Source organism: Micromonospora sp. NBC_00617, assembly GCF_045161355.1.
Classification (GTDB): Bacteria; Actinomycetota; Actinomycetes; order Mycobacteriales; family Micromonosporaceae; genus Micromonospora.
In genome coordinates this window covers 6,008,128-6,063,418 of the sequence record NZ_CP107751.1, presented here as the reverse complement: position 1 = coordinate 6,063,418, position 55,291 = coordinate 6,008,128, and the positions used below count along the sequence as shown (strand labels likewise).

58 protein-coding genes, 2 tRNA genes and 2 pseudogenes (2 of these 62 running past the window's edge) are annotated in these 55,291 nt (G+C 70.6%); 36 read left to right on the top strand and 26 right to left on the bottom strand.

The annotated features are described in order from the left end of the window. On the top strand, positions 1-1,232 hold the 3' portion of the coding sequence (locus OG505_RS28065; protein ID WP_405429057.1) for a non-reducing end alpha-L-arabinofuranosidase family hydrolase. The gene continues 211 nt to the left of window position 1, outside the view; the window shows 1,232 of its 1,443 coding nt (coding positions 212-1,443); its start codon lies beyond the left edge, outside the window; its stop codon occupies positions 1,230-1,232. A 121-nt stretch (positions 1,233-1,353) separates the two neighbouring features. Here OG505_RS28065 and OG505_RS28060 read toward each other — a convergent pair whose 3' ends face one another. Together OG505_RS28060 and OG505_RS28055 are read right to left on the bottom strand one after the other, a co-directional pair. Beyond that, the gene (locus OG505_RS28060) at positions 1,354-2,010 is read right to left on the bottom strand and encodes a response regulator transcription factor (RefSeq protein ID WP_007453506.1); all 657 of its coding nucleotides are present in this window, start codon (positions 2,008-2,010) and stop codon (positions 1,354-1,356) included. Continuing rightward, entirely contained in the window at positions 1,998-3,224 is a 1,227-nt protein-coding gene (locus tag OG505_RS28055) for a sensor histidine kinase (protein ID WP_405429056.1), read from the bottom strand. The genes OG505_RS28060 and OG505_RS28055 overlap by 13 nt, the downstream gene beginning before the upstream one ends. Positions 3,225-3,395: 171 nt before the next feature. On the opposite strand from OG505_RS28055, the gene OG505_RS28050 reads away from it, so the two are divergent. Continuing rightward, entirely contained in the window at positions 3,396-3,614 is a 219-nt protein-coding gene (locus OG505_RS28050; protein WP_405429055.1) for a hypothetical protein, read from the top strand. A gap of 49 nt (positions 3,615-3,663) precedes the next feature. Here the strand turns inward: OG505_RS28050 and OG505_RS28045 are convergent, their stop codons facing one another. Continuing rightward, on the bottom strand, positions 3,664-4,020 hold the full coding sequence (locus tag OG505_RS28045; protein WP_405429054.1) for a DUF3455 domain-containing protein: 357 nt from the start codon (positions 4,018-4,020) through the stop codon (positions 3,664-3,666). A 242-nt stretch (positions 4,021-4,262) separates the two neighbouring features. Between OG505_RS28045 and OG505_RS28040 the strand changes: the two genes are divergently transcribed. After that, on the top strand, positions 4,263-4,409 hold the full coding sequence (locus OG505_RS28040; protein WP_405429053.1) for a hypothetical protein: 147 nt from the start codon (positions 4,263-4,265) through the stop codon (positions 4,407-4,409). Between the two features lie 164 nt (positions 4,410-4,573). Here OG505_RS28040 and OG505_RS28035 read toward each other — a convergent pair whose 3' ends face one another. Next, a complete protein-coding gene (locus OG505_RS28035) occupies positions 4,574-5,434 on the bottom strand; it encodes a helix-turn-helix transcriptional regulator (RefSeq protein WP_405429052.1) in 861 nt (286 codons plus the stop codon). Between the two features lie 85 nt (positions 5,435-5,519). On the opposite strand from OG505_RS28035, the gene OG505_RS28030 reads away from it, so the two are divergent. Beyond that, positions 5,520-6,281, top strand: a complete 762-nt coding sequence (locus OG505_RS28030; protein ID WP_405429051.1) for an SDR family NAD(P)-dependent oxidoreductase — start codon at positions 5,520-5,522, stop codon at positions 6,279-6,281. On the opposite strand, the gene OG505_RS28025 is transcribed toward OG505_RS28030, so the two are convergent. The 4 genes and pseudogenes from OG505_RS28025 to OG505_RS28010 all read right to left on the bottom strand — a co-directional run bounded on the left by OG505_RS28025 (position 6,278) and on the right by OG505_RS28010 (position 8,208). After that, positions 6,278-6,502, bottom strand: a complete 225-nt coding sequence (locus tag OG505_RS28025) for a hypothetical protein (RefSeq protein ID WP_405434758.1) — start codon at positions 6,500-6,502, stop codon at positions 6,278-6,280. The genes OG505_RS28030 and OG505_RS28025 overlap by 4 nt on opposite strands. Before the next feature lie 175 nt (positions 6,503-6,677). Next, positions 6,678-6,824: pseudogene (locus tag OG505_RS28020) on the bottom strand (SRPBCC family protein); the annotation flags it as partial. A 38-nt stretch (positions 6,825-6,862) separates the two neighbouring features. After that, positions 6,863-7,336: a MarR family winged helix-turn-helix transcriptional regulator gene (locus OG505_RS28015; RefSeq protein WP_405429049.1), complete on the bottom strand. Its 474-nt coding sequence runs from the start codon at positions 7,334-7,336 to the stop codon at positions 6,863-6,865. After that, positions 7,333-8,208: an MBL fold metallo-hydrolase gene (locus OG505_RS28010; RefSeq protein WP_405429047.1), complete on the bottom strand. Its 876-nt coding sequence runs from the start codon at positions 8,206-8,208 to the stop codon at positions 7,333-7,335. The genes OG505_RS28015 and OG505_RS28010 overlap by 4 nt, the downstream gene beginning before the upstream one ends. Before the next feature lie 278 nt (positions 8,209-8,486). Between OG505_RS28010 and OG505_RS28005 the strand changes: the two genes are divergently transcribed. Both OG505_RS28005 and OG505_RS28000 read left to right on the top strand, forming a co-directional pair. Further along, positions 8,487-8,816: a hypothetical protein gene (locus OG505_RS28005; RefSeq protein ID WP_405429045.1), complete on the top strand. Its 330-nt coding sequence runs from the start codon at positions 8,487-8,489 to the stop codon at positions 8,814-8,816. 168 nt (positions 8,817-8,984) lie between these two features. Next, positions 8,985-10,058, top strand: coding sequence for a hypothetical protein (locus OG505_RS28000; RefSeq protein WP_405429044.1), 1,074 nt, complete (start codon positions 8,985-8,987; stop codon positions 10,056-10,058). A gap of 147 nt (positions 10,059-10,205) precedes the next feature. On the opposite strand, the gene OG505_RS27995 is transcribed toward OG505_RS28000, so the two are convergent. Continuing rightward, on the bottom strand, positions 10,206-11,303 hold the full coding sequence (locus OG505_RS27995; protein ID WP_405429042.1) for a M23 family metallopeptidase: 1,098 nt from the start codon (positions 11,301-11,303) through the stop codon (positions 10,206-10,208). After that, positions 11,300-11,827, bottom strand: a complete 528-nt coding sequence (locus OG505_RS27990; protein WP_405429040.1) for a hypothetical protein — start codon at positions 11,825-11,827, stop codon at positions 11,300-11,302. The genes OG505_RS27995 and OG505_RS27990 overlap by 4 nt, the downstream gene beginning before the upstream one ends. A 369-nt stretch (positions 11,828-12,196) precedes the next feature. On the opposite strand from OG505_RS27990, the gene OG505_RS27985 reads away from it, so the two are divergent. The 8 genes from OG505_RS27985 to OG505_RS27950 are packed head-to-tail and all read left to right on the top strand — an operon-like array spanning position 12,197 to position 20,196. Then, positions 12,197-12,574: a hypothetical protein gene (locus OG505_RS27985; protein ID WP_405429038.1), complete on the top strand. Its 378-nt coding sequence runs from the start codon at positions 12,197-12,199 to the stop codon at positions 12,572-12,574. 11 nt (positions 12,575-12,585) lie between these two features. Further along, a complete protein-coding gene (locus tag OG505_RS27980; RefSeq protein ID WP_405429036.1) occupies positions 12,586-12,888 on the top strand; it encodes a hypothetical protein in 303 nt (100 codons plus the stop codon). A gap of 31 nt (positions 12,889-12,919) precedes the next feature. Continuing rightward, positions 12,920-13,666 carry a hypothetical protein gene (locus OG505_RS27975; RefSeq protein ID WP_405429034.1) on the top strand — a complete coding sequence of 249 codons (747 nt, stop codon included), beginning with the start codon at positions 12,920-12,922 and terminating at the stop codon, positions 13,664-13,666. Further along, positions 13,666-14,955: a hypothetical protein gene (locus OG505_RS27970; protein WP_405429032.1), complete on the top strand. Its 1,290-nt coding sequence runs from the start codon at positions 13,666-13,668 to the stop codon at positions 14,953-14,955. Before OG505_RS27975 ends, OG505_RS27970 begins: the two co-directional genes overlap by 1 nt. After that, positions 14,952-16,424, top strand: coding sequence for an SCO6880 family protein (locus tag OG505_RS27965; protein WP_405429030.1), 1,473 nt, complete (start codon positions 14,952-14,954; stop codon positions 16,422-16,424). The genes OG505_RS27970 and OG505_RS27965 overlap by 4 nt, the downstream gene beginning before the upstream one ends. Positions 16,425-16,436: 12 nt before the next feature. Continuing rightward, positions 16,437-17,900 (top strand): ATP/GTP-binding protein, encoded by a 1,464-nt coding sequence (locus OG505_RS27960; RefSeq protein ID WP_405429028.1) that lies wholly within the window; start codon positions 16,437-16,439, stop codon positions 17,898-17,900. Continuing rightward, complete coding sequence (locus tag OG505_RS27955; protein ID WP_405429027.1) at positions 17,897-19,699, top strand: TraM recognition domain-containing protein; 1,803 nt, start codon at positions 17,897-17,899, stop codon at positions 19,697-19,699. Before OG505_RS27960 ends, OG505_RS27955 begins: the two co-directional genes overlap by 4 nt. Further along, positions 19,696-20,196: a DUF4913 domain-containing protein gene (locus tag OG505_RS27950; protein WP_405429025.1), complete on the top strand. Its 501-nt coding sequence runs from the start codon at positions 19,696-19,698 to the stop codon at positions 20,194-20,196. Before OG505_RS27955 ends, OG505_RS27950 begins: the two co-directional genes overlap by 4 nt. A 30-nt stretch (positions 20,197-20,226) precedes the next feature. On the opposite strand, the gene OG505_RS27945 is transcribed toward OG505_RS27950, so the two are convergent. After that, a complete protein-coding gene (locus OG505_RS27945) occupies positions 20,227-21,423 on the bottom strand; it encodes a hypothetical protein (RefSeq protein WP_405429023.1) in 1,197 nt (398 codons plus the stop codon). 452 nt (positions 21,424-21,875) lie between these two features. On the opposite strand from OG505_RS27945, the gene OG505_RS27940 reads away from it, so the two are divergent. From OG505_RS27940 to OG505_RS27915, 6 genes are all read left to right on the top strand, one after another. After that, positions 21,876-22,226: a hypothetical protein gene (locus OG505_RS27940; protein ID WP_405429021.1), complete on the top strand. Its 351-nt coding sequence runs from the start codon at positions 21,876-21,878 to the stop codon at positions 22,224-22,226. A 139-nt stretch (positions 22,227-22,365) separates the two neighbouring features. Continuing rightward, complete coding sequence (locus OG505_RS27935; RefSeq protein ID WP_405429019.1) at positions 22,366-23,682, top strand: glycosyltransferase family 4 protein; 1,317 nt, start codon at positions 22,366-22,368, stop codon at positions 23,680-23,682. After that, positions 23,679-25,007 (top strand): HAD domain-containing protein, encoded by a 1,329-nt coding sequence (locus OG505_RS27930; RefSeq protein ID WP_405429017.1) that lies wholly within the window; start codon positions 23,679-23,681, stop codon positions 25,005-25,007. Before OG505_RS27935 ends, OG505_RS27930 begins: the two co-directional genes overlap by 4 nt. Continuing rightward, positions 25,004-25,909, top strand: a complete 906-nt coding sequence (locus OG505_RS27925; RefSeq protein WP_405429016.1) for a hypothetical protein — start codon at positions 25,004-25,006, stop codon at positions 25,907-25,909. The genes OG505_RS27930 and OG505_RS27925 overlap by 4 nt, the downstream gene beginning before the upstream one ends. Positions 25,910-25,912: 3 nt before the next feature. Next, positions 25,913-27,334: a hypothetical protein gene (locus tag OG505_RS27920; RefSeq protein WP_405429014.1), complete on the top strand. Its 1,422-nt coding sequence runs from the start codon at positions 25,913-25,915 to the stop codon at positions 27,332-27,334. A gap of 28 nt (positions 27,335-27,362) precedes the next feature. Next, positions 27,363-27,917 carry an NUDIX hydrolase gene (locus OG505_RS27915; protein ID WP_405429013.1) on the top strand — a complete coding sequence of 185 codons (555 nt, stop codon included), beginning with the start codon at positions 27,363-27,365 and terminating at the stop codon, positions 27,915-27,917. Positions 27,918-28,005: 88 nt separating this feature from the next. On the opposite strand, the gene OG505_RS27910 is transcribed toward OG505_RS27915, so the two are convergent. The 6 genes from OG505_RS27910 to OG505_RS27885 all read right to left on the bottom strand — a co-directional run bounded on the left by OG505_RS27910 (position 28,006) and on the right by OG505_RS27885 (position 32,136). Beyond that, a complete protein-coding gene (locus OG505_RS27910) occupies positions 28,006-28,980 on the bottom strand; it encodes an FAD-dependent oxidoreductase (RefSeq protein ID WP_405429011.1) in 975 nt (324 codons plus the stop codon). 67 nt (positions 28,981-29,047) lie between these two features. Beyond that, positions 29,048-29,455, bottom strand: a complete 408-nt coding sequence (locus tag OG505_RS27905; protein WP_405429009.1) for an arsenate reductase ArsC — start codon at positions 29,453-29,455, stop codon at positions 29,048-29,050. Further along, entirely contained in the window at positions 29,455-30,246 is a 792-nt protein-coding gene (locus tag OG505_RS27900; RefSeq protein WP_405429007.1) for an aquaporin, read from the bottom strand. Before OG505_RS27900 ends, OG505_RS27905 begins: the two co-directional genes overlap by 1 nt. A 58-nt stretch (positions 30,247-30,304) precedes the next feature. Next, complete coding sequence (locus tag OG505_RS27895; RefSeq protein WP_405429005.1) at positions 30,305-30,967, bottom strand: arsenate reductase ArsC; 663 nt, start codon at positions 30,965-30,967, stop codon at positions 30,305-30,307. After that, positions 30,960-31,661, bottom strand: coding sequence for a helix-turn-helix domain-containing protein (locus OG505_RS27890; protein WP_405429003.1), 702 nt, complete (start codon positions 31,659-31,661; stop codon positions 30,960-30,962). Before OG505_RS27890 ends, OG505_RS27895 begins: the two co-directional genes overlap by 8 nt. Positions 31,662-31,806: 145 nt before the next feature. Further along, positions 31,807-32,136, bottom strand: a complete 330-nt coding sequence (locus OG505_RS27885; protein WP_405429001.1) for an ArsR/SmtB family transcription factor — start codon at positions 32,134-32,136, stop codon at positions 31,807-31,809. Positions 32,137-32,198: 62 nt separating this feature from the next. Here OG505_RS27885 and OG505_RS27880 point away from each other — a divergent pair, with 62 nt between their 5' ends. Further along, a complete protein-coding gene (locus OG505_RS27880; protein ID WP_405428999.1) occupies positions 32,199-33,296 on the top strand; it encodes a flavin-containing monooxygenase in 1,098 nt (365 codons plus the stop codon). On the opposite strand, the gene OG505_RS27875 is transcribed toward OG505_RS27880, so the two are convergent. After that, a complete protein-coding gene (locus tag OG505_RS27875; protein ID WP_405428997.1) occupies positions 33,268-33,645 on the bottom strand; it encodes an ArsR/SmtB family transcription factor in 378 nt (125 codons plus the stop codon). The two genes, OG505_RS27880 and OG505_RS27875, sit on opposite strands and share 29 nt — an antisense overlap. An 86-nt stretch (positions 33,646-33,731) precedes the next feature. Here OG505_RS27875 and OG505_RS27870 point away from each other — a divergent pair, with 86 nt between their 5' ends. The 10 genes and pseudogenes from OG505_RS27870 to OG505_RS27825 all read left to right on the top strand — a co-directional run bounded on the left by OG505_RS27870 (position 33,732) and on the right by OG505_RS27825 (position 40,702). Continuing rightward, positions 33,732-33,881, top strand: a complete 150-nt coding sequence (locus OG505_RS27870) for a hypothetical protein (protein ID WP_405428995.1) — start codon at positions 33,732-33,734, stop codon at positions 33,879-33,881. Positions 33,882-33,939: 58 nt separating this feature from the next. Further along, on the top strand, positions 33,940-34,266 hold the full coding sequence (locus OG505_RS27865; RefSeq protein WP_405428993.1) for an ArsR/SmtB family transcription factor: 327 nt from the start codon (positions 33,940-33,942) through the stop codon (positions 34,264-34,266). Continuing rightward, entirely contained in the window at positions 34,266-34,760 is a 495-nt protein-coding gene (locus OG505_RS27860) for a GNAT family N-acetyltransferase (protein WP_405428991.1), read from the top strand. The genes OG505_RS27865 and OG505_RS27860 overlap by 1 nt, the downstream gene beginning before the upstream one ends. A 76-nt stretch (positions 34,761-34,836) precedes the next feature. Next, positions 34,837-36,255, top strand: coding sequence for an NAD(P)-binding domain-containing protein (locus OG505_RS27855; protein WP_405428989.1), 1,419 nt, complete (start codon positions 34,837-34,839; stop codon positions 36,253-36,255). Continuing rightward, entirely contained in the window at positions 36,255-37,505 is a 1,251-nt protein-coding gene (locus tag OG505_RS27850) for an MFS transporter (RefSeq protein WP_405428988.1), read from the top strand. The genes OG505_RS27855 and OG505_RS27850 overlap by 1 nt, the downstream gene beginning before the upstream one ends. Positions 37,506-37,641: 136 nt before the next feature. Beyond that, the gene (locus OG505_RS27845; RefSeq protein WP_405428986.1) at positions 37,642-37,974 is read left to right on the top strand and encodes a hypothetical protein; all 333 of its coding nucleotides are present in this window, start codon (positions 37,642-37,644) and stop codon (positions 37,972-37,974) included. Then, positions 37,971-38,411 (top strand): MerR family transcriptional regulator, encoded by a 441-nt coding sequence (locus tag OG505_RS27840; protein ID WP_405428984.1) that lies wholly within the window; start codon positions 37,971-37,973, stop codon positions 38,409-38,411. Before OG505_RS27845 ends, OG505_RS27840 begins: the two co-directional genes overlap by 4 nt. After that, entirely contained in the window at positions 38,395-38,694 is a 300-nt protein-coding gene (locus OG505_RS27835) for a hypothetical protein (RefSeq protein WP_405428982.1), read from the top strand. Before OG505_RS27840 ends, OG505_RS27835 begins: the two co-directional genes overlap by 17 nt. A 34-nt stretch (positions 38,695-38,728) precedes the next feature. Beyond that, positions 38,729-39,073 carry a YnfA family protein gene (locus OG505_RS27830; RefSeq protein WP_405428980.1) on the top strand — a complete coding sequence of 115 codons (345 nt, stop codon included), beginning with the start codon at positions 38,729-38,731 and terminating at the stop codon, positions 39,071-39,073. 29 nt (positions 39,074-39,102) lie between these two features. Beyond that, positions 39,103-40,702, top strand: a pseudogene (locus OG505_RS27825) (tyrosine-type recombinase/integrase). Positions 40,703-41,381: 679 nt separating this feature from the next. Here the strand turns inward: OG505_RS27825 and OG505_RS27820 are convergent. Together OG505_RS27820 and OG505_RS27815 are read right to left on the bottom strand one after the other, a co-directional pair. Beyond that, positions 41,382-43,892, bottom strand: a complete 2,511-nt coding sequence (locus OG505_RS27820) for a S8 family peptidase (protein WP_405428978.1) — start codon at positions 43,890-43,892, stop codon at positions 41,382-41,384. Positions 43,893-43,905: 13 nt separating this feature from the next. After that, the gene (locus OG505_RS27815) at positions 43,906-44,874 is read right to left on the bottom strand and encodes an AAA family ATPase (RefSeq protein ID WP_405428976.1); all 969 of its coding nucleotides are present in this window, start codon (positions 44,872-44,874) and stop codon (positions 43,906-43,908) included. Between the two features lie 99 nt (positions 44,875-44,973). On the opposite strand from OG505_RS27815, the gene OG505_RS27810 reads away from it, so the two are divergent. Further along, a complete protein-coding gene (locus OG505_RS27810; RefSeq protein ID WP_405428974.1) occupies positions 44,974-45,255 on the top strand; it encodes a helix-turn-helix domain-containing protein in 282 nt (93 codons plus the stop codon). A gap of 330 nt (positions 45,256-45,585) precedes the next feature. Here the strand turns inward: OG505_RS27810 and OG505_RS27805 are convergent. Next, positions 45,586-45,658: transfer RNA gene (locus OG505_RS27805), tRNA-Arg, on the bottom strand. A 35-nt stretch (positions 45,659-45,693) separates the two neighbouring features. After that, positions 45,694-45,784: transfer RNA gene (locus OG505_RS27800), tRNA-Ser, on the bottom strand. Positions 45,785-45,918: 134 nt separating this feature from the next. Between OG505_RS27800 and OG505_RS27795 the strand changes: the two genes are divergently transcribed. Further along, entirely contained in the window at positions 45,919-47,157 is a 1,239-nt protein-coding gene (locus OG505_RS27795) for a hypothetical protein (RefSeq protein WP_405428972.1), read from the top strand. 4 nt (positions 47,158-47,161) lie between these two features. On the opposite strand, the gene OG505_RS27790 is transcribed toward OG505_RS27795, so the two are convergent. Then, complete coding sequence (locus OG505_RS27790) at positions 47,162-47,932, bottom strand: CPBP family intramembrane glutamic endopeptidase (RefSeq protein ID WP_405428971.1); 771 nt, start codon at positions 47,930-47,932, stop codon at positions 47,162-47,164. A gap of 144 nt (positions 47,933-48,076) precedes the next feature. Here OG505_RS27790 and OG505_RS27785 point away from each other — a divergent pair, with 144 nt between their 5' ends. Then, on the top strand, positions 48,077-49,192 hold the full coding sequence (locus OG505_RS27785; RefSeq protein ID WP_405428969.1) for a globin domain-containing protein: 1,116 nt from the start codon (positions 48,077-48,079) through the stop codon (positions 49,190-49,192). A gap of 69 nt (positions 49,193-49,261) precedes the next feature. Here the strand turns inward: OG505_RS27785 and OG505_RS27780 are convergent, their stop codons facing one another. Further along, complete coding sequence (locus tag OG505_RS27780; RefSeq protein WP_405428967.1) at positions 49,262-50,791, bottom strand: peptide deformylase; 1,530 nt, start codon at positions 50,789-50,791, stop codon at positions 49,262-49,264. 332 nt (positions 50,792-51,123) lie between these two features. Between OG505_RS27780 and OG505_RS27775 the strand changes: the two genes are divergently transcribed. Further along, positions 51,124-51,906, top strand: coding sequence for an IucA/IucC family C-terminal-domain containing protein (locus tag OG505_RS27775; RefSeq protein ID WP_405434756.1), 783 nt, complete (start codon positions 51,124-51,126; stop codon positions 51,904-51,906). A 20-nt stretch (positions 51,907-51,926) separates the two neighbouring features. Here the strand turns inward: OG505_RS27775 and OG505_RS27770 are convergent, their stop codons facing one another. Further along, the gene (locus OG505_RS27770; protein ID WP_405428965.1) at positions 51,927-53,756 is read right to left on the bottom strand and encodes a hypothetical protein; all 1,830 of its coding nucleotides are present in this window, start codon (positions 53,754-53,756) and stop codon (positions 51,927-51,929) included. 212 nt (positions 53,757-53,968) lie between these two features. On the opposite strand from OG505_RS27770, the gene OG505_RS27765 reads away from it, so the two are divergent. Beyond that, on the top strand, positions 53,969-54,679 hold the full coding sequence (locus OG505_RS27765; RefSeq protein WP_405428963.1) for a class I SAM-dependent methyltransferase: 711 nt from the start codon (positions 53,969-53,971) through the stop codon (positions 54,677-54,679). A gap of 126 nt (positions 54,680-54,805) precedes the next feature. On the opposite strand, the gene OG505_RS27760 is transcribed toward OG505_RS27765, so the two are convergent. Beyond that, positions 54,806-55,291, bottom strand: partial view of a YbhB/YbcL family Raf kinase inhibitor-like protein gene (locus tag OG505_RS27760; RefSeq protein WP_405428961.1) — the 3' portion only. The gene runs 57 nt beyond the window's last position; the window shows 486 of its 543 coding nt (coding positions 58-543); its start codon lies off the right edge, out of view; it ends in the stop codon at positions 54,806-54,808.

Genomic DNA, 55,291 nt, shown 5'->3' with positions numbered 1-55,291 from the left:
GGTCGTACAGCGCCGGGCAGACGGTGACGCAGTCGTGGAACACGGAGTTGACGCAGAGCGGCGCGGCGGTGACCGCACGCAACGTGAGCTACAACGGGTCGGTCGCGACCAACGGCACGGTGTCGTTCGGCTTCAACGGGTCGTGGACGAGCAGCAACCCGGACCCGACGAGCTTCGCCCTCAACGGCGTGACCTGCAACGGCGGCACGACGCCGACGACGCCACCGCCGACCACCCCACCGCCCACCACGCCCCCGCCCACGACCCCGCCACCGACCACCCCACCGCCGACGACCCCGCCACCCACGACCCCGCCGCCGACCACGTGTGATCTGCCGTCGTCGTACCGGTGGTCGTCGACCGGGGCGTTGGCGCAGCCGAAGTCGGGGTGGGTGTCACTCAAGGACTTCACCGTCGCCCCGTACAACGGGCGGCAACTGGTCTACGCGACCACCCATGACACCGGCACCCGGTGGGGCTCGATGAACTTCGGATTGTTCACCAACTGGTCGGACATGGCCTCGGCCAGCCAGAACACGATGAACAACGCCACCGTGGCACCCACCCTGTTCTACTTCGCCCCCAAGAACATCTGGGTCCTGGCCTACCAGTGGGGCGGCACCGCGTTCTCCTACCGCACCTCCACCGACCCCACCAACCCCAACGGCTGGTCCGCCGCGCAGACCCTGTTCACCGGCAGCATCTCCGGCTCCGGCACCGGCCCCATCGACCAGACCCTCATCGCCGACAGCACCACCATGTACCTGTTCTTCGCCGGCGACAACGGCAAGATCTACCGCGCCAGCATGCCCATCGGGAACTTCCCCGGCAGCTTCGGCAGCACCTACACCACCATCATGAGCGACTCCACCAACAACCTGTTCGAAGCCGTCCAGGTCTACAAACTCCAAGGCCAGAACCGCTACCTCATGCTCGTCGAAGCCATCGGCTCCCAGGGCCGCTACTTCCGCTCCTTCACCGCCACCAGCCTCGGCGGCACCTGGACCCCCCAGGCCGCCACCGAGAGCAACCCCTTCGCCGGCAAGGCCAACAGCGGCGCCACCTGGACCAACGACATCAGCCACGGCGAGCTGATCCGCACCAACGCCGACCAGACCTTCACCGTCGACCCCTGCAACCTGCAACTGCTCTACCAGGGCCGATCCCCCAACTCCGGCGGCGACTACGGCCTCCTGCCCTACCGCCCGGGCCTGCTCACCCTGCGACGCTGACGCCACCACCTGACCACCCCGGGGCGGGTTCGGCACCACGGCCGAACCCGCCCCGGGTCACGTGCCGGGCCGTTCGTCCCGGCCGCCTCGACGGGTTGGGGCAGGCCCCGGCGTGCCGGCGCTACCGCTGGTCGCCGTCCAGGTAGCGCAGCACCGCGGTGACCCGGCGGTCGGCACGGTCGTCCGGCGGGAGCTGGAGCTTCGCGAAGATGCTGCGGATGTGCTTGTGCACCGCTCCGTCGGTGACGAACAGCCGCTCGGCGATCGCCGTGTTGCCGAGCCCTTCGGCCATCAGCCCCAGCACCTCACGTTCGCGGGGCGACAACTCGGCCAGCGCCGTGTCCGGCCGGCGGTTGCGGGCGAGCAACTGCGCCACCACCTCCGGGTCGATCACGCTTCCGCCGTCCGCGACGCGACGCAGCGCGGCGAGGAACTCCTCGACCCGGCCCACCCGTTCCTTCAACAGATAGCCGAGCCCTGCGGCGCCGACCGAGAACAGTTCGGTGGCGAACGCCTGCTCCACGTACGCCGACAGGACCAGCACCGCGAGGCCGGGCCGGCGCCGCCGGGCCTCCACGGCGGCCACGATGCCCTCGTCGGTGTGGGTCGGCGGCATCCGTACGTCCACGATCGCCACGTCCGGCGCGTGCTCGTCGACCGCGACCAGGAACTCTCCCGGGGTGCCCGCCGTGGCGACCACGTCCAGCTCCTCGGCCCGCAACAGCAGCGCCAAACCCTCCCGCAACAGCGGGTCGTCCTCGGCGATCACGATCCGCATGGCAGCTCCACGTGCATCCTCGTCGGCCCTCCCGATGGGCTGGTCAGCGTCATTCGCCCGTCGTACGCCTCGACCCGCCGGCGGATGCCGGTGAGCCCGGAGCCGCGTGCCTCGTCGGCGTCGCCGCGTCCGTCGTCCTCGACGGTGACCAGCAGCCGACCGTGCTCGCGGCGCACGGCGACGTCCACCTGGCTCGCCCCGCTGTGCCGGACCACGTTCGTCAGCGCCTCGGCCACCACGAAGTACGCGGTGGCCTCGACCGACGCCGCGCAGCGGACGGCCACGTCCACCGCGAGCCGGCACGGAACCGCGCAACTGCCGGCCAGGCCCGCCAGCGCCCCGGCGAGGCCCCGATCGTCCAGCACGGGCGGCAGGATGCCGCGCACCACCGTACGCAGTTCGCCGAGCGCCTGCTCCGCCGCGTCCTGCGCCTGCCCGAGGATCTCGTCGGCCCGGTCCGGGTCACGCCGTACCGCCCGACGCGCGGCGCCCAGCAGCACGTTGACCGCGACCAGCCGATTCTGCGTGCCGTCGTGCAGCGACCTCTCGATGCGGCGCAGCTCCAGGGCGTGGGCGTCCAGCGCCGCGGCCCGGGTGGCGGTCAGCGCGGCGACCCGGAGCGACAGGTCGACCCCCGGCGGCGGGGGCAGCAGCCACCGGCCGGGCCAGGACTGGAAGCGGGCCAGCGCCGGACCGAACCCGACCGCGGCGACCAGCCAGCCCACCCCGAGCAACCCGACCACGAGCGCCTCGGACAGTCCGTCGATGCGCCACCAGCCGATCCCCGGTGCACCGACCTCGGGCGGGACCAGTCGGTACCACAGCGGAAACGTGATGTCCTGAAGGGCGTAGAGCGGCAGGGCGAGGCCGACCAGTCCAGACAACAGGCCGATGGTCGAGTGGAGCGTGACCCAGCCCAGCTCCCGGCGGACGAACGGGTCGCGCACCGCCTCCCGCAGTTCCTCGGGCACCGGTCCGGGGGCCGGGATCGTCGTCCCCCGACGGGACAGCCGAGCGCGCTCCCGGTCGGCCACCGAGCGCACCGTCCGCAACGCGCCGGGCACCAGCCGCAGACCCACCCCGACCAGGCAGGTCAGTGCCACGACCACCGCCCAGAACAGCGCGCCCATCGCCAGCAGCGCGGTGCCCAGCCCGCCGACGAGGTGTTCGAGGGCGTCGACCGAGGCGCGCACCCGGCCCCGCACGTACGCCATCGCCGCCCACCTCCCCGGGCCAACATAGGCCACCGCGAGCACGGCCGGCAGCGTCCGCGGCGGAAAGTACAGCCTGCTGTACCGCCGGTCGTCGAGCTGGCGGGATCGTCTCCGCCGGGGTCGCCCGCCTAGCGTCGATGGTGTCGTCGAACGTCACCGAGGGAGACAGTCATGACCGACCCGTACCGCGTCATCGAGACCCCCGAAGCCGTGCCGGAACGGCCCGGCGGCCTGCTACGTCCGCTGCTGTGGCTGGTGCTCTTCATCAGCGCGGCGATCAACGCCGTGCTCTCGACCGTCGTGGACAGCCCGTGGATCGGCTCGGTGTTCGGCCTGGTCGCGGTGCTCTGCGGGGCGGCGCTCATCGTCCACCACCGCCGCAACAGGTGATCCGGCAGCGCGCGTCCCGTGGCGGGAACCCCGCGACGGGACGGCGCGGTCACCGCTTCGCCGTCCAGAACACGTAGAGGGCGCCGTACGGCACGGACGCGGTCGCGCCGTCGGCGCAGGCGCCGGTGGGCGCGACGCCGCCCGAGGTCAGCAGACGGCTGACGTACGTGTAGGTCTGCGTTCCGCGCGTGACGAGGTACGCGCCGACCGGGCGGGATCCGGCCGGAGGCCTGATCGCCGAGGCGATGCGGGGGACGTCGATCCGGCGGGCGTCGGCGCCCAGAGTGGCGCCCTCGGCCACCTCGGCGGCCGACGCCGGGCTGGCCACCAGACCGAGCGCCGCGACCGCACAAACCGTTCCGACGACCGCAAGCGTCCGGACCCGGGAGCGGGACATGCTGATCATGCGATTCCTCCGTTCGGGCGGGCGCTTCCACGCCCCATGGATCCGCACGGAGAGAACGCGCGCGCCGATCAATTTCCTGGCGAATGTGAACGCTGATTCACCCAGGCGCGGAGCGCGGCGCTGTCGGACAACACGGGACTTCGGCGCGCGACAGGGGCCCCCGAGCAGGCACGGGTTTCGCGACCGGACCGGCGAGGGTAGTGACCGCACCGCCCGTCAGCCCAGCCCCTGAGGAGACTGCAGTGTCGGTCCAGGCGTTTCTCTATGTCGTAGCGGTCATCCTGCTCGTGCTCGCCGCCCTGCCCTTCCCCACCCGGGGCTTCTCGCTCGCTCTGCTCGGGGCGGCGTTCGCCCTGCTGGCGTACGCCTGGCCGGTGATCACTGACTGAGCGAGGCCGATTACCCGACCTGAAGATCGACGATTCACCAGGCCCGGTCGTCGGCGCCCCGGCTGTGCGGCGACTCAGCGCACAGCCGGGGCGCCGCACGACACACCCGAGCTGCCGGCCACCTCGGTCAAGAGCAGGGACCGTTCCTGCGGGCGTCGGGACTGTCAGCGCTCGATGGCGCTGACAGTCATCCGCTGGCTGCCGAGCACCGAGAGCAGCCGCAACGCTTCCGCTGAGGGTGAGCCCGGCACCGCGGTGTGAATGATGAGCCACTGGTCGCGGTCGGCGATGTCGAGGACGTCGCAGTTCACTGTCACCGGCCCGACCAGTGGGTGCTGGAAGGTCTTGATCAGGGTGCGTTCGTCGTCCACGTCGTGCGACTCCCACAGGTCGCGGAACCGCTGGCTGCCTGCGAGCAGGTCGCGGACCAACGCCGCCACCTCTGGGTCGTCGGGATAGCGGGCGGATGTGGCGCGTAGTCGCCGGGCCGAACTGCTGATGAACTCCTCGATGTCGGACACCCCGTACAGCACCCGGCCGTCCGGGTGCGGGCCGAGGAAGGCGCGGCGAACCAGGTTGCGGTCGCGCCGGGGCAGCGCCGAGAAGTCCTCCATCAACGCCGCCGCGAGATCGTTCCAGGCGATCACCTCGTAACTGGCCGACGTCACGTGGGCGGCCGCCTGGGGTAGCCGCTCGATCAGGTCGAGGATGCTCTGCCGCACCTCGCGCGGCGGTCCGGCGGGCGGCGCCGGCGGCCTGCCGGCCAGGTGGTGCAGGTGGTCGCGCTCGGCGTCGGAGAGGCGCAGCGCGCGGGCCAGGCCGGCCAGCACCTCGGGCGAGGGGTGCGGGGCGCGGGCCTGTTCGAGACGGGTGTAGTACTCGATGGAGATGAACGCCAGCCGGGACACCTCCTCGCGTCGCAGCCCGGGCGTGCGGCGCCTGGTGCCGGCCGGCAGGCCCACCTCGGCGGGGGTGATCCGCTCGCGCCGGCTGCGCAGGAAGAGCGCCAACTCCTGTCGATTCACCCCTCAAGTGTGCGCCGGCGGGCGGGCTCAGCCAGGTATCGACGATGCCTGGCTACGATCCGGACGCCGGACGCAGGCTGGCCGCATGACACCACTGCTCAACGACAAGGTCGCCTTCGTCAGCGGGGCGGGACGGGGCATCGGTGCCGCGGCGGCCCGGCTCTTCGCCCGCGAGGGGGCGCGAGTGCTGCTGGCGGCCCGGACGGAATCCCAGCTCAGGGCCGTCACCGACGAGATCCGGGCGGCGGGCGGCACTGCTGACCACGTGCTGTGCGACCTGGCCGACCCGGGCAGCGTTCGCGCGGCTGTTGAGCGGGCCGTCGCCCTCTACGGGCGGCTCGACGTGGCCTTCAACAACGGCGCGACAATCACCCCTCCGGGGCCCGTCGACCGGGTGAGCCTTGCTGACTTCGACAGGCTCTACCAGGTGAACATGCGGGGCGTGTGGCTGGCCATGGTGGCCCAGGTGGCGGCGATCCGGGCCACCGCCGGCCAGGGTGCGATCGTCAACAACTCCAGCGTGGGCAGCCTCACGGGCAACCCGGCGCTGCCCGCGTACGGGGCGATGAAGCGTGCGGTGAACAGCCTTACCGAGTCGGCGGCGATCACCTTCGCGCCAGAGGAAATCCGGGTCAACGCGATCGCTCCGGGCAACACCCGTACCGAGATGATCGACAGTTGGCAGGAGAACTCGCCCGGCCTGGTGGAGCGCCTGATCGCGGCCACGCCGCTGGGCCGCCAGGCCGAGCCCGAGGAGATCGCCGAGTCGGCCGCGTGGCTCCTCAGCGACCGTTCGTCGTTCGTGACGGGCGTCGTGCTGCGCGTCGACGGCGGCGCGCGAGCCTAGGAACCTCGGTCACGGGGGACAGCCGGGCCATTGATCGGAGCCCGCGCGGCCGGCCCGGTAGCGGCCCGGTGTCGTTCCGATGATCGCGCTGAACGCCGCGATGAAGCTGCTGGGGTTGGCCCATCCGCAGGCGTAGGCGGTCTGGGTGGTGCCCGGCCGTCGGCCAGCAGCACGAGCGCGTGGTAGACGCGTAGCTGCGTCCGCCACTCGTAGAAGGTCATGCCGAGTTCGCCGTGGAACAGTCGGCTGAGGGTACGCGGGCTCGCTCCGATCGTCCTTCCGAGTTCGGCGAGCCGCGTTCGGTGTGCACGGCCAGGATGCCGCTGGCCGCGTACACCAGATGCCCCCGGGCGTGGGTCTGCGCGGTGATCGTTCCGCCGGAGGGCCACACACCTCGTACCGGGTTTCCAGGCCGCCGGCGCCTTCGACGCGCTCCACGTGTCGCACTGCCGAATACCACTGCGGCATGGTGGTGAAGTCGGCGACGAAATCGAACACCCGCCCTACTGGGGCCGTGATGTCCAGGTCGAGGTGAAAGGTCATTGTGTCCCCTGGGTGCGTGCCGCACCCCGACGAGGCGGTCAGTCCGTCCGCTTCCTCTCGGCGGCGAGGCGGTTCGCGAGGGCGAGTCCGGCGGGTGATTGTCGGGTGAAGCTGTGCAGGAAACCGATGAACGCGTCGATGTCCGTTCCCGCACTTGCCTGGTCGAGCAGGTCGTACAGCTGATTTTCGATCTCCGCGACGCGGTGGGCCTTGTCCCGGCCCGGCCCGGTCAGCGTGAGCCGGACCTGCCGTCGGTCGTGTTCGCTTGTGGTTCTCTGCACGAGACCCGCGGCGACGAGGCGGTCGACGATGCGACTCGGGCTGGTGCCTGTGTCGCAGACGAGCAGGTCGCCGAGTTCCCGCAGGGCGAGCGGTCCGTGGTCGCCGATGATGCGCAGTGCCTCCGACTGTGCGGGCGTGACACCGATCTCGGACAGCAGCACCGTGAGCTGGCGGTTGCCCTCTCGTTGTGCGGCGAGGATGAGGTAGCGAAGCTGTTCGGCTGTTCTCACACCCGCATCGTGCCGTGTTCTCGCAGCGCCGTGGCCAGGAGCCCGGCGGCCGCGGGGTCGTGCGCGGCGAGGATCTGCATGCTCGGGTGGCGGGCAGCCAACGCGTTGACCCGTCGGGTGGTTTCGTGCAGACCTGCGGCGTCGCCGACTCCGGGTATGCGGTCGGCCGCGAGCCGCCGCACGTCGTAGGTGACGTCGCCGACGAGCAGCATCGGCGGCAGCCCCGCACCGCGCAGCAGCAGCGACATCGAGCCGGGCGTGTGCCCGGGGGTGGGCAGCAGCAACAGCGAGCCGTCACCCATGACGTCGTACGCCTGCGTGAACGGCGCGATGGCGGGGTCGTCGACGCGCTGCGGGGTGACAGCCGTGAAGGTGACGCCGGGGACGTGGATGTGTTCGCGCAACAGACCCGCGAACGCCGCGAACCTCTTGTCGACCTCCGCCAGCTCGGACGCGGCGACCAGGACCCGCGCCGTCCTCGGCAACTCCCGCAGGCCGCCGATGTGGTCCTGGTGCAGGTGGGAGAGGACGGCCACCCGTACGTCGGCGATGTCGTAGCCCGCACTGCGGAGCCGGTAGGTAAGGGTCGCACCGGCAGGAACGTCGAACGTGGCGAGGCGGCGGTAGATGTGTCCGGCCGCGCCGCCGGGGAAGTAACAGGGGTCGGTGACCGAGCGCCGGTCCTGGCCGGTGTCGAACAGCACCAACCCGCTGGCGTGCTCGATGACGTACACGTTGATCGGGAGGGGCTCGGTCCAGCGGCGAGATGTGTTGAGCCACCACATCAGCGGGGTGCCGTTCGTCTCGCGGTGCTCGGGGCGGATCTGGACGGTGCCGGTGCTGACAACAGTGACCTGCTTGATCGGTGCCACCGCAAACTCCTTAGATGTCACGACATGCATGTCGTGACATGAATTAGATGTCCAGGTCGCTTCTGCTGTCAAGCCCTGAGCGTCGAGCAGTCGTACGGCACGACCCTGGATCCCGGCACCGTCGACGTCGCGGCGTTCGCCACCGCGGTACGCGCCGATGGCGCCTCTGCGACTGTCCGACCTCGACTGTGCTCCGGCGATGACAGATGTCCATGGGTGTGCAGGCCGAGAGGTGCGTCGCCGGTAGGGTGGGACGCGGCACACCTGGGGGAGGAAACGTGATCAAGCGCTGGGGATCTGCCGGGCTGGCACTCGCGCTCGCCCTGCTGGCGGCCGGGTGTGGCGACGATCCGTCGCTGACCGGCACGTGGATCATGTCGGAGAACCAGTCCCGCACGATGACGGTGCGCGACGACGGCTCCGTGTCGGCGAACATCGACGTCCCCTGCACCGGCACCACGAAAGGCCAGGGCGACCGGGAGTACCGGCTCGAGCTGGACTGCGGCATCACCAAGATATCGGCCGACGGCGTCCTGAGCAGCGACGGCAGCACCCTCACCGTCAAGGACCCGAGCACCGGTCAGGACGCGGTCTGGAACCGCAAGTAATCCACCGGGATAGTCGCGCCTCGGACGGCCCGTGACAGGCACCGGTCGCCTGCGCACGGGGCTGCGCCGCCTCGATACCGCGCGATACGGTGCCAGGCGTGCCGCCCGGCGGTCCTGACGTCGCCGGCACGCGATGTCACATCACACGGTTGCGGCGGAGGCGGACACGTGGCGGTTGCGGAGGTCGCTGGCGGCGTTGTGCAGCTCCTGACGGCGATCATGGAGTACCGGCGGTTCCTGGCCGAGCAGCAGCATCAGCAACTAATGCAGCAGCGTGCGGTGACCGAGCGGCAGCTCGAGTTCGCCCAGGCCGTCGGCGACCGGCAATTCGACGTACGCAGTGAGCTGGCCGAGCAGGCTGCCCACCTCGACCCGCACCGCACCCGGGAAGTGCACGACCAACTGCACGAGCAGTACCGCCAGGACGCGGCGACCTGGAGCCGCGCGGCGGACCCGCAGTGGTGGCAGAAGGCCACGAACGCCGACATCGCCGAGGTGTGGCGTGCCTCCACCGCCTGGCAGGCTGTCGACCCGGCTGCCGACATGGCGCGTCGGGCCGCCGGTGAACGACTCGCCGAGTCCGGCGTACGGGTGCCTGCCCCGGGCGGGCGTACCCACACGGGCGACGCGTTGTCCCGGGCCGTGCGTGGCGCCACGGAACGGCAGGGGCATGCCGCTGGGCCCCGCGCGGCGACGTCGGCGAAAGAGCGCAGCGCGACCGACGGCCGTGGGCCCGCGGACCGTTCGTCGCAGCAGCGGGAGGCCGAAGGCCGCCGCGCCGGTGCCGACGCCGACGCGACCTGGCATCGGGCCGCGGCCGCCGACGACCGCCAGCTCGCCGGTGCGTGGCACGACGTCCGGCTGGACGCCGAACAGGGGCTCGCGCCCGGTACCGACGTGCCCGCCTACGCCGAGGCGCGCGCCGATCACGCCGACGCGCGGGAGCAGGACTTCACCGCCGAGGCGACCCACCACGAACAGATGGCCGACGCGGCCGGGCAGACGGCGGCTGTCGCCGGCCAGGCAGCTGCGCCGAGCCAGGCCCCATCGACCGGAGCACCCGCGCCGGGCACTGCGGAGGGTAGGGGCGCGCAGGCCGCGGCCAAGGCCTACCCCCGACCGACACGCAGTGCGGTGGGCCGCGGCGCGGACCGTTCGGCCGCCGCACGGAGCGTGGCGGGCCGGGGGCGGGTGCAGCCGCAACGCGTGCCCACCCGGGCGCCGCAATCAGCCATCCGCTGAGCCGCTCCGGCGCGGCCGTCGGCACGAGGAGCGTCGCCGCGTCAGCTCGACCGTTCGCGTCGGCCGGCGCGACCCGCTGGACAGCACCCCGGGCACCCTTCTCGCGGGGCACAGGTGGTGGGCGGGTGGAGTGGGCCGCACGGGCGGTCAGCCGCCCAGCGGCGCCCCGACGCCTGCCATGAACGCGACGGGGTCCACCGAGTTGCCGAAGCTCAGGCTCTGACCAGGGGCGACGCCCCGGTGCACCTCATAGTGCAGGTGCGGCCCGGAGGAGTTCCCGGAACTGCCGCTGAGGCCGAGGACGTCACCAGCTGCGACCTTCTGCCCGACCCGCACGAAGGGCTGTTGGATCATGTGGCAGTAGCGGGTGGCGATGTTGCCGGCGTGGCGGACGTCGACGTACCAGCCACATCCGCCGAGGCCGGGGTATCCGTCGGTATCGCAGCCGTGCCAGGCCGGGGCGTTGCACTTGCTTGTCGACACCACACCGGCGGCAGCGGCCCGGATGGGCGTCTCCTTCGCGGCGCCGAGGTCGACGCCTGCATGCCTGTGGTCGCCCCGGTCCTGGCCCCACGGTGCGACCACGCCAGCCCGTACCGGCTGCACCCAGCCGCCCGGACCGACCGGGACGGGTTCGAAGGCGCCGGGCCCGCACGGCGCACCGGGTGCTCCCCCGCCCAGTTCGTCGATGCTGCCGACCTTCAGGATGGTGGCGGCCAGGACGTTGGCGTCGTTCTCCCACTGCTGGTAGGCCTCGGGAGTGCCGGAGCGCTGCACGGCCTGGGCCGCGTCGGTCAGCCGCATGCCCTGCCAGCCCTCGACCTTCAGCAGCGACGTGTAGAACTTGCCGGCGGCGTACCGGGGGTCGGTCAGTTGTGCCACGGTTCCCCAGCCCTGGCTGGGACGCTGCTGGAAGAGACCCACGGAGTCGCGGTCCCCGTAGTTGAGGTTGCGCAGCGTGGACTCCTGCATGGCGGTGGCCAGGGCGATCACCAGGCCACGGGCCGGCACCTTCATCTCCTGGCCGACCGCGACGATGATCGCGGCGTTGGCGACCTGGCTCTCATTCCAGGTGGTGGTGCCCTTGGCGCCTCCGGAGGGCACCGAAACGGGGATCGGCCCGCACGGCGAGGCGCTGGCCGCGCCGCCCATCAGGAACAGCGGCAACCCGATGACGCAGCCAGCCAGCAGCAGGATTACCGCGACGACCGCGCCGATGAGACCCTTCGTCTTCTGGTCGGTCACTGCCCGGCCCGTTTGAAGTCGTTGCCGGTGACCAGCCAGCGGCCCTTGATATCGGCGACACTCACCAGCAGCGTCCCGCGATCCGTGGGGATCGCGAACTGCCCGCCGCCGTCGCGGACGGGGTAGGTCGCCCTGGGCGGGCCGGTGATGCGCGACGCGGGCAGGTTGGCCGGATCGACGGTGCGCAACTGCTCGGCGAACCGCGGGACACACAACTGCCTGACGCCTTCGAGCCAGCCTGCCGCGTCGATCCCTGGCCGGGCCCACGCGGCGGCGAAGGCGGCAGCGGCGGGCGCCGCCTTGGCGACCGGCGCTGTGGGGCCCTCGTCGTCCTCGTCGTCACGGCCGAGGGCCTCCGGCGGTGTGGCGCTGGCGACCGTTCCGGCGACGGCCGGTGCGGGTCCACCATTTCGCGGCACCTCGCCGCCGGCCGGCCCGGATCGGAAACAGCCGGACAGCGTCACGAGCAGCGTCGGTATGGCGACAGTGAAAACCGCCACCCGTACGGCGAGTCCATAATGCACGGATCCGCCTTCTTCCTTATTCATAGCCGCATTACCCCCGTGCTGCCCGCTTGCTTCGTATCCACCGTGAACCGTCTGATCAGGAGTCAGCTCTGCACGTCACGATGTGGATTCACCATATCGATAGCCGTGCAGCCGGGTGCTACTGTCTGCCGCGAAGGTACGTCAGGTACGGGGGAAATCACATGCACGGTCGAGCGCAGGGCGATTCTTGACGTGCCCTCGGTCAATGCGCAGATTCGTACGCGGTACGACACACTGCCAGGTCTCTCGGCCGTACCGGTGCCACCGCAGGCTGTTGCCAACGGGTGGCCTCCGGTGTGGTGGGTCGGCTGCCACGGCGGCAGCGGTGCCACCACGCTCGCGACGTTGACCCAGATCGGCTACGACTACGGGCCCGTGTGGCCGCAGTTGCCGCCGAACTCTCCGATGATCAACGTCGTGCTGGTCTGTCGAGCCAGCGCCGCCGGAACGTTGGCGGCGGCCGGTGCGGTGGAGCAGTGGCGTCGGCGAGCCATCCCGGTGCACGCCCAGGTGCGGGGAGTCGTCGCGGTCGCCGCGTCGCCGCGCCGACCACCCAAGATCGTCAACGAGCGTCTGCAACTGCTGGCTGGCTGGGCACCCAATGTCTGGCGCGTCGGCTGGCAGGAGGTTCTGCTGGCCGCCGACAAGCCCGTCGATCTGGGCGTCCCCCCACCCGACGTCGCCGCGCTACGCGATTCCATCGTGGAAGCTGTCTCGATCTAGGAGAGGGACTCATGTCGTTGTTGCTGCAACTGCACGACGCGGTCACCAGCGTGCAGGACGCTGCGACCGGTATCATCGCCGCACCGAACCCGGGCAACGTCGCACCCCCCGGCTCGGACAAGATCCTGACGATCCTTGGTTGGGTGAAGTGGCTCGTCACGGCCGTCGCCGTCGGCGGTGCCATGTTCATCGGCGCCAAGATGGCGATCGCCCACCGCCGTGGCGACGACACCAACACCTCTGCGCTGGGCTGGTGGCTGGCCGGTTGTGTGCTGCTCGGCGTGGGGCCTCAGTTGGTCGACGCGCTGACCTGAGCACGGCGATCACCGGGGGGGAAGAAGCGCCATGCGTTCGAAGAACTACCAGGCTGACTACGCAGAGGAACCGTCGCCGTGGACGCGGCCGGGCTTCGTGCTGGCCGCGGCGCTGCTGCTGGTGATCGTCGCACTCGGAGTCGTCGTCGCCGTTCGGTCCGGCGACGACGCCAAGCCCAGCTCGGTGGCACCCACGGTGTCCGCGGAGAGCGTGACGCCGCAGCCGGAAGCCACGGGCAAGCTGCCCACGGCGGTCCCGGTGACCGCGCCAACGGGCGTCACCTGGCAGGTCGTCCGTGGCACCGCGTTGCCGTTCAGCGACCGCGCCGGGCCCCGGGAGCGCAGCGACAAACAGGCCAAGGGCTTCGCACGCACGCCGGAGGGCGCGCTGATCGCCGCCGCGCAGCTGGTCAGCCGGGTGGGGGCCGCCGCCGGCCGGGCCTCGTGGGAACCGACCCTGACCCAGCAGTTCCTGCCCAGCACCGACCGGGACACACTTCAGGCAGCGCTCGCCGCAGAGCCGGAGCAACCGGCGCAACCGGGCGATCTCGCGCCGCTGGCGGGCTACCTGTACCTGACCTACACGCCGGACACCGCGGTGATCGGGCTGGCCTACCGGTCGGTCAACGGCACCACCGCACGGTGGTTCATCGTCACGACCACGCTTCAGTGGCGCGCCGGTGACTGGAAGATGGTGGCGCCGCCCGGCGGCGCCTGGACCTCGTTGAGCCGCACCGTTACCGACCTGAACGGCGTCGTGGAATGGGGGGCCCGCTGATGTGCAATCCGATCACGCAAGCTGACTGCAGCCTCGCGGACGCGGCCGGGGACCTTGTCGGCGGCGTCACCACCTCGTTCGCGGACTCCATGCTCGAGGGCCTCGCCAAGGCCATGGGCGAAACCGCGGCCTGGGCCTTGAAGACCCTGATAGCCGGCTGGATCGCGGTGCCGTCCCCGGTCCTCACCGGGGGAGCCGTCGATCGGCTGCGCGAGTACACCTACTGGCTCACCGGTGCCGTAGCGGTGTTCTCACTGCTCATCGCGGCCGGGCGAATCCTGTTTGAGCGCAACGCCAAGGCCGCCACCGATGCCGGGCGGGGCCTGCTGCAGCTGACGCTTATCAGCGCTGCGGGCGTACCGACGGTCGCGCTCCTCAGCGAGTTCGGCGACGGTTACTCCAAGTGGATAGTGGACGCCTCGACCGGCGGCGATCTCGGCGAACGCCTGGTGATGTTCGCGCCCGCTGCCGGCGTGGCCGCCTTCAACGGCCTCACGTCCATCGCGCTGATCGCCATCGCGTTCATGCTTCTGCTCATCTCGTTCGCGCAGATCCTGCTGAGCATCGGCATCGCCGCGATCAAGGTGTTGCTGTGCGGGCTGATGCCCCTGGCTGCGGCTGCGGCGATGACCGGCACCGGGCGCGCCATGCTGGCGCGCTACATGAGCTGGCTGATGGCGGCGCTGCTCTACAAGCCCGCCGCGGCGACCGTGTACGCGGCCGCGTTCTGGATGATCGGTGACGGCAAGGACCTCACCACAGTGCTGACCGGCATCGTGCTGATGTGCATGGGCATCGTGGCGATGCCGGCCCTGCTCAAGCTGCTGGCCCCGGCGACCAGCCAGATCGCCATGGGCGGTGGCGGCGGAGGGGGCCTGGCGGCCTCCGGCGCCATCGCCAACGGCGCCATGCTGCTCAACTCCACCCGCGGTGGTGGCGGTGGCGGTGGCAGCGGTGGTGGTGGCGGACAGAGTGCTCCGGTACGCCCCTCCGGGTCCGGGCCCGGTCCCACTGCCGCTCCGGCACCGTCCGGCGGCGGGATGTCCGGCGGCGGGCCGGCGATGGCCGGAGGTGGCGGCGGTGCCGCAGCCGGCGGGGGTGCTGCGGCTGGCGGGGGCGCGGCGGCCGGCGGCGGCGCGGCAGCGGCCGGCGGACTGGCCGCGGCGGCCGGCCCGATCGCCGCCGGGGTCGTGGTCGGACAGGCTGCGGCGAAGGCCGGCCCGGACGCGATCAGGAAGATCGGTGGTGCTGCTGCGGGCGCGTCAGGACCGACAGGAGCTGAGCAGTGACGACGACTGCCGCGCCACCGAACCCGTCGCAGCAGCGCGCCTACGGCAACTGGCGTCGCGGTGTGTCGGCCGGGCTGTTCGGCCTGGGCACCATCGGCACGCTGATCATGTTCGGTCTGGCCCTGCTGACCGTGCTGATGCTCGCCGTGTCGCTCGTGGCCGCCCTGCTGACCGCGCTGTGCGGTGCGGCCGTCCTGGTCCCGCTGGCCATCCGCGTCAACGGGCGTAGCGGCCTGCAGGTCATGGCGGCACGGTTCGCGTGGTGGCGAGGGCGTTCACGACGACAGCACCTGTACCTGTCCGGCGTGGCCTCGAAGGTGACGCAGACACACCAGCTGCCCGGCATTCTGGCCCGTTCGCAGATCTACGAGGTCGAGACGGGCCGCTCCGGGCGCATCGGCGTGGTGGTCATCCCACAGTCGCGGCACTACACGGTCACGCTGCGCTGTTATCCGGAGGGCATGGACCTGGTCGACCAGAGCGCCATCGACGCGCGCGTGGCACACCTGGCCGCCTGGTTGTCCAACCTCAGCCGTGAACCGGGCCTTGTGCAGGCCGCGGTCACCGTGGAGAGCACCCCGGACCCGGGGACGCGGCTGGCCACGGAGGTCAACGACACGATGTCGCCGCAGGCACCGGAACTGGCCCGCCAGGTCCTCCAGGAAGTGGTAAGCAGCTACCCGGCCGGCTCGGCGACAGTGGAAACCCGGGTCTCGCTCACCTACACACTGCCTCCGAACCGGCGGCAGCTCTCGCACGAGGACATGTGCCGGGAGGTGGCCGCCCGGCTGCCGAACCTGCACTCCGGGCTCTCGGCCGCCGGCGGCGGCGGCGTACGCCCGATGATGACGCGGTCGCTGGTCCGGGCCGTGCGCGCCGCGTACGACCCCGGCACGAGCATCGAGCTGTCGCGTACCCCCGATCTGGACCTCACCTGGGAGAACGCCGGCCCGGTCTCGGCGCGGGAGAGCTGGGACTACTACCGCCACGACTCCGGGGTCTCGAGGACCTGGGGCATGGTCGAGGCCCCCCGCGGTGTCACCTTCGCCAACACGTTCGCCAGGCTGACCGACCCCGACCCGCAACTGATGCGCAAGCGGGTGTCACTGATCTACCGGCCGTACTCGCCTGCCGAGTCGGCCAAGCTCGTCGAAGCCGACAAGCGCGACGCCCGGTTCAACGCCACGAAGAAGTCCCAGGCCACCGCCCGGGACCTGGCCGACCTCAGCGCGGCCGAGCAGGCCGCTCAGGAGGAGGCTTCCGGTGCCGGCGTCGTGCGCTTCACGGTGCTGGTCACCGCCACCGTCTCCTCGGTCGAACAGCTCGACGAGGCGACCCGGATCATCGACTCGCGGGCCGCCGAGGCGCGGCTCATGCTCCGCCCGATGTACGGGGCCCAGGCGGCGACCTTCGCCGCCACCCTGCCGACCGGAGTGGTGCTGCCCGTGCACGCCACCGTGCCGTTCTAGGAGGCAGACCCGATGCCCCGATCCGTCATCCCGAACCGACGTCCCACCCGATTCGGTTACGCCGGCCCCGGCGGCGGCCGGGTGTCGTGGGTCGAGTCGCCCACCGAGTACCGCGGCACCACTGTGCAGGTGTGCGGCTTGTGGCCGTTCGGCACCGGCTCGTCCACCCCGACGATCGGCGCTCCGCTCGGCCGGCACCGCTACACCAACGCGACTGTGTGCTTCGACCCGATCTCCTGGTACGAGCGTGCCAAGCTGATCAACAACCCGTCGGTGTGGATCCAGGCAGAACCGGCCATGGGCAAGTCCACAAGCGTGCGGCGGATGCTGCTGAGCCTGGTCGGTCAGGGGGTGACCCCGCTGATCCTGGGCGACCTCAAGCCCGACTACGCCGAACTGGTCGCCGCGCTCGGCGGGCGGGTGCTGCGCGTGGGTCCCGGACTGCACCGGATCAACCCGCTCGACATCGGCCCGTGGCAGCAGGTGCTCGCACACGTGCGCGACCCCAAGGAGATCGAGCAGCTGCGTGCGGAGATCGTCGACCGCCGGCTCAACGCCGCCCTGGTGCTGGCGACCCTGACCCGGGGTTCTCCGCTCGCGTCGGACGAGATCACCGTGCTGGCGGCCGCGCTGCGCTTCCTGACCGAGCGGGAGAGCGTCGCCCAACCTCTGCTCTCGGACGTGCTGCGGGTCATCGAAGAGGCACCCATGCAGGTGCGGTGGGTGACCCTGTGGCACGACGAGAACGACCTTGACCGCTACCGCCTCGAGACGGAGAACCTGCGGCGTACGCTGCGGGCGCTGATCCACGGTCCGCTCGGCTCGACGGTAGAGGGCCACACCACCGCCTCGATCGAACTCGACACCACAGCGCTGTGCGTGGACATCTCCGGCATCAGCGAGACCAACCAGACTCTGACTGCCGCAACACTGGTCACCACCTGGGCCGCCGGCTTCGGTCAGGTCGAGGCCGCGCACCGGATGGCCGACCTGGGACTGGCCCCGCCGCGGCGCTTCTTCCTGGTCCTGGACGAGATGTGGCGCGCGTTGCGGGTCGGGCACGGCATGGTCGACCGCATCGACGCGCTGACCCGCCTGAACCGTTCCAAGGGCACCGGCACCGCGTTCATCACCCACTCGCTGGGCGACCTGCAGGCCCTGCCGAACGAGGAGGACCGCGCCAAGGCCCGCGGCTTCGCCGACAGGTGCGCGGTGCTCATGATCGGCGCCTGCTCCGAGCAGGAGCTCGACGCCGTCGCCCGGGTACGGCCCCTGGCCCAGGCCGAACGCAACGAGGTGCTGTCGTGGTCGGCGCCGCCGTCGTGGACTACCGGGCCGGACGACGAAGAGGTCCTGATCGGCCGCGGGAACTTCCTCATCAAGGTCGGGACCAGGCCCGGCATCCCGGTGCACCTGGAACCCACCGAGATAGAGAAACAACTGGGCAACACCGACTTCCGTTGGAAGCGCACATGAGCCGAACAGTGGGACCCGGCGGAAGCAGCGACTCCTCGGGCCTGATCGCCGGTGGCGTGGCCGTGCTTGCGCTGGCGGCGGCCGGGGCGGTGTGGCTTCCGTTGCGGCTGACCGACCCGCCCGGCTATCACGGCGAAGGTCTGTTCAGCGCCGCCGCGGCGCTGATCTCGGGCAGGATCACGTGGACCGTCGCGTGCACCCTCGTGGCTGTCGGAGAGGTGCTGGTGGTGGCGGCGCTGGTCGCCGGTGTGCTGCTGCTGACCAAGGGGCGCCGTCTCCGGGGCAGCCGGGTCGACGAGGCCGCGCGACACATGGCCCGCCGCGGCGACCTGAAGCACCTGAGCCCCGACGGGGTCACCGCATCCGCGAAGCGGCTGCGGGCCAGCCTGGCCGACGCCGGATCCGTCGCCCCCGACGAGGCCGGCGTCCTCATCGGACGGACTGTGGCCGGCGGTATGGAGCTGCGTCAGTCCTGGGAGGACATGGCAGTCGACATCTGGGGGCCGCGTACCGGTAAGACCACAGCCCGCGCGATCCCGGCCACCGTGTCCAACCCCGGGCCGACACTTGTCACAAGCGTCAAGGGCGACATCATCGACGCCACCCGGGAACTGCGCGCCACCCGCGGCGAGATCTGGGTGTTCGACCCGCAGCAGGTCTGGGGCCAGCCGCAGCAGCTGTGGTGGAACCCGCTGGGCGAGATCGCCACAATCACCGACGCGCGTCGGCTGGCCGAGCACTTCGCCTCAGCCGAACGTGAACCGGGCATGCAGCGCGACGCGTTCTTCGACCCCAGCGCCGAGGAGCTGGTGGCCAATCTGCTGCTGGCGGCCGCTGTCGGCGGCCGGTCCATCCTCGAGGTGTACCGGTGGGCGGTGAACCCGCGCGACGAGTCGCCTGCCGACATCCTCGCCGGTGCGGGCTTCCAGCTGCCGGCCGACTCGATCATCGGCGTGGTGAACATGCCGGACCAGACCCGCGGCGGCGTCTACGCCGGCGCGCAGAAGATGCTCATGTGCCTGACGGAGCCGAGCGTCACCGCCTGGGTCAGCCCGCCGACCGTGTCGACGATCCGGCAGTTCCGCCCCGACAAGTTCGTGGCCACGTGCGACACCGTCTACCTGCTCAGCCAGGGCGGTCCGGGATCACCTGCGCCACTGATCGCCGCGCTTACCGACGCGGTGCTTCGGGCGGGGGAGCTGCGCGCCCGCGCCTCGCCGGGCCGGCGCCTCGACCCGCCGCTGATGTCGGTGCTCGACGAGGCCGCCAACATCTGCCGCATCCGCCAACTGCCGGCGCTGTACTCCTACTACGGCTCGCACGGCCTGCCGATCATCACTGTGCTCCAGTCGTACGCCCAGGGCGTCGACGTGTGGGGCCGCGAAGGCATGCGCAAACTGTGGTCGGCGGCGAACGTGCGTACCTACGGCGGTGGCGTCGCGGACCCCGAGTTCCTCGAGGAGTTGTCCCGCCTCATCGGTGAGCACGACGTCATGACCCGATCCACGTCGACAAACGGCTCCGGCTTTGGCCAGCAGTCCGTGTCGCGGCAGACCCGCCGCCAACGGGTGCTCGACGTCGCGGAGCTGCACGCGCTGCCCCGGGGCCGGATGGTCGTGTACAGCTCCGGTGCGCCGCCGGTCCTGGCCCGCACCGCCCCCTGGCAGGCCGGCCCGTACGCCGACGCCATCAAGGCCTCCATCGCCCGGTGGGACCCGGACAGCCGGAACGACTGGACTCTCAAGGCCGACAACCCGCTGACGCAGTCGTTCGACAACCCCGTGCAGGAGCCGCGATGACCACGCCCACCGGCCAGAGCGGTTCGGAAAGGGCCGTGGCCGAACTGTCCGCTCTGCTGGAGCAGTTGTCCGGTGCCCTGCCGCGCGCCGACACGCAGGCAGCCGCGGGCGCCACCGCACAGCCGCAGCAGGCCGCCGACGAGGTGCCGGAGCCGGCGTTCCGCAACCTCGACGACTTCATGCGGCTGTATCTGGCCGAGGTCGTCGAGCGTCGCGTGCTGAGCGGACCCAAGAGCGGCATCTACTGGTGCGACAGATGGTGGGCGCACCCCGAGGCGATCTCGCGCTTCTACGCGATGTGGCGCGAGTGGGAGAGGGCCCGCATCGACGACACCATGAGCACCTGGTGGCTGCACCACCTCGATCCGCACCTGAGCACCATGACCGCCGAGTACGGGCCGTTCGCCAAGTGCGAACCCGGCCGGCACACCGAGCCCAGGACCCTGCCGGCCGTCGCCGCTCCGCGTGAGGTCCTCGATCAGCTGCCCGAGGGCTGAGCGCCGGGAGGGCCGCACGGCCCGTACGGGCTAGCCGAGTGCCGGGTGGAACGCCAGCGCGGCGCTGTCCGACGGGTTCGCGGCGAGGCCTCCGTGGGTGGTGACGGCCACCGGAGCCACCCCGGGCGACACCTCCTTGTCCGTGCCTGTGCGCGCGTCGAGGACGACTGCGGCGTTGTTCACCGTGCCGTAGACCGCGCCGTGCCACGCAACTGTCATCCGCGGGGCGCGACGACCCGTCGCGGGCAGTTGCCACAGGTCGTCTCCGGTGGTGGAGTCCAGGGCGAACAGCGGCTGTGAGTTGCCGATCGCGCACACCGTGACCGCGGCCTCGTCGTAGGAGCAGCGCAGCCCCGCCCCGTAGTCGCCCTTCGTGCGGTTGACAAGGGTGCCGTCCTTCTTGATGAGCGTGTAGAAGCGCTCGCCGTCGTTCTGCTGACCCACAGCGACGATGAAGGACGGACCGCCTGCGGCGAGTTCGGCGTTGGCGACCGAGAGCGCCGACCAGCGCTTGGCGCCGTCGAGCATCGCGAGTCCGTTGATCGACCGGCGGTATCCGCTGTCCGGTGCGGTGAGGCCGACGACGGTGTCCCCCAGCAGTGTCGAGGCGTCGAAGTCGTTGTCACGCCAGAGGGTGCTGCCGGTGCTGACGTCGACGGCCACCGTCACCTGCTTGCCGATGCCGAGCACCACGACGGAGCCACGACCGCCGACCAGGCGGACGTAGTCACGGGCGACAAGGCTGAAGTCGCCCTCGGCCGGCTTGGCGTCCACAGTCACGGTCTTCGTCAACCGGCCGTCGGTGGCGTCGATCACGAGCAGCTCGACGGCCTGCCGGGCCACGACGGTGCCGGAGGCGGGGATCTCCACCGCATACGGCACGATCACCGCGGGTCGTCCGGAGAGGTCGATCAGCACCGGCCGGTGCCCGGCGGCAGCCGGGTTGCTGGTGATCGGCGACTGCTTCGGCGTGAGCACCGACAGACGGTTTCCGCTGGCAACGTCCACCACTGTGGTCTGGGCATCGCCGGGCACGAACGCGGTGGTGCCGTGCAGGAGGACGTCGCCGGGGCGGCCCTCACCCAGCGCGGTGCCGGTGGGCGAGAACCGGGTCGGCGGGTCGTACGCCGGCATCGGCGGGGTGGCGACGGGGGCCGAGGCTGCCGGCGGTGCCGGCGGGTCGTCGTCGCTACACCCGGCGGTTGTCGCCACGAGCGCAACAATCACCGCCGCAGTCTGGAGCCGCGCTCTCACCACTGGATCCCCGTTCCCCGCGATCGTCCTCCCGCGCGGAAGCATAGCAACGAGCATCGATCAGACGGGAGTTCGCCGAGGTCCGCCGTAGTTTCGCCCCGCGCCGCGACGGCCGGATCGACGGTTACGCCGCTCGATACGCCGTTGCTGCGGTTTTCTGGTCTGTCGCGATTGGACGGCCCGATCTATGCTCGGCTCTGCACGCACCGTGAGCGGATTCGGCATCTGGCCACCGCACGGGCGTGCCGATGCAGTCGTGCGTTCGGGGGAGGGCACTGCATGAGCCTGCTGTGCGTGGACGACGGGGCCGCAAGAGCCGCCACTGGTGCTGCCGCGGCCCGCCAGCCTCGTCCTGCCCGTTGCGCGGATGAGCGTCCCCTGAGCTACGAGGCCATGGCCTTCCCCGCCGGCGTAAGGATGTGGACATGGAGGTAACAAAGATGACGAAGGTGTCGGATTCCTGGGGATGCATGCTCAGCACGCACCGTTACCTCTGGAACGAGCGGGACGAATCGGTACGGCAGAACCTCACCTTCGCTGAACAGGCCGCCCTGTCCCGCACGACGCTGGCGGGCGAGGGCGACGGCGAGCCACCGCGGTCCGTCGAGATCGCCAGCACCGAGGCGCTCGTGGCCGCGTCCCTGCTCCGGGAGTTGTCGGCCCGGCTCCGCCACGGCGTCAGCACCGACGCGGTGAGCGCGGACGCCGTGGAACTGGCCGACGTGGCCGACGAACTCGTCGGCCGGCTCTACTCGGCGACGGGAATGCGTGGCTGATCGTCGCCACGACCGCGCGTAGGCAACGAGCACATTCGCGTACGCCTCGACGACATGGACCCGGCGCGACCGCGCCGCACGGTTTCGGTGCCCTGACCGCCGACCAGGTATCCGCAGAAACCAGAAGAGGGCAGCAGAGATGACAGTGCCAGTGCCGCCGGCCCGGGCGGAGGCGCAGACCCGGCCGTTGAACGTGCTCACGCTGTGCGACAAGTGGATCGGCGGCGGCCCGATCGCCGTCAACCGGGAGATCTCCATAGCGCTCGCGGAGCTCGGGCACCGGGTGACCACCCGCGTGAGTGTTCCCTCGCCGTCGCATCCCCTTGTCGACATCCAGGTCCTCGACCCGGTCCCGGGGGTGTCCGACACGCGGGCGCAGTTGCTCCGGGCGGACCGGCTCCCGGCGGACGTCGACGTCATCATGGGCCACGGCCGGTTTTCCGGTGGGGCCGCCTCCTACCTGCGCGACAACTTCTACCCGCACGCGAAGGTGGTGCACTTCGTCCACGTGACGGCGGACGAGATGGACCGCGGCCGCGGCGAACCGTTGGAGTCGAACCAGCACACCGAGACCGAACGCGCCCTGGTGTCCCGGGCCGACCTGGTGGTCGGGGTGGGCCCGCTGCTGACCGACGAGGGCCGCCGCCTGGCCCGGATGTGTGAGAAGCCGCCCCCGGTGGTGCAGATGACCCCCGGGGTGATCCTGGAGACGCCACCCCGGTACGACCCCGAGCAGACCCGGCTGAACCTGCTGGTCTTCACGCGTACCGACGACCGCCTCAAGGGGGCCGACATCGCCGCGGCTGCGGTGGGCGAACTGCACAAGCGCGGCATGGACGTACGGCTGACGATGCTGGGGGCGCACAAGTCCGACGTCGCGGAGCAGGAACGCGTGCTGTCCGACATCGCCGGCTTCCCGGTCCGGGTCCGGGGTTACACCTCCGACCCGAGCGTCATGGCCGCCGAACTCCGTGGGGCGGACATGGTGATCCACGCGGCACGGCACGAGGACTTCGGCCTGGCCCCACTGGAGGCCGCCGGGCACGGTGTGCCTGTCCTGGTCGGGAACCACACCGGAGTCGGGATGTTCCTCGGCGACCCGAAGGAGGTGCCGGCGGCTCTGGGCGCACCGTCGGTGGTGAACACGCGGGGAAGCTCGGAGGCGACCCTGCCCACCGTGTGGGCCGACCACGCCGAGGCCGTCCTGAAGGATCTGCCGGAGGCCCGGCGTCGGGCCACCGACCTGCGGGAGCACCTCGGGCAGAACCACACCTGGCGACACGCCGCCGAGGGGGTGGTCGAGAACATCCGGACCCTGGCGCCACCCACGCGCAGCACCACCGCCGCCGCGACTGCCGCGTTGCAGGTCGCTCATCAGCAGGCTCGTCCGCCGGCCGTGGCGCCCCGCCGGCCGCAGGGATGGCAGGAGGCCTTCCGGCCGGGACGCGGCCGGTGAGCGAGACGGGACCCGCTGGCGACGCGGTGAGGCCGTGGTTGTTGCTCGACATCGACGGGGTCCTCAACCCCACCGGGGACCATGCCGACCGTGGCTTCACACCCCACGACCTGGACGGCCACCAGGTGCAGCTCAGCCCCGAACACGGGCTGATGCTGAACGCCCTCGTCAGTGAGGGACTTGTCGATCTGCGCTGGGCGACGACCTGGAACGATGCCGCGAACGCCTACGTCGCGCCCGTCGTCGGCCTGGCTGACCCGCTGCCCGTCCTGGTCATCGACCGGGCTCTGGCCGGCCCGGTGCCGTTCGGCGTGAACTGGAAGGCCGCGAGCGTGCTGGCCGAGGCGGACGGCATGCCGTTCGCCTGGCTGGACGACTTCTTCACGGACCCCGACCGGCGGTGGGCCGAGGCGCGTGTCCTCGACACGGGCGTACCCACGCTGCTCGTGCCGATCGACCCGGCGGTCGGGTTGCTCCCCGACCACCTCGATCAGGTGCGCTCATGGGCCCGAAGCGCCTGCGGTCCCGGAGTCCTCACCGGCGCGGACCTTCTGGAGCGTACGCCGCACCTGGCAGCCGACCCGGTGTCGCGGGAACGGGCGGAATGGTTCGCGCGCACCTGCAACGCCCTGCCCGGCGAGGCGGCCGGCCTCGACCGGAGGGACCTCACCGTCTCGCTGTGGGACCGCTGCGCGACAGCGGTCACGGCCGAGCACAGCGGTGAGCCGCACGGGGTACGCCCCACCGACGAGTTCGTTCGCCAGTCCTTTCGCCGGTTCCTTCGCGGCGACGGCGCGGCAGCGATGGTCTGGGCCGACCGGGCGGCCCTGCGGGCCACCCACCCCGAGCGCGGTGCCGTGGCGCACGCCCAGGACTCGTACCGTCTCGTTCTCGAGGACCCGGCCGACCGCGACGCCGGCCGGCGGATCCAACTGCTTGTCGATTCCGCGGTGGCCGACCTCGGCATCAGCCCGGACATCCAGCGCACCCACCGCTCGGTCCTGATCGGATCGCCCGGCCCGCTCGTGCAGGTCTCGGTCCGCGCCAACCGCCGCGACACGTCAAGTGACCTGACTGTCTCCTTCGGTCACGGCGGCCGTGCCGAACGGGTCCCGTACGATCAACTGCTGCGCGACGGTCCGGACGCCCTGCTCAAGAGGGTCACGGGAGTGGCCAGGTCCGTGGCGGAGATGCAGGAGCGGCGGCCCGCTGCCGTCGCCTACCTGCCGAGGCCCGTCGCGAGCCGGCACCAACAGCAGCCGCACCAGCCGACGCCGGCGGTTCGTCCACCTACGTCACCACAGCCATCAAGGGGCAGGCGATGACATCGGAAAGTCCGAGGCACGAGGGCAGGGCCATCGATGAGGCCCGGCAGGACTACGAGGTTCTGAGCGCGGTCGGCGAGCTGTTCCCCGGCACCGCCCTGGCGGAGAGCAGCCGGCAGCTCGGGCAGGGCGGTGACTGGCCGGAGAACCTGCGCGAATCTCCGCTCGTCATCGACGCCGCCTCCGCCTGGGGGCCGGGCACAGTCCTCGCGGTGGCGGCCGCCGCGCGCGGCGTCCCGCAGCTCGCCCTGGTGATGGTGGGCGACGAGCCGGCCCGGTCGGCGGCACGCCGCCTCCTGGACAGCGCGGGCCGCGCCGAGGTCACTGTCGTGAACCGGCCCCCCGACGTGTCGTCAGTCGTTCGTTCCGCCTGTGGCGACAGCGGGCAGCCGATCCGCTGGGTCAGCTTCGGAGAGCCTCTCCGCCTCGCGCAGTTGATCCAGCACGATCCGGACCTCGCCAGCCGGATGCGCGTCACGCAGTCGGCGGGCAGCGAAAGATCGGCAAGCGCCGAGGCCGCTCGTAGCGTGCTGGACGCGGTGCGGGACGGGCGGCTCGCCGCACTGGAGCTGGTGCTCACCGGGCCGGGAGACGCCGGGCCGTCCATCGACAGCAGTCGTCGCCAGGCCATGGCGCTGGCCGAGACGCTTGACGACACTGTCGACAGGTCGGAGGTAGCCGCGGTGCTCAGCGACTCCGTCGCCCTGAGCGCCGCCGTGATGTTGCCCTTCGTCGACGTCGAACAGGCGGGCACCGAGGTCGACGGCGGGGGCCTCTTCCAGCGCGGCGACGACGGGGTCCGCCTGTGGTGGGGGGCCGTCGAGGAGTACGAGCCGCTGGTCCGCTGGCTCACCCGGGTCGTCGAGCCGTCAACGGCGTCGCGGCCCGACCGAGGGGAGTGACAGGTGGCGGCCACCGAGGAGTTCTCGGGACTCGACGCGATCTACGAGGCGTACGGGCTGGAGTCCGCGAGCGATCGTTCGGCGGTCGCGGAGGCGTACGCCGTCTTCCGTGAACACCACGGACCCTATGTCACCTCCATCGCCGCAGAGATGCTCGATGACCTGCGGGCTTCGGTAGACGCCGACCCGAACACGCGGGTCGTCTTCGTTGGACGGGACGGCTTCAGCCTCGGCGTGGCCGTCCGTGCGCTGGACCGCGAGTTCTTCGACGCGCACTGCCACAACGTGGTGCTCTCCCGGGCACTCGCCGAGGCCGCGGTTCAGGACAAGGAGAAGAACAGCGGGGCCGAGTACCCACAGCTCCAGCCGTACCGGGAGATCTCCAAGTCGGTCGACGACCGGGATGTCGACGGCGCCTACCAGCGACTCACCCGATACCTGCGGGGCAACGGAATTCCGGTGGGCAAGGAAGGCAGCCGCGTCACCTTCGTCGACAGTTGTCTCAAGGGGACGATCCAGGAACTGTGCGCCGCGGTCTATCCCAAGACCGAGTTCACCGGTCGATACATGTTCTACTACGGCATCGACGGTGATCCGCATCCCGGGAGCAAGAAGGGCTACGCGCTGCACCGCGAGGGCAGCCTCGGCGGGGGCCTGCAAACGCTCCCGGACGATCCCGCCCTCACCTTCGGCAGCATTCCGGCGATCCGCGTCATCGAGAACGCGCTGCAGGGCCCACTGAGCAGTCCGAAGCGAATCACTGAGGATGCGCCCGACCAGACCCGTCTGGTTGACACCCCGGACCGCACGTGGGGCTGCAATCCCGTGCTGATCGCCGAGCCCTACCGCATTCCCGCCGTACGCGAAGCCAGCAAGGTCGCGGCGTTGCTCGCCGTCCACGACAGTGCGGTGGACGTCAGCAACGGTGCTCCGCTCGACACGGCGGCGGTACGCGAGCAGTTCACCACGCAGGTGCGTTCCTGGATCAACCGCAGTGACGATGTGGAACCGGGACTGAACCGGATACTGGACAGCTTCGTCCACCGCGACGACCACCGCCTCGTCCGCCGCCTGGACGATCTCATGCATGAGGCACGTCTTCCCGAGGACACCCGGACCCAGTTCTGGACGAAGTTCGACGAGGTCACGTCGATGGACGACAAGAAGAACTTCATCGAGCAGTTCCGGAACGTGACACAGCGGGGTCCTGACGTCGTCGCGCCGCGCGGGGAGATCGACGCCCCACACCGCCGCGCCGAGACCGGCCAGCCGTGGCTGCGGGGCATCGCACCGACGGCGGGCGGCACGGTGTCTCAGGCGCCTGCCCAGCGGGGGCGGCCGCCCGGCAGCAGCGCTGGGCAGCGGACCTCCGGCGGTACGCCGCACACCGGGCACCCCCGGCGACCCGACGGTCCGAGTCGCTGACCCGCCCCGGCAGGAAGGATCCCCGCACATGCCTACCGATTCCGGCCTCGCCGCCGCGTACCCCCTGTTGTTCGCCCCGCAGCGGTGGGAATGGGGCGGCCTCGACGCCCAGTTCGCCATCGGCGCACCGGCGGACGCGCTGGTCACCAACGTGCACGTCGTGGGGTTCAGCGGCGACCAGGTCATCCTGTGCCGCGACGACCGCGACGTCTGGTTCCTCCCCGGAGGCACGCGCGAGCCCGGTGAGAGCGTCGAGGAGTGCGTCGGGCGGGAGCTGCTGGAGGAGGCGGGCGCGGTTCTCACCAGCCCGCTGGCGGTGGTGGGCGCGCATCACTGCGTCACCGACCGCCCGCTGCCGTACCGGCCGCACCAGCCGCATCCGGAGAAGGCCTGGCTGTGGTGCGCCGCGGACGCCGCGATCGTCCAGGCACCGACGATGCCGGAGGACGCCGAACAGATCGTCGAGGTCCGCGCGGTACCGATCGCCGAGGCCGCCGTGCTGCTGCTCACCGACCAGCCCTGGCTTCCCGACCTGCTCATGCTTGCCCTGGAGACTCGCAGGCACCGCGAGCGCGACCGGTGATGTCGCCTCCCGATAGCACCGTGGACGCCGTCAGTGCTGTCGTCGGCCGGGGAGCGGCCGGTGGTACGCCGGACGGCGTAGTGGCCGGTTACACCGACCCGTGGGCGGGCAGGTCGAGGAGTTCACGGGCGCCTTGACGCAGGAGGGCCGCGGCCACGGAGGTCCCGAGGGTGACGGGATCCGCCGCCCACTCGTGCGCGTCGAGCACGGTCTTGCCGTCGAGGCTGAGTACCCTCGCCCGCAGACCGAGGCGCCCGTCGGGTTCAGTGCGCGCGAGCGCCGCGATCGGTGAGTGGCAGTTGCCCTGGAGGATGTGCAACAAGGTCCGCTCCGCCACGGTTTCCCGCGCGGTTCGCGGGTCGCCGAGGCTCGCCACGAGGTCAAGGGTGCTGGTGTCGTCGTCGCGGCACTGCAGGACCAGGGTTCCGGAGCCGATGGCCGGAACCATCGTGTCGACGTCGATCGGGTGGGTGATCCGGTCGGCCCGCCCGATCCGTTCCAGCCCGGAGACCGCGAGCAGCAGCGCGTCGTACGTGTCGCCGGGGATGATGGTGACGCTGCGGGCGAAGCGGGTGAGGAAGGTGGCTTCCTCCATCGCGGAGTCGCCTCCGCCGATGACGGCGATGTCCTGGTCGCGGAAGAAGAATCCGTCGCAGGTGGCGCAGGAGGAGACGCCGTGGCCGAGCAGCTCGGTCTCGCCGGGCACGCCGAGGGGCCGCCACGCGGACCCGGTGGCGAGGATGACCGCCCAGGCCTGGTAGCTCTGCTGGCCGACCCACACGGTCTTGACGTCGCCGGTGAGGTCGACGCGGGTGACGTCGTCGGTGAGGAACTGGGCGCCGAAGCGATCGGCCTGCTTGCGCAGGTTGTCCATCAGCTCCGGGCCGGTGATGCCGTCGGGGAAGCCGGGAAAGTTCTCCACCTCGGTGGTGGTCATCAGGGAGCCACCAGACTGGGCGCCTTCGATGACCAGGGGTGCGAGGTTGGCGCGGGCGGCGTAGATGGCGGCGGTGTAGCCGGCGGGCCCGGAGCCGATGATGATCAGCGGGTGCGGGTCGGACACGAGGGGCTCCTGCTCAAAGGGGTGGACCGCCCGCCGGTGGCTGGGCCGGCGAGCGGCGAGGCTGGCGTCAGGCGCTCTGGCGCAGCTCGGTGAGGAGCTTCTCCACCCGGGCGCGGATGTCGTCGCGGATCGGACGCACGGACTCGACGCCCTTGCCGGCGGGGTCCTCGAGCTTCCAGTCCTCGTAGCGCTTGCCGGGGAAGACCGGGCAGGCGTCCCCACAGCCCATCGTCACGATGACGTCGGACGACTCCGCCGTCGCGTACTCCAGCAGTTTCGGGGTTTGGTCGGTGATGTCGATGCCGACTTCCCGCATGGCCTGCACGGCGGCGGGGTTGACGGTGTCGGCGGGGGCGGAGCCGGCGGAGCGGACCTCGACGGTGTCACCGGCGAGGTGGCGCAGCCAACCGGCGGCCATCTGGGACCGGCCGGCGTTGTGCACGCAGACGAACAGGACGCTGGGCTTGTCGGACATCAGGAGCCTTTCTGGCAGTGCGGTTCGGTGCGCGGGGCTGCGGGCCATGAGCGCTGGTCGGCGGCGGGGTTGCGATCGTCGGTGGGCATGACCACCTGGTCGGCGGCCTGCCCGGCGTCGGGGTAGAGCGCGGCCAGCAGGCCGATGCCGACGGCGAGGCCGACGATCTGGGCGATGACGAAGCCGGGCACCGAGGCCGGGGCGATGCCGGCGAACGTGTCGGTGAATGCCCGTCCGATCGTCACGGCCGGGTTGGCGAACGACGTGGACGAGGTGAACCAGTACGCGGCTCCGATGTAGGCGCCCACGGCGGCCGGGGCCACGGGGGCGCGGCCGGAGCGTGCCAGGGCGAAGACGAGCAGGATCAGGCCGGTGGTGGCGACGACCTCGCCGAGCCACAGGTTGCCGGCGGCGCGGTCCTTGCCCGACCAGGTCACGGCGGCCAGGTCGAACATCAGGTTCGCCAGCACCGAGCCGGCGATTGCCCCGGCGACCTGGGCGGCGACGTAGCCGCCGAGGTCGCGGACGGTGAGGCCGGTGCCGGCGCGGCGGCCGAGGAACCAGTCGGCCGCGGAGACCACCGGGTTGAAGTGCGCGCCGGAGACCGGGCCGAAGATCAGGATCAGCGCGCCGAGGGCGAACGCGGTGGCGATCGAGTTCTGCAGCAACTGCAGGCCGACGTCGTCCGGGGAGAGGGTGGTGGCCATGATGCCGGAGCCCACCACGGCGGTGACCAGCAGCGCGGTGCCGGTGAACTCAGCCAGCAGGCGTCGCCACAGTGCGATCGTCATCAGTTTGTTCTCTCCAGTGTGGTTGAGGTCGCGGGCCGCGGGTCGGTCGGCGGGTGCTCTAGCGGGCGGCGGGGACGTTCAGGTCGTCGAGGAGCTGGCGGACGCGGCGTTCGATCTCGTCGCGGATCGGCCGCACGTCGGTGAGGTCAAGGCCGGCGGGGTCGTCGAGGTCCCAGTTCTCGTAGCGGGTGCTGGGGAAGACCGGGCAGGCGTCGCCGCAGCCCATGGTGACCACCACGTCCGCGGCGCGCACGACCTCGTCGGTCCAGGGCTTGGGGAACTCCTCGGAGATGTCGATGTCACGCTCGGCCATCGCCGCGATCGCCGCTGAGTTGACCTCGATGCCGGGTTCGCTTCCGCCGGACCACGCCATGGCGTGCTCGCCGGCGAGAGAGGTGAAGAAGCCCAGCGCCATCTGCGACCGGCCGGCGTTGTGGGTGCAGAGGAACAGCACGACGGGCCGCCCGTCGCGGTGATGGCCTTCGACGCGGGCGAGGGCACGCAGGCGCTGCCGGGCGAAACGCTCGGCGAGCAGCGGCAGGAAGTTGGGGATGCTGCCGGCGGTGGCGAACTGGTCGTAGCTGGAGTGCAGGAACGCCTCGATGGTCTCGGCGCCGTAGATGCCGGTGAATTCGGCGGCGAGCCGGGTGGCGGCGGTCCGTAGGGCGACCTGCTGGTCGACAGAGATGTCCGGCATCGGGTGGGGGCTGGTGTCAGTCACGGTGCTCTCCCGAGCTCATGGCGGGGGTGATGACGGGGGCGACGCGCTCGATGCGGGCGGCGAGGTCGGCGAACGCCGTCTCGAACGCGTCGTCGGTGTCGAGGCGGACGGGGTCGGGCACCGACCAGTGCAGCCGGGGCCGGACCGGGCCGGCGAGTTCCTCGTGGGCGTTGTCGCAGACCGCGATGACCAGATCGTCGTCGCGCACGATGTCGGCGACGTGGGAGGTGCCGACCGGGTTGAGCGTCAGCCCGTGCCGCTGGGCCACCGCGACCGCGCGGGGGTGAACCCGTTCGGCGGGCTTCGTCCCCGCCGACGCCGACGGGGTGTGCGCGCGATCGGACCACAGGGCGGCGGCGAGCTGCGAGCGGGCGGAGTTGCGGGTGCAGACGAACACCACCCGGCCGACGCCGGCCAGCGGCGCCGGTGTCAGCGCGGCCAGGGCCTCGGGGCGCAGTCGCAAATAGGTGCGGCGGCGGTCACCCTCGGACCGATCTCGGGCGACCAGGCCCGCCTCGGTGAGGACCTTGACGTGGTGAGCGATGAGGTTCGTCGGCATGTCCAGGTCGTGGGCGATCTCGCCGGGGGACGCGTCGCCGAGGGTGAGCGCGTCCACGATCGCCAGGCGCGCCGGGTCGCCGAGCGCGGCGTGGATCCGGGCGCGCCCCGACAGGGAGGCAAGCTCAATAGTCATTGACTCAATGCTCATTGAGCTTTCTGTCATTGTCAAGCGAAGGTGGGGCGACTGTCGTCGGAAGGCGGACGCGCGGGTCCCGCGGCGTGTGGCAGGGCCTGTGCAGGAGTGGAGACTTGCCGCTGCTGAGCGCCGGACGGTGCGGTCAGCAGCAGGTTGTCAGGTACGACTGCAATTCGGCGAGCGCGGCGAGCGCGCCGTCGCGGTCGGCCCGGTAATACACGGTCTTGCCCTCGCGGCGGGAGGTCACCACCCGTCCGCGGCGCAGCAGGGTCAGCTGCTGCGAGGCGGTGGCCTGGCTGATGCTGACGTGTTCGGCGACCTGCCCGACCGACAGCTCGGCGCCTTGCGCGAACAGCATCATGATCCGCTGTCGGGTGGGGCTGCCCAGGGCTTTGAGGAACTCCTGGGTGTCGGGTCCCAGCCCGGCCACCGCTGCGGTACGCGCGTCGGTGGGGGGCGTCGGCTGGTCCATGGTTCCACCTTCCCGCACCATCATCATATTGTCATTCAACGAAATGACAATATGATGGGCTGGTGACGAAGACTTCCGAACCTGTGATCATCGTCGGCGGCGGCCAGTCCGGCCTCGCCGCCGCCCGCGCCACTCTGACCGCGGGCCTGCGCCCGGTCGTCTTGGAGGCGGACGCCGAGGCGGTCGGCTCGTGGCCGGGCTACTACGACAGCCTCACCCTGTTCTCCCCGGCCCGCTACAGCGCGCTACCCGGGTTGGCCTTCGACGACGCCGATCCCGAGCGGTATCCGACCGGCGACGAGGTGGTCGGCTACCTGCGCCGCTACGCCGCCGGTGTCGATGCCGACATCCGCACCGGCGTCCGGGTCACCGCCGTGCATCGCCGGCCCGGCGGCGGCTATCTGGTACGCACTGACACCGGAGGGGAGCTCACCGCCGCCGGCGTGGTCGCCGCGAGCGGGTCCTTTGGCAACCCGCACCTGCCGGCGCTGCCGGCCCAGGACACCTACGGCGGCGAGGTGCGCCACGTCGCGCACTATCGACGGCCGGAGCCGTACGCGGGCAAGCGGGTCGTGGTGGTCGGCGCCGGGAATTCCGCCGTGCAGGTCGCCCACGAACTGGCGGCGCACGCGCGGGTCACCCTGGCCACCCGCGCCCCGATCCAGTTCGCGCCCCAGCGCGTCGGCGGCCGGGACCTGCACCACTGGCTGCGCGTCACCGGCGCGGATCGGCTCCCCCGGTCGGTTCTGCTGCGCGTGATCCGCCATGCCGCCGTCCTCGACACCGGCGTCTACCGCGACGCCCTCGCCGCCGGCCTGCTCACCCGGCGGGACATGTTCAGCGCCTTCACTCCCGACGGTGTCGTCTGGGCCGACGGCACGTCAGAGCCGGTTGAGGCGGTCATCTTCGCCACCGGCTACCGCCCACACCTGGACTACCTCGCCCCACTGGGCGCCCTCGCGCCGGACGGGACTCCGCACCAGGCGGGCGGGGTCTCCACCACCCACCGGGCCCTGGTCTATCTGGGGCTGGAGTTCCAGCGATCGTTCGCCTCGAACACCCTGCGCGGTGTCGGCCGTGACGCCGCGCACGTCGTCGCCGCGCTGGCCGCGACCGCGGGTCGGTTCCGGCTCAGGCGACGGGCGTCGGCTGCACGCTGAGCAGCGCGGCGAGCTGGCGCAGGATGGCCGGGTGGGCGCGGTAGTAGACCCAGGTGCCACGCCGCTCGGCGTCGACCAGGCCCGCTTCGCGCAGCGTCTTGAGGTGGTGCGAGATCGTCGGCCCGCTCAGGTCGAACGCCGGGGTCAGGTCGCAGACGCACGCCTCCCCGCTGTCGGCGGAGGCGATCATCGACAGCAGCTGCAGTCGCACCGGGTCGCCGAGTGCCTTGAACGCCGGCGCCAGCACCGCCGCGGTCTCGGCCGGCAGCCGCCGCTGCGTCAGTGGCGGACAACAGGGCGTCTCGGCAGTCAGGTCGATCAGGGCGAGCGGAGCAGCTTGCTTCGACATTCCTCTAGATTGACACTTCCCTAATCAGTGTGCAACTCTCTGATTCGACGAACGTCAAGACAGACGTTCGGAGGAAGGAGAACGCCATGCTCCGCTTCGCCCGTCGATCCGCGCCGCCGGCCGCCGGTGTCCGGTTTTGCGACTCGTGCGCGCGGGTCACCACCAGCGAGCAGCGCGCCCAGCGCCGCTACGACGCCACCCGCATCGTCGCCTACACCGCGTACGGCCCACGGTGACGGAACCCGCCGGGTAGGCTTCATCGTTAATCGGCGATTCACGATAGAGGGAGTGGCGGTGGATGACCTGATCGACCGGGCGACCGCGGAGACCTACGCCTCCTGGTTCCGGGCACTGGCGGATGCGACGCGGGTGCAGATCGTGGAGTACCTGGCCCGCCAGGCGCGCCCGATGAGCGTGGGCGAGATCGTCGCCGCCGCCGGCCTGGCGCAGTCCACCGTCTCGCAGCACCTGAAGATCCTCACCGAGGTGCGGTTCGTCCTCGTCGAGCCGGTCGGCACCGCCCGGCACTACCGGATCAACGACGCCTGCGTCGGCTGCTTCCCGTCGGCCGCCGACGTGGTCATGGGCCGCCCCGCCCCGACGCCGATCGGAGCCTGCTGATGGCCGAGATCACCGTCCGCCCGATGAGCGTCGACGACGCCGACCGGGTCCTCGCGATCTACCAGGCCGGTCTCGATGGGGGCGACGCCAGCTTCGAGACCACTGCACCGACCTGGGCCGCGTTCGACGCCGCCCGACTGCCGCAGCACCGCTTCGTGGCCGTCGACGGCCACGGCGCCGTCCTCGGGTGGGTCGCGGTCTCACCAACATCGACCCGCCCGGTCTACGCCGGGGTGGTCGAGCACTCCATCTACGTCGACCCCGCCGCGCGCGGACAGGGCGTGGCCCGACTGCTGCTGGACACGCTGATCACCTCCACCGAGGCGGCCGGCATCTGGACCATCCAGTCCGGCGTGTTCGGCGAGAACACCGCCAGCCTCACCCTTCACCAACGGGCCGGGTTCCGCGTGATCGGCGTCCGCGAACGGGTCGGATGCCACCACGGCCGGTGGCGCGACGTGATCCTGCTGGAACGCCGCAGCCGCAGCATCTGAACCCTTCCCCGCTCTGCCACTACCGCACCACCACACCCTCTTGATTCGACAATTCTCAACACAGAGGAGTCACCTGATGAGCGCCCTGAACGAGTTGCCCGTCGTGGTCATCGGCGCCGGCCCGGTCGGCCTTGCCGCCGCCGCGCACCTACACGCGCGTGACCTACCGTTCCTCGTCCTGGAGGCCGGCGACACCCCCGCCGCCGCCGTACGGCAGTGGGGACACGTGCGCGTCTTCTCCCCCTGGCGCTACAACATCGATCCCGCCGCCCGTCGGCTCCTCGACGACGCCGGCTGGGTCGCCCCGGACCTGGAGGCCCTGCCCACCGGCGCCGAGTTGGCCGACGACTACCTCCAGCCCCTCGCTCAGCTGCCGCAGCTCAAGCCGCACCTGCGCTACGGTGCCCGCGTCGAGGCGATCAGCCGCCTCGGCCTGGACCGGCTGCGCACCGCCGGCCGCGAGTCCACGCCGTTCCTGATCCGCCTCGCCGACGGCCAGGAGGTGCTCGCCCGCGCGGTCATCGACGCCTCCGGCACCTGGGGCACCCCGAACGTCCTCGGCGCCTCCGGCCTGCCCGCCCACGGTGAGACCACCGTCGCTGCGTTCCTGGAGCATGCGCTGCCCGACGTTCTCGGCGCGGCCCGGGACCGGTTCGCCGGCCGGCACACCCTCGTCGTCGGGGCCGGCCACTCCGCCGCCAACACGCTGCTGTCCCTGGCCGAGTTGGCCGAGTCCACGCCGGGCACCGAGGTGACCTGGGCGATCCGCACCAGCTCACCGGCGCGCACCTACGGCGGCGGGGACGCCGACGCTCTCCCGGCACGCGGTGCGCTCGGCTCCCGGCTGCGCGCGCACGTCGACGCCGGCCGGATCCGGCTGCTCACCGGTTTCTCCGTGCACGCCCTCACCCCCACCGACGGCCGGGTGAGTGTGGTGGTGCGCCACGCCGACGGCAGCGAAGAGCAGACCACCGTGGACCGGATCATCGCGGCCACCGGCTTCCGCCCCGACCACTCGATCGCCGCCGAGCTGCGCCTCGACCTGGACCCGGTGATGGGCGCCACCCGCGCCCTGGCCCCGCTGATCGACCCCAACGAGCACTCCTGCGGCACCGTGCCCCCGCACGGCGTGGACGAGCTCACCCACCCCGAGGTCGGCTACTACGCCGTCGGGATGAAGTCCTACGGGCGGGCGCCGACGTTCCTGATGGCCACCGGGTACGAGCAGGTCCGCTCCGTCGTCGCCGCCCTCGCCGGCGACTGGGCAGCCGCCCGCGACGTGCAACTCGACCTCCCCGAGACCGGGGTGTGCAACAGCAACCCGGACGAGTCCGCCACCGCCGACAGCTGCTGCGGGCCGGCACCGGCCGCCCAGAGCTCCGGACGGGGCCTGGCCACCGGCATCTCCGGCGGGCTGCTCGCCGCACCCTTGAGCCTGCTCACCCTCGACGCCGCACCCGCCGACGCGCAGACCGGCGGCTGCTGCGCCAGCTGATGCCCACCACCATCACGGTGCCCGCCGACCCTGTTGTTGGCGGGCACCACGGGTGGCGCATCGTCGCCGCCCTCGCCGTCACCTCCACCATCGGCTACGGCACCCTCTACTACGCCTACGCCGTCCTGCTCACCCCGATGGCCGCCACCCTCCGCACCTCCACCACCGCCGTCACCGGCGCGCTCACCGCGAGTGTCCTTGCCGGCGCCCTCGCGGCGATCCCCGTCGGCCGGTGGCTCGACCACCACGGCGGACGCGCCCTGATGACCACCGGCTCGATCACCGCCACCGCCCTGCTGATCGCCTGGTCCCAGGTCCACACCATCGAACAGCTCTACGCCGTCATGATCGGCATCGGCGCAACCGGCGCGATGGTCCTCTACGAACCCGCCTTCGCCGTCATCGTCGCCTGGTTCACCCCTGAGCGGCGCGCCACCGCCCTGCTGGTCGTCACGATCGTGGCCGGGTTCGCCAGCACCATCTTCATGCCCCTGACCGGGCTCCTGGCCGCCCACCTCGGCTGGCGCGGCGCGCTACTCGTCCTCGCCGCCATCCACGGCGCGGTCACCGTGCCCCTGCACGCCCTCACCATCCGCCGGCCCCGACTGACAACGACGGCAACCGCCGGCACCGAGCGGTCCGGGCACGCCCAACGACGCGCCGCCGCCCAGACCGCGATGCGCGACACCCGGTTCTGGATCCTCGCCGCGACCCTGATCGCGCACGGCGCGGCCACCAGCACCATGACCGTGCACCTCATCGGCTACCTCACCAGCCGCGGCCACCCCGCCACCGTCGCCGCCACCCTGACCGGGCTGCTCGGCGTCCTGTCCGTCACCGGACGACTCGTCCTCACCGCCGCCCGCCGACACCTGCGCGTCACCACCATCGTCACCGCGGTCTTCGCCACCCAGGCCGCCGCGGTGCTCGCCATGCCCCTGCTCGCCGGCACCCGCACCGGCGCGATCATCACCATCATCGGCTTCGGACTCGGCTTCGGCATCACCAGCCTCGCCACCCCCGCCCTGCTCACCGACCGGTACGGCACCACCGCCTACGCCACCATCGCCGGCCGACTCGCCGCACCCGTCACCATCGCCAAAGCCGCAGCACCCCTCGCCGCCGCCGGCCTCCTGCACACCACCGCCGGATACACACCCCTGCTCGCCGCCGTCACCGCCTGCTGCGCCCTGGCCGCCACCGGCATGCTCACCCGCGCCACCACCACGGCGCCAACCCCCAGTGTCTGAGCTGGTCGGCAGAACGAGGCACGACCACGGGCAGGCGAATCGGTGGCGCTCAAGGACTGGCTACGGCGCCACGACGGACTTCGTCGAGCAATTGGGCTTGCATCCGGTACCCAGGTACAGGCTTACCGTCATGGGTATGAGCAGCGATGACCAGACGTGGGTGCCCGAGGCGTGCACCCTGCCGAGCGTGCAACGGCCGCTGCGGCTGGCCGAATTCGACGACCTGTTCACCACCGCCCTGCGAGAGCAGCAGCGGCTGTCCCCCACCCACCTGCGGTGGCGCCTCGACCCGAGTGCCGAGGCCACCGCCCGGGACCTCACCGACCGGGAAAGCTCTTGCTGCTCGTTCTTCACCTTCACCATCATTGGCGACACCGACACGCTACGCCTCGACGTACAGGTGCCAGCCGCGCACGTCGACGTCCTCGACGCCCTCGCCCAAGGGGCCGCCGCCAGGATGACGGCGTGAACGGGCTGCGCAGCAGCCAGGTCGCCGCCGCAGCCGGGGTAAACCCGCAGACGCTGCGCTACTACGAGCGCCGCGGCCTGCTCGCCGAACCAGACCGCACCCTGGGCGGGCACCGCCTCTACCCCGCCGAAGCGGTCACCGTGCTGAGAGTGATCAAGGCGGCACAGGGGCTCGGGTTCACCCTCGACGAGGTCGCCGACCTGCTCGACGCCGGCCGACACCACCACGGCCCCGACGCCGGTCTGCGGGTCCGCGCCCACACCAAGCTCGCCGAGGTCGAGGCGAAAATCGCCGACCTGCAGGTCATCGCCGACACCCTGCGGGCCGCGGTGGACGCCGGCTGCGACGACCTCGTCGAATGCGCCGGACAGCCGTGCTGCCCCATCCCGTTCGCCACCATCGCCGTCAGAGGAGTCCCCGATGCCGAAGACCGTTAACCAGAATGCTGCCCGAACCCGCCGCGGGCTGCCCTTCGGCCTGACCGGCCTGACCGGCCTGGCCGGGCTGGCCTGCGCGGCGTGCTGCGCCATCCCGCTGCTGCTCGCCGCCGGGATCCTGTCCGGCGCCGGCTGGGCCGACGCCGGCGCGTGGATGCCCGGCATCGCGATCACCCTCGCCGCCGTAGCCGCGGGCGCCTGGTGGTGGGCGATGCGCCGCTCCCACCGTGGCGGCTGCGTGGGCGCGAGCGGCTGCGGCTGCTCGACCGGGTCGCCGGCATGATCGCGGGCCACCGCCAGGCCGCTACGGTGCACCGATGACCGTCGTCCGCTCCATCCTGCTGTTCATCGTCGCCGCCCTGTTCGAGATCGGCGGGGCGTGGCTGGTCTGGCAGGGCTGGCGGGAGCACCGCGGGCTGTGGTGGATCGCCGCGGGCGTCATCGCCCTCGGCGCGTACGGATTCGTCGCCACCTTCCAACCCGACGCGAACTTCGGGCGGATCCTCGCCGCCTACGGTGGCGTGTTCGTCGCAGGATCTCTCGCTTGGGGCGTGATCGTCGACAAGTTCCGGCCCGACCGGTGGGACGTCATCGGCGCCGGCATCTGCCTGGTCGGCGTCGCTCTGATCATGTACGCGCCGCGATCCGCGGACGGCTCCTGATCATCAGCTCGTCGCAATCCAACGCCGCGATGGTCGCGGGCGTCAGCGCGGCACCACCTTGCAGGACTCGTATGGTCAGTGAATTCCCAGCCCTGCCAACCGAGGCTCTGCCACTAACCGGTACGGCACCAACGCCTACGCCATCCGGCGCGCCCTGCGCAAAATCGAAGGTGACCATCACCCCAGGTGCATGGCACACCAGAACCGACAAAGGTCAAGGCGGGCGCTCAGAGCGTCCAATCTACAAACGGTGTGGCTGCCGGCACAATGACACAAAGAAGCGGCTCGAAAACAACTGCACGCGCCTGTCGGAACGCGGTCACGGCACTTGGTACTTCGCCTGCTCCGCGACCGACGCGTTTGGCAGGCCGGCACGTGCCCGCCGAGGCGGCTTCCGGTCCAAAGCAGCCGCCACCCAGGCGCGGAACGAGTGGCTGACCCAGACCGGCGAGGAACGCACCGCGCAGGGATGGACCCTCGAACGGTGGCTGCGGTACTGGCTGTCCACCCGCACGAAGATCAAGGACACCACCAGGGCCCAGTACGCACGGGACGTCGAACAGTTCCTCGTCCCGCACATGGGCAGGATCACCCTGGCTGACCTCAACATTCGCCGAATCCGCGGCGGCTTCGACGACATCGCACAGACCACCAACGGACGTGGCCAGCCACAGTCGCCCTCATGCCTGCAGCATCTGCGGACCACTCTTCGCGCGGCGCTCAACCTCGCCGTCCGGGAGGGTCTCCTCGATGCCAACCCGATCCGGCACCTCGAAGTCCCGTCCTACCGCAAGCCACACGCCCAGGTGTGGACACCGGCACGCGTCGCGGAATGGCGAGCAACCGGTCAACGGCGAGCGGTCGCCGTCTGGACCGCGCCTCATCTCGCCGCGTTCCTCGACGCGGTCACCACCGACCGGCTCTTCGCCCTGTGGTGGCTCATCGCCCTGCGCGGCCTACGTCGCGGCGAGGCATGCGGCCTGCGTTGGTCCGACATCGACCTCGACCACGGCGTGCTGTTCATCTTCCGCAGCCGCACCGTCGTCGGCTACCAGGTCATCGAAGGAGAACCCAAAACGACTGCCAGCACGCGCGCCGTCGCTCTCGACAAACACACCGTGGCCGTGCTCCGCGAGCACCAACGCCGCCAGCGTCAGCAACAGGTCGCCCGCGAGGCGGCAGGCAGAGCCTGTTACGACAGCGGCTACGTGTTCATCCGCCCCGACGCACCCCGGATACGCCACACGGCACTTCAGTCGACTCGTCAAGCGAGCCGACATCCCGCCGATCCGTCTCCACGACCTCCGGCACGGTGCCGCGTCTCTCGCCCACGAAGCCGGTGCCGACCTCAAAACCGGGCAAGATCAGCTCGGCCACGCAAGTATCGTCACCACCGCTGACACCTACACCAGCGTCCTGCCATATGCCCAGCGTAGGAGCGCCGAAGCCACTGCGCGACTGGTTCTTGCCGCCGCCCGCCGCACCCGCGAAAAGATCAGGAAGACGGGCCAGCGCAGCCGCCCCGCACCCCGCCCAAAAAACAAGCGCACTACCCGCCAAGCACCAGTGACCTCACCACGAAAGAGCAGGTCAACGCACATGCGACCCAAGCATGATTACGGAAAGTGACGGCGCCCACATGACACCCACGCGACACCCACTGTCCAACCGCGACGATCAACAAAAGACGTCTGACCGCGTTTCCGCAGGTCAGACGTCTGATGATCTCGTGCGCCCGAAGGGACTCGAACCCCTAACCTTCTGATCCGTAGCCAGAAGGGGATGGTGACCCTGACCTGCACTTATGTCAGTTTGCCCGGATTCACTATGTTGCATTGTCGACGGAACGTGACGCTAGACCGCAGTTCCGTCCCCCAAGGTGCCCCCCGGGGGGGCACGGTTCCTGCGGTCCAGGTCCGGCGCCCGCACCTTGATCTGCTGGCGGGGTATCAGCCGCTCGGCGTGTTTGACTCGCCAGGTCCTCGATCACCACCGAGGGGTCGACGCCGCGGCGGTCGGCTTCCTTGGCCACCCACATGCCGTCGACGGGATGCCCGTTGCCCGACCACCACTCGCTCTGCCGTCAGACGGACACCTGCCGCACGCCTGCGCTGCGGTCTCGTCACCTGCCCGCCGAGGTCTTCATCATGCGGTGGAGCATCCCGCCCGGTACGGATCCGACCGAGCCGAGCCAGTCGCCTGGGCGGATCCTCACCAAAGGCTACCTCTGGTCGCTCTTCGTTACCGTCGACCAGCGTCAGCGGCGGACGTCCCCCCTGAAGGTACGAGACACCCCGCCCGCCGAGGATCAGCTAAGCCCCTCGATTTCGGCTACGACTGGCACGGTGAGTTGTACGGCGATCGGTGAGTACAGGTCGACGTCCTGCGTGGCTGTGCGAAGCGAGACGATGAGGCTGTAGCGCAGGGGTAGGTTTGCTCGGTCGGTCCGTTTGTTGTTCTTCCACCAGCCCCCAACCGGGTGTACGGCGATGAGGCTGCAGTCGGCGAGAGCCGCGCCATCTCCTTCCCAGATGTCTTGGTGGAGTGAGCCAAGGTTGCGCTGGTTACCCCCGACAAGCCAGCGTTCCGATCCGCTGGGTGGGCGGGCGCCTGCTTCCTCGTCCTGCGCTTCGCGATTGATGCGCGCGACGAAGGCGTCGACGGGCTCGAGGGGTGCATTCAACTCGAACCTTAAGCCGTGTGAGGCATAGGCGTAGCGCCGGCGCCAGCCTCGTCGGGATGCAGTCGGTTCAATGAAGTAGGACAAGGTGACGCGGAGTTGGACGGTTGCCTCGGCGAGTTCGCGAAGCGTCTCAGCCGGCCACGGCAGCCGGTGCAGCCGAAAGCGTCGGGCAGCGTGGTCTCGGCCGTCGAACGGAACGAATTCGTCCTGGGTCACGAGGGTGACAGCGTTGGTGTTGGAGGCGAGGACCGAATTTTCGGTTGGTACGCCCCAACCGTAGCGGCGCAGCATCGTCTGCCGGACAGCCTTCGTTGTTGCACCCTGCACATCGGTTTTCATGGCCGGCGTCCACTCGGCCGCATGGACCAGCAGGCCTCGAATAGTCTCCGGCCAGTAGGACGGATATGCCGCCATGGCCTTCGCCGCGAGTCGGGCCGCTTGCGCCGTAGCGGCACTCGTGGCGTTCGCCGAGGCGAGGGCAAGGTCGTCCCGGGCCGAGGTTGTGCGGACACACACAACCGGATGTCCGTCGTGAAAGTCGACGCCGTCACTGAGGACGTTGCCACCTTCCATACAGATGTCCGGTTTGATCGGCCAAGCTCGGCTAGCGAAGGACACCGACGTGCGGCTATGCGGGGAGAGTTCACCTTCGCCGGCGAGCGCCGTCCAGTTGTCGAAGGTTGGGTCCGTCGGAGGCGCGGTCAGCTGGGTGTATGCGCCCACGGTGAGCGCGTTCCAAGCATGCGCCGGGTCCTCAATCTCCGAGATGTCGCATAGTTCTCGGTGGTCAAGCCCCCGCGGCCGGTCACGCACGTTGCCAGCCGAGATCAGGAACAAGCGGGCGGCGCTGAAATCGGGCTGACCGAGGAGCGCAATCCCCGTGTCAGACTGACCGATGTCGGTGCCGATGCTCAGCGCATCGATCGCCGCCGACCACAGCGAAGGCTCGCCAGCTCGCGCCTCAGGTGGTGCAGTAATCGGCATGCAGAAGGTACGTTGCCGGCCCGGTGCTGACGCCTCCGCAGCCGCTGCCGCCTGCGCCGTGATCAATCCATAAGCCGCTGGATTGTTCGTGGCCGGCTCGTCGGGCAATATCTTGACCGACTCAAGCCGATGCGTCAGCGTAACCAGCCCGTTCCCCCACAGCAGATGGTCGAGAGGACCGTAGAGAGCGAGCCCAGCCATCAAGGTGCCATGACCTCGCCGGTCCTCGCCGCTGTCGCCGACCACCGAATGCACGTCGCTGGGGTCGATCGACTCTGACAGCAGTACGTGGGAACGGCGCGCACCGCTGTCGAGATGACACACGACGGGCACCCCGGCCGGGGCGAACTTGGTCCGTTCCACCAGGTCTGTTGTCAGCTCGTCCTGGTCATCCCGGGAGTAGTCCTCGACCGTGTCGACGAATTCAGGGCGCCGGATTTCGGCGACGGGGACAGCGGTGAACGGCAAAGCGTGCAGGTCGTCCCAGCGGGCCTGTAGCCAGACCACCGTGCGGTCAACAAGGTCCATGCGCCGCTGAGACATCCGGAAACGGTTCGCAGCTGCGTACGCGCGGAGGAGTTCCACTCCGGTGTCAGTCCGGGTCAGCCAGATCTCCCACCAGGCCAGCCCTGTCGGCGGGTCATCGGCGGACTGCCAGAGGTCGAGGAGCACAGCCCGCCGGATCGAGGCGATGTTCGCGACAAGCGCACGCTTCTGCGGCTCCCCGGTGCGTGTGTTCCGCTCAAGAAAATCCTCGAAGATCTTCAGGAAGGTCCCGCGGTACGCATCACTGACCCAGACCACGGCGCTTTCGGGCCGATCTCCGGTGGCCGGGTTGACAGCCAACAACAGCCACTGCGGACGCTTCACGCGATGGGACGACATTCGCTCGAGCGAGTCCAGCTTCAATGGGAAAGCCGGATCCGCTGCATCGAGCACCAGGATGATGCCGAGCGCCTTGAGCTCCTCCAGCGTGAGGTCTTCGGCTACCGCGGCGCGTTCAACGTCTGCTTGATGCAGGGAGCGTTCGAGATCTCCGCGTAGCTTGGTCCCATGGGCTCGGCGTTCGACATCCCGGATTCGCGGGTTGCCCCGGCCACTGCGGTTGAAGCTACGGTCCTCGGCGCGACCAGTGACGGTCAGATGCGCCAACGACCGGGCCGGGCTACTCACTGCCCGCCGCTCGGCGTTCCCGCAATGCCTCGGTTAGGTCAGCGACCGTGACCTGCTCTTCGCCGCGCAGGATGGCCTGCTTGGCGGCAGTTTCGGCGGCCTTGACCAACTCGGCATGACTCAGCCCGGATGCCTGGGCTTGGATCGCCGCCCATCGAATGCCCCGCCCCATCGACCCAAGCCGGGTCTTCATGACCTCCGATGCCTGCGCGCCGTCCGGCAGCTCGTATCTGATCGCAACGTCGAAGCGACGGAACAGCGCATGGTCAAGGATCGACCGATGGTTCGTGGCAGCCACGACAATGCTTTCGGCGTTGGCCTGCTCAAGGAAGATCAAAAACGAGTTCAGAATTCGGCGGGCTTCTCCGACGTCATTGCCGCTTCGATGGCCGCCAAGGGCGTCAAACTCATCGAACAGGTAGACCGCCCGCTGGGACGCCGCAGCGTCGAATACTGCGCGCAGCTTGCTCGCTGTCTCGCCAAGGTACTTGCTGAGCAGGCTATCCAGGCGGATCGTCAGCAGTGGCAGAGCTAGCTCGTGAGCGATCACCGCTGCAGTCATCGTCTTGCCCGTGCCCGGGGGGCCCTCCAGTAGGAGTCGATGGGCCGGTGCGAACCCGTGCTCCGAAAGAGCCTGCCGTTGACGTTGCTCATGAAGCACGCGAGCGATAGCGTCCTTCAACTGCGGCGGACCGACCAGGTCGCGGAGAGACACGTTCGGGAATGCCGCTGTAACCAGATCGGCCAGGTCCCCGCGCGGGCGGGCGATAGCTGTGACCTTGCTTGCGACCGGCTGGCTCCGAGCACCTTCGATTACCCGCTTGAGCTCGTTAGCCAGCGTTCCGTGGCCCTGGCGGGCCGCCTTTGCCGCGACCTGGAGGGCGACAGCGTAGAAGGCGGCATCATCACCGGCGGCGTGATTGCGCACGAGCGCCTTGATGTGCTCGCCTGACGCCGTCACAGACCCGCCCCCTTCCACCAACCTCAACTTACCCAAGTGGCTCGATCATCTGTAGCGGTAAAGTTGGACCGGTCAAAATTTACCACTACGATCTGACGTGTGCCAGCAGGGCGCGCTCGCCGCGAAGACAGCCGGTTCCGGGATCAAGCCGAGATACTCGCCACCCGGCTGCGAACGCTGCGCACAGAACGAGGGCTGACCCAGGAGCAGCTCGCAGGACGCGCCCAGGTCGCTGTCTCAACCCTGAGAAAGATCGAGTCGGGGAGGGTGATCGAGCCCGGCTATTTCACAATGCTGTCCCTCGCCAACGCTCTAGGCATAGAGCTTCGTGAACTTTCCTGGCCGCACGACTCGCCCTCAATCGGTCAACTCCACGCATAGGGACCCTGCCGTGCCCGGATCGAGAAGAGGGGGCAGAGTGAGGACGAGCATGAGCACCCGACCGCGACGCACCGGGTTCTGACGCAGGGATTGGCCCGTTCGCCCACCTCAGGTTCGTCGCGCGGGGGCGGTTCGCGGCCGTAGCAATTCAGCCTCGCAGGTGGACGAGCGAATGCGGACAACCAACACAGCAGAGGAAGCCTTTGATGACACTCCGCAAGGATCAGGTGAGTTCTGGCGGATCGCGTGACCCCCTGGGGGGCACGAAAAACGCCCCTCCAGTCGATCACTATCGATCGCCGGAGGAGCGTTTTTGCAGGTCATACCCTGTGCGCCCGAAGGGACTCGAACCCCTAACCTTCTGATCCGTAGTCAGATGCTCTATCCATTGAGCTACGGGCGCTCGTGCTCAGCCAGTCTACACACCCGGCTTTCGCGCGGAGACTCCGGGATTCGAACCCGGGAGGGGCTTTAAGACCCCAACCGCATTAGCAGTGCGGCGCCATAGACCAGACTAGGCGAAGTCTCCCTGGTGACCCGCGGACCACCGCGCCCGAGGATACAGGTCGCCACCCACCGGGAGCAAAACGACTTCCGGGGTACGGCCCGGTCCCCGTGTTTCACCCCTGTGCGGAGGCGTGATCGCGACTACGCTCCATCGATATGCAGGAGCAGCCGCCGAGCGAGCCGACCAGCCGAGAACCTGCTGACCGGGCGCGCCGGCGCCCTCCGCGGGCGACCTTCACTCCGCCGGCAGCCGCCGAGCAGCCGGTGGAGCCGGTCGCCGCCGAGCAGCCGGTGCAGAAGGCCGAGCCGGCGGCAGGCGCGGTCGCTCCGTCGGGTAGGCAGCGCCCTCGACGGCCGAGGCCCGCCCCGACCGTGCTGTTTCAGCCGCCGGACCCGGAGCGCCCCCTGCCCCGGCAGCCGCTCCGCTCGTCTCCCGCACCGAGCGCCCCGCCCGCCACCGACCAGGCCAGCCCGTCCGGCGACACCCCGGCAGCGGGCGTGGACCAGCCGGGCACCAAGCAGGCGACCCCGACGAAGAAGGCAGCCCGCGCCAGGAAGGCTGCCCCAGCCAAGAAAGCCACCCCGGCCAGGAAAGCCGTCCCGGTCGACGAGGTCACCCCGGCCAGGAAGGTCACCCGAGCCAAGAAGGCCGCCCCGGCGCTCAAGCGCAACGCCACGCCCGCGCAAGCCACCTCGGCCCCGCAGCCCTCGACCGCCATGGTTGAAGCAGAGAACGACCCGGTGCAGACTTCGGGGCGTACCCCGGAATCGGATGTGCGGGCGCTGATCGCCCGCCTGCGCGACCACCCAGGCTTCGCGCCGGAGCTGCTGGCGCTGGAGGCGGTCCGGGCGCTCGGTCCGGGCGCGGCCGAGTGGGCGCAGCGGCTGCGGGCGCGGTATCCGGACGCTCCGGCGGACGGCCTGGCGCGGCTGGCGACGCGGCGGTACGTGCGGGCGGCGGGCGCGGGAGGGGCGGCGGCCGCGCTGGCCGGGCTCTTCGCGCCGCTCGCCGAGCTGGCCTCGGTGCTGTGGACGCAGGCCAATCTGGTGTTGCGACTGGCGGCGGTGTACGGCAAGGATCCGGCGCACCCCGACCGGGCCGCCGAGCTGCTGGTGCTCACCCTGGTGCATTCGGACGCGACGAGCGCGCAGGAGGCCCTGCTCGCGGCGCAGACAACTGGCGATCCGGTCGAGGGAGCCTGGCCGAGGGCGGCGGAGGCGGCGTGGCGGCTGGCAGCGCCGCTCACCGCCCAGGCGGGCGGATGGGTGGCGTTGCGGTTGGCGTCCCGCCTGTTGCCGGGTGCGGCGGTGGTCGCCGCCACGTTGGGCGACGCGGCGGCTGCCGATCGATTGGCCGCGCGAGCGGTGGCCGCCTATCGGCCGAGCCGGCGCTGAGCGGTCAGAGCCAGGTGAACCAGTCGCGGGGCAGCAGCGCGTAGCCGACGAAGGCGACCACGTCGAGCAGGGTGTGCGCGATGATCAGCGGCAGGACCCGGCGGGTTCGCAGGTAGAAGAGGCTGAACACGACGCCCATGATCGCGTTGCCGACGAACGCGCCGAAGCCCTGGTAGAGGTGGTAGCTCCCGCGCAGCAACGCACTGGCCGCGATGACCGCGGCGAGCCGCCACTGGAGCTGGCGCAGCCGGGTGACCAGATAGCCGACCACGATCACCTCCTCCAGGACGGCGTTCTGCATTGCGGAGAGGATCAGCACCGGAACCGCCCACCAGACCTGCGGCAGGGCCGCCGGCACCAGCGTGGCGTTGATGCCGAGCTGTGCCGCCGCCCAGAACAGCGCCAGGCCCGGCAGACCGATCAGCGCGGCCAGGCCGGCACCCCGGGCCAGGTCCTGGCCGGGCCGCCGCGCGTCCAGGCCGAGGGTCCGCGCCGGGTCGCCGGGGTCGCGGCTGAGCAGGTGTACGGCGAGCAGCACGGGCAGCAACGCGAAGACGATGCCGAGGAGCTGGTACGTCAGGTCCAGCCAGGGTCGGGCCGACGCCGAGGTGTTCAGTGCGGCGGTCTGCTTGGAGAGGGGCCCCTCGGCGGTCAGCTTCGCGATGATCGAGACCACCGCGTAGACCGCGGACTGGCCGAGGGAGAGGCCGAGGACCAGCAGCGTCTCGGTCCCGAGTACTCGGCGGGACACCGGGCGGGTCAGCTCAACGGTCACCGCACCACTCTGCCCGACGGACGGCACCGCGGGCACGGCCGATCGGCCGGCGTGAACCGATCGCACATTCTGTGCGACCGGTGAGCACGCTCCGTGGAGATTCTATGAGCGCCCGATCCGCTGCCGTCTGGAGAAGGAGCACCGGTGGACAACGTCGCACGGTTGCTGAAGGAGAGCTGGACCCTCGTCGAGGAGGACCGGGAGCGGCTGAGCGGGCACTTCTACGCCCGGCTGTTCCTGCTCGACCCCGCCCTGCGGCAGCTCTTCCCGGTGCAGATGAACGGCCAGGGTGACCGCCTGCTGGAAGCGATCATCACGGCGACCCACACCGTGGACGACCCGGAGAGCTTCGACGAGTTCCTGCGTGCGCTGGGCCGGGACCACCGCAAGTACCACGTCGACGACAAGCACTACGCGACGATGGGCGTCGCGCTGCTGGACGCGCTGCGCAGCACGGCGGGCGACGGCTGGAACCTGGAGTACGACCAGGCGTGGCGGGACGCGTACGCGGCGATCGCGGCGAAAATGGTGGCCGGGGCGGCCGGCGACGACAACCCGCCGTTCTGGCACGCCGAGGTGCTGACCCACGAGCGGCACGGCTCGGACATCGCCGTGCTGACCTGCCGGGCCCTGCAACATCCGCTGTCCTGGCGGGCGGGCCAGTACGTCAGCCTGGAGTTGCCCCGCTTCCACCCGAGGGTGTGGCGGAACTACTCGGTGGCGAACGCCCCGAACGACGACAACGTGCTGGAGTTCCACGTGCGGAGCCCCGGGGCGGGGTGGGTGTCCGGGGCGCTGGTGCGCCGCGTACAGCCGGGGCACCTGCTGCGCCTGGCGGCGCCGATGGGGTCGATGACCCTCGACCGCTCCTCCGAGCGGGACATCCTCTGCGTGGCCGGTGGCGTCGGACTGGCGCCGATCAAGGCGCTGGTGGAGGAGCTGGCCAGCTACAACCGGACCCGCTGGGTGCACGTGTTCTACGGCGCCCGGCACGCGACGGACCTGTATGGGCTGGCCTGCCTGCAGGAGTTGGTGGCCGCGCACCCGTGGTTGTCGGTCACGCTGGCGTGCAGCGACGATCCCGACTTCGACGGCGAGTTGGGCGACATCCCGGACGTGGTGGCCCGGTACGGCCCGTGGACGACGCACGACTGCTACGTCTCCGGGTCGGCGCAGATGGTTCGGTCGACGCTGCGGGTGCTGGCCGCCGACGAGGTGCCGCCGCCGAACATCCGCTACGACACATTCGGCGATCTCTAGACGTTCCTCCCCCCACACCGGGGCGCGTGCCCCTGCCCCCTGGGGCACGCGCCCCGGTCCCCGCCTTGCTCAGTAGCGCCAGGGTTGCCCCGTCTCCCGGTATTCCTCCACCGGCACCAGCGGCACGCCGGGCGCCATCCGGTCGACGTAGAGCCGCCCTTCCAGGTGGTCGATCTCGTGCGCGACGAGCCGGGCCATGCCGAACTCGAACGAGGTGATGATCCGGCTGCCGTCCCACTGGGCGTGTTCCACGTCGAGTCGCAGCGGTCGGGGCACCAGACCGCGGTGGTCGAAGAAGGAGAGGCACCCCTCGTACTGCTCGTCGGTCTCCGGGTCGGCGTCCACCACCCGGGGGTTGAGCAGGACGACCGGTTCCGCCGACCGGTCGGGGGGTCGGACCACGGCGGCGGCACGGCCGATGCCGAGCTGCGGTGCGGCGATGCCCACTCCCTTGCTGAACGGGTGCAGCTCGTCGAGCCGGGACAGCGCCATGGTGAGTCGGTCCACGACGTCCCGGGCCACCTGTTCCTCGCCGGGCAGGTCGAACTGCCGGACCTGCTGGCGGAGGAGGTCGGCCCCGCGCTGGACGATGCCGATCCCGCGCATCCGCTCGCTGGGGCGGACCCGGGTGCCGCCGGGGTCGACGTCCGGGTCGGTGTCCGGCCGAGCCCGGAAGCGCCACTGCATCCGGTAGCGGGCGTTGAGCGGCGGGGCGTCGGTCTGCCAGTCGTAGATCGCCCGGTCGCCCTCGTCGCGACGCTGCGGCGCCGTCCGCAGCGGGCCCTCCTCCGCGGAGAGCGAGGTCTCCGCGCCCCAGACCTGCGGGTCGAGGGCCGCCGGCAGGTCCAGGCGTACGGCGAGGTGCCGGGTGGGCAGCCGGACGGCCCGCTGGAACCAGGTGCCCCATTTCTCGTGCCCGACGCTGTACGCGTACTCGATGATGGCCCGGTCGCCGGGGTAGAGCGGGAAGCGCCGTTCACCGTTCTCGAAGAGCAGCCAGATCTCCTTGAACGCGTCCCGGTCGTGTTTCGCCCGCCAGTGCATCGGCTCCGGGTCGCCGGCGCCGTCGTCGCGACGGGCCTGTAGTTGCAGCTCGGCGAAGGTGAGCGGGTGTTCCCGGTGGTGCCGGTTGGAGCGACCGGGGTCGTTCGGGTAGCGGTCCACCGCGACGCGGACGAGGTAGCGGGTGACCGGCTCGGTGCCGGCGTTGTAGAGCTCGCGGCGGATGACGCACCGGTAGGCGTCGTCGGCGTGGGTGAGGGTGGCCAGTTCCCGCTCCACGACGAGGCCGGTGCCGGGGGGCAGCCACTGGCCGGGCATTGGGGGTTCGCGGTGCGGTTGGCCGGAGCGGGCGTGCCGGATGTCGTCGTACTCCCGGAAGCGCTGCCAGATCGCGCCGCTGGCCTCCAGGACGGCCTCGGCCCGGCGGGCGAAGTCCTCGGTCGGGCGGTGTCGGCGCCCCTCGACGTGGCTGACGTAGGACGGGTCGAACCCCATCAGGATGGCCAGCTGCTTCTTGGACAGGCCTCGCCCGGCGCGCTGGCGGGCGAGCTCGGCCGCGAAGGAGTCGGCAGCCCGTTCGAGGGGTGACGTCGTCATCGGCTTCCTCGTGGCCGGGAGTATTAGTTTCACGTTCTGTGGCGGAACGCACACGCATCTGCCACCTTGTCGACACAACGCTTGACAATCCACCGACGGTGATCGATCCTGCGGCGGCGTTTTCGGAGGCCGGGTGCGGGTAGTACGCCGGGGCGCGGAGCGCTGCTCCCGCCGGGAGCCGGAGTGACCCGGACCTCCCGATCCGACCGAGGCAAGGCTTCCCTTAGACCGCCAGGCGTGGTTAGGCTAGCCTTAGCTCAGGACGGCGCTGGTCGTCCGCCGGGGCATGCTCCCCGGTCACGCGGACGGGGGATGACACGGTGACAGCGGTGATGCCGAGGCGGGACGTGACCGCCACGCCGCTCGCCCCCGTCACCGCGGCGCTGCGGGCCATGTTCGGCACCGACGACCTTCCCGGTCTTGCCCGGGGCCTGCTGGTCGACGACGAGTTCGGTTGGACGCCCGCCACCACCCTGATCGACGGCACCCGCCTGCCGGAGCTGCTGCACGCGGCCAGCGTCCGCTGGGGCGGCACCGCGCACGCCTGCGCCGCGCTGGCCTGGAAGTCGTACAGCTACTGGACGGCACTGCCGGTCGTGCTCGGCTGGGCCTCGGCCCGCCGGGTGCCGCTGCTCGACCCGTCCGACGTGCTGATCCACTTCGAGGACCACCGGCCCCTGCTCACGCTGGGCCTGCGCCACGGCACCACCGTGGCCGTGCTGCCGAACGACCCGCTGGCGCTCTCCGGCCTGCCAGAGGTGCGGGTCGTCGCCGGCGAGGCCGAGTTGCTGGCCGAGCTGCGTGCCTCCCTGCTCGACGCCCACCTGGCACCGCTGATCGCGGCGATCCAGGCGGAGGTGCGGGTGGGCACCCGGACCCTGCTCGGCTCGGTCGCCTCCGGCATCGCGCACGGCATCCTCCGGGCCGCGGACGCGCTGCCGGGCTCGACGGTGCAGAGCATCGACACCCTGCTCGGCGCGCTCGATTTGGCTGACCTGGTCGAGCTGGTGCCCGGCCCGACCGGTGAGCCGAGCGTGCAGCGACGCACCTGCTGCCTGGCCTTCACGCTGCCCAGCCCGAAGGTCTGCCAGGGCTGCTGCGTCCGGCAGGGCTGATCCCGCGCGGCCGGCCCCGTTCAGTCAGTCAGCGGCCGGACGTCCCACACCCAGACGCCGCCGGTGAAGACCGGTTGGATCCCCGTCAGCTCGGTCATTCCGCGACGCAGTTCCATCTCGTGCTCGTGCGGCCCGAGGATCACCACGCCGGCCCGCCAGTAGCGCAGGTCGTCGACCGCCTCGACCCGGCTCTGCGGGGTGATCGGCGGCACCGCGCCGGTCCGTCGGACGGTGGCGAAGAAACTGCTGGTGGGCCGGGGCGGCGCGGTGAACAGCGCGACCTTCGGCGGTTCCGCGCTCGGGCGGGTGTCCGGTCCGAGGAAGTAGCCCCGGGCCAGCGGCATGTCCAGTCGGGTCGCGGCCGCCCAGCGCAGCGGCTCCGCGTAGTTCGTGTCCGGCAGCGGCAGGGTCACCACACTGCGCCCACCAGCCACGTACGGCCGCCACGCCCCGTTGGTCACGAATGTGGGGACCGGGTCCAACTGGACCACGGGCAGCGGGGTGGGCAGGATCGGCAGCAGGGCCATCGTCAGCACGGTCGCGGTGGCGAAGCGGATCTGTGGCCGGGCGGCCGGGTGCGTACGGGCCAGTTCGCGGGCGCGTTCGGCGCCGTAGGCGAGCAGCACCCCGACGATCGGGGTGATCGCCAGCGCCCACCGGGTCGGCACCACCGAGTGCAGGATCGGCAGATTCTCCAGCGCTGCCCAGGGCCCCGGCACGCCGGTGCCGTGGCCGGCGAAGCGGATCTCCCGCCCGAGCGAGAGCACCGTGAAGAACAGCCCGAGCCCGGCCAACGCGAGCACCACCACCGACCGCCGCAGCCACCAGATGAGGGCGACCACCAGCACGAGCAGCGACCAGCCGAAGAAGCTGTTCTCCTCGGTCGGGTTCTTGGCCAGCCCGGCGGCGGTGCGCGGGTTACCGGCCAGCGATTCCCGGGAGTACGCGGCGAACGAGGCCAGGTCGCTGGAGTAGCCGCGGATCAGGCTGGACAGCCCGGAGTAGGCGCCGGGTCCGAAGAACTGCACATACAGCGGGTACGCCAGCAGCAGACCCGCGACCACGGCGGCGACGGCCAGGCCGGCGAGGAAGGACCGGGTCCGTGACCGCAGGGCGGGGCGGCTGAGGGCCAACGCGCCGACGATCACGCCGAGCCCGATCGCGGTCATCAGCAGGATCTCCAGGTTGAGAAACGCCTGCCAGACGATCACCAGAGCGAGCAGCAGCCCGTTGCGCAGCCAGCGGCCGGGGTCGGCGAGCCGCAGCGTACGCCAGATGATCAATGGGACGACGAACTGCGACACGATGTTCGGGTGCCCGTTGGCGTGCGACACCATGGCCGGCGCGAACGCGCAGAAGCCCGCGCCCAGCCAGGCCGGCCCCCGGGCCTTGACCAGGACGCGGGAGAGCAGGAAGTACCAGGCGGTGGCGGTGGCGACCATTCCGAGGGTGAGAAAGAGCAGGAATGCCGCACGTGGCCCGAACAGCAGGGTGATCGGCGTCATTGGCAATGAAATGGATAATACGGACGTATTTGCCATGAGGTTGACACCGTCCGGCACGTTCATCTGATCGGAATGGAACGGGTATGCGAAATGCGTGACCACTCGCGCACCGTGCGCCATCATCCATTCGAACTGCGACTGGTCGGAGCGGTTGTCCCGCACTCCACTGCCCGGGTCCCACCAGAGACGCCCGGTGACCCAGAAGCCAAGCACCACGAAGCTCAGCACGGCGGCCAGATCGGTCCACTTCCCGTTACGGCGCAACCGATCGCCGCCGCCGGCCCCCTCCACCGACGACGGGGTGGCCGGGCCGGCGCCGGGCGCGTCCGGTTCGGGAGTAGTCATGACAATTCATAGGGTAGTCAGCGTATGGCGGTGCCGTGACATGTTTCGGGGTACTGCCGTACTATGTGCCGGGTTCGCCGACCGCCGATCACGTGCCCACCCCCCCGACCGCAATTCGGCCAACCGCTCCCCCGATTCTTCTGCCATCCAAGCGGATGATTCACTCTGTCGGTCCAGGCACGGGTCGAGTTCATATCGTGAGGAATCGACGCATGGCAGAAATCACTGGGGATCAGCGCGTCCAGTCCGAGGTGCTGGAGGGCCTGGCAACGGCCGTCAACCACCGTCGCTGGTTCGTCGAGCTGGCGGTGCCCTACCTCGGTGACGACCCGATCGAGATCGGCAGCGGTCTCGGTGACTACGCGTTGGAATGGTCGCAGCGGCTGCCCCGGTTCACCGCCACGGAGGCCGACCCCGACCGGCTGGTGCAGCTCAAGGAGCGCCTCGCCGACCAGCCCGGCATCGACGTCCGGCAGATGCTGCTCCCGCACAGCGACCGGGGGGACTACAGCGCCGCGGTCTCGTACAACGTCCTGGAGCACATCGAGGACCACGTGGGCGCGCTGCGCAGCATGCGCGACCTGGTCCGCCCCGGCGGCGCGGTGATCATCATCGTGCCGGCGTTCCAGTTCGCCATGAGCCCGGCGGACATCGCCACCGGCCACGTCCGCCGGTACACCAAGAAGACCCTCGGCACGGCGATGACCGAGGCCGGCCTGACGGTGGAGAAGATCCACTACGCCAACGCGCTCGGGTTGATCGGCTACTTCATGGCCACCAAGGTCTTCCGGCTGATGCCGAAGGAGGGGCCAATGGTCAAGGTGTACGACACCCTCGTCCTGCCCGCCACGAAGGCCGCCGAGCAGGTCGTCCGACCCCCGTTCGGCCAGTCCGTCTTCGCCGTAGCCCGCGTCCCGTCCTAACCCACCCCCGCCCACCCCCACCCCGCGCGATCTCACCCACGCCGCGATCTTGCACTTGCGGTCGCCCTTGCGTCCCTTATGTCAGGGATGTCGGGGCAGTAAGTGCAAGATCGCGGGGGTCGGGGGTTAGTCCTTGATTTGGTACGTCGGGCGGATCACCGCTCGAGCCAGGGTGTGGAACGTGAGGTTGAAGCCCACGTAGGCGGGGCTGGCGTCGGGGGTCAGGTCCAGGCGGTCCACGTCGACGGCGTGCACCGCGAAGACGTACCGGTGCGGGCGGTCACCGGACGGCGGCGCCGCCCCGCCGTAGCCCTGCTCGCCGTAGTCGTTGCGGACCGAGAACGCCCCGCCGAGGTCGGTGCCCGCCGCGCCGCCCGCGCCGCTGGGCAGCTGCGTGACGCCGACCGGCACGTTCACCAGCACCCAGTGCCAGAAGCCGCTGCCGGTCGGGGCGTCGGGGTCGTAACAGGTCACGGTGAAGCTCTTGGTCTCGGCGGGGAAGTCCGACCAGGTCAGCTGCGGGGAGACGTTCTCACCACCGGTGCTGCCATGCGCGTGCCGGGCGTCCATCGGCTCGCCGTTCTGCACGTCGTCACTCGTCAGGGTGAACGA

Excerpts from the sequence above, each read along its gene's own strand:
- OG505_RS28050 (WP_405429055.1), top strand. The coding sequence starts at position 3,396 with ATGACCGACCCGTACCGCGTCATCGAGACCCCCGAAGCCGTGCCGGAA.
- OG505_RS27940 (WP_405429021.1), top strand. The coding sequence starts at position 21,876 with ATGGAGGTAACAAAGATGACGAAGGTGTCGGATTCCTGGGGATGCATG.
- OG505_RS27900 (WP_405429007.1), bottom strand. The coding sequence starts at position 30,246 with ATGACGATCGCACTGTGGCGACGCCTGCTGGCTGAGTTCACCGGCACC.
- OG505_RS27780 (WP_405428967.1), bottom strand. The coding sequence starts at position 50,791 with ATGACGACGTCACCCCTCGAACGGGCTGCCGACTCCTTCGCGGCCGAG.
- OG505_RS27845 (WP_405428986.1), top strand. The coding sequence starts at position 37,642 with ATGAGCAGCGATGACCAGACGTGGGTGCCCGAGGCGTGCACCCTGCCG.
- OG505_RS27890 (WP_405429003.1), bottom strand. The coding sequence starts at position 31,661 with ATGACTATTGAGCTTGCCTCCCTGTCGGGGCGCGCCCGGATCCACGCC.
- OG505_RS27970 (WP_405429032.1), top strand. The coding sequence starts at position 13,666 with ATGTGCAATCCGATCACGCAAGCTGACTGCAGCCTCGCGGACGCGGCC.
- OG505_RS27875 (WP_405428997.1), bottom strand. The coding sequence starts at position 33,645 with ATGTCGAAGCAAGCTGCTCCGCTCGCCCTGATCGACCTGACTGCCGAG.
- OG505_RS27870 (WP_405428995.1), top strand. The coding sequence starts at position 33,732 with ATGCTCCGCTTCGCCCGTCGATCCGCGCCGCCGGCCGCCGGTGTCCGG.
- OG505_RS27835 (WP_405428982.1), top strand. The coding sequence starts at position 38,395 with ATGCCGAAGACCGTTAACCAGAATGCTGCCCGAACCCGCCGCGGGCTG.
- OG505_RS27765 (WP_405428963.1), top strand. The coding sequence starts at position 53,969 with ATGGCAGAAATCACTGGGGATCAGCGCGTCCAGTCCGAGGTGCTGGAG.
- OG505_RS27795 (WP_405428972.1), top strand. The coding sequence starts at position 45,919 with ATGCAGGAGCAGCCGCCGAGCGAGCCGACCAGCCGAGAACCTGCTGAC.
- OG505_RS27855 (WP_405428989.1), top strand. The coding sequence starts at position 34,837 with ATGAGCGCCCTGAACGAGTTGCCCGTCGTGGTCATCGGCGCCGGCCCG.
- OG505_RS27770 (WP_405428965.1), bottom strand. The coding sequence starts at position 53,756 with ATGACTACTCCCGAACCGGACGCGCCCGGCGCCGGCCCGGCCACCCCG.
- OG505_RS28045 (WP_405429054.1), bottom strand. The coding sequence starts at position 4,020 with ATGATCAGCATGTCCCGCTCCCGGGTCCGGACGCTTGCGGTCGTCGGA.
- OG505_RS27960 (WP_405429028.1), top strand. The coding sequence starts at position 16,437 with ATGCCCCGATCCGTCATCCCGAACCGACGTCCCACCCGATTCGGTTAC.
- OG505_RS27950 (WP_405429025.1), top strand. The coding sequence starts at position 19,696 with ATGACCACGCCCACCGGCCAGAGCGGTTCGGAAAGGGCCGTGGCCGAA.
- OG505_RS28030 (WP_405429051.1), top strand. The coding sequence starts at position 5,520 with ATGACACCACTGCTCAACGACAAGGTCGCCTTCGTCAGCGGGGCGGGA.
- OG505_RS27830 (WP_405428980.1), top strand. The coding sequence starts at position 38,729 with ATGACCGTCGTCCGCTCCATCCTGCTGTTCATCGTCGCCGCCCTGTTC.
- OG505_RS27850 (WP_405428988.1), top strand. The coding sequence starts at position 36,255 with ATGCCCACCACCATCACGGTGCCCGCCGACCCTGTTGTTGGCGGGCAC.
- OG505_RS28055 (WP_405429056.1), bottom strand. The coding sequence starts at position 3,224 with ATGGCGTACGTGCGGGGCCGGGTGCGCGCCTCGGTCGACGCCCTCGAA.
- OG505_RS27860 (WP_405428991.1), top strand. The coding sequence starts at position 34,266 with ATGGCCGAGATCACCGTCCGCCCGATGAGCGTCGACGACGCCGACCGG.
- OG505_RS27975 (WP_405429034.1), top strand. The coding sequence starts at position 12,920 with ATGCGTTCGAAGAACTACCAGGCTGACTACGCAGAGGAACCGTCGCCG.
- OG505_RS27915 (WP_405429013.1), top strand. The coding sequence starts at position 27,363 with ATGCCTACCGATTCCGGCCTCGCCGCCGCGTACCCCCTGTTGTTCGCC.
- OG505_RS27775 (WP_405434756.1), top strand. The coding sequence starts at position 51,124 with ATGCCGAGGCGGGACGTGACCGCCACGCCGCTCGCCCCCGTCACCGCG.
- OG505_RS27955 (WP_405429027.1), top strand. The coding sequence starts at position 17,897 with ATGAGCCGAACAGTGGGACCCGGCGGAAGCAGCGACTCCTCGGGCCTG.
- OG505_RS27935 (WP_405429019.1), top strand. The coding sequence starts at position 22,366 with ATGACAGTGCCAGTGCCGCCGGCCCGGGCGGAGGCGCAGACCCGGCCG.
- OG505_RS28060 (WP_007453506.1), bottom strand. The coding sequence starts at position 2,010 with ATGCGGATCGTGATCGCCGAGGACGACCCGCTGTTGCGGGAGGGTTTG.
- OG505_RS27980 (WP_405429036.1), top strand. The coding sequence starts at position 12,586 with ATGTCGTTGTTGCTGCAACTGCACGACGCGGTCACCAGCGTGCAGGAC.
- OG505_RS28025 (WP_405434758.1), bottom strand. The coding sequence starts at position 6,502 with ATGACCTTCTACGAGTGGCGGACGCAGCTACGCGTCTACCACGCGCTC.
- OG505_RS27885 (WP_405429001.1), bottom strand. The coding sequence starts at position 32,136 with ATGGACCAGCCGACGCCCCCCACCGACGCGCGTACCGCAGCGGTGGCC.
- OG505_RS27905 (WP_405429009.1), bottom strand. The coding sequence starts at position 29,455 with ATGTCCGACAAGCCCAGCGTCCTGTTCGTCTGCGTGCACAACGCCGGC.
- OG505_RS27925 (WP_405429016.1), top strand. The coding sequence starts at position 25,004 with ATGACATCGGAAAGTCCGAGGCACGAGGGCAGGGCCATCGATGAGGCC.